Origin of the sequence: Pseudomonas sp. YuFO8, from assembly GCF_035065025.1 — a bacterium.
GTDB lineage: Bacteria > Pseudomonadota > Gammaproteobacteria > Pseudomonadales > Pseudomonadaceae > Aquipseudomonas > Aquipseudomonas putida_AE.
In genome coordinates, this window is record NZ_JAXDEQ010000048.1 from 1 (window position 1) to 42,368 (window position 42,368).

41 protein-coding genes and 1 pseudogene are annotated in these 42,368 nt (G+C 61.7%); 9 read left to right on the forward strand and 33 right to left on the reverse strand.

Annotated elements, in window-relative coordinates; all coding sequences use genetic code 11:
- Positions 1 to 158 precede the first annotated feature (158 nt).
- A complete protein-coding gene (locus SOP95_RS27505) occupies positions 159 to 422 on the reverse strand; it encodes a hypothetical protein (RefSeq protein WP_323608984.1) in 264 nt (87 codons plus the stop codon).
- Positions 423 to 566: 144 nt separating this feature from the next.
- Positions 567 to 2,120 carry a phospholipase D family protein gene (locus tag SOP95_RS27510; RefSeq protein WP_323608985.1) on the reverse strand — a complete coding sequence of 518 codons (1,554 nt, stop codon included), beginning with the start codon at positions 2,118 to 2,120 and terminating at the stop codon, positions 567 to 569.
- A gap of 189 nt (positions 2,121 to 2,309) precedes the next feature.
- On the opposite strand from SOP95_RS27510, the gene SOP95_RS27515 reads away from it, so the two are divergent.
- From SOP95_RS27515 to SOP95_RS27525, 3 genes are all read left to right on the forward strand, one after another.
- Positions 2,310 to 2,744: a hypothetical protein gene (locus tag SOP95_RS27515; RefSeq protein ID WP_274075711.1), complete on the forward strand. Its 435-nt coding sequence runs from the start codon at positions 2,310 to 2,312 to the stop codon at positions 2,742 to 2,744.
- Positions 2,745 to 2,865: 121 nt separating this feature from the next.
- Entirely contained in the window at positions 2,866 to 4,062 is a 1,197-nt protein-coding gene (locus SOP95_RS27520) for a GAF domain-containing sensor histidine kinase (RefSeq protein ID WP_323608986.1), read from the forward strand.
- Between the two features lie 72 nt (positions 4,063 to 4,134).
- Complete coding sequence (locus tag SOP95_RS27525) at positions 4,135 to 5,358, forward strand: zinc-dependent alcohol dehydrogenase (protein WP_274075713.1); 1,224 nt, start codon at positions 4,135 to 4,137, stop codon at positions 5,356 to 5,358.
- Positions 5,359 to 5,410: 52 nt separating this feature from the next.
- Here the strand turns inward: SOP95_RS27525 and SOP95_RS27530 are convergent, their stop codons facing one another.
- The 5 genes from SOP95_RS27530 to SOP95_RS27550 all read right to left on the reverse strand — a co-directional run bounded on the left by SOP95_RS27530 (position 5,411) and on the right by SOP95_RS27550 (position 8,854).
- Positions 5,411 to 6,577 (reverse strand): carboxylate-amine ligase, encoded by a 1,167-nt coding sequence (locus SOP95_RS27530; RefSeq protein ID WP_323608987.1) that lies wholly within the window; start codon positions 6,575 to 6,577, stop codon positions 5,411 to 5,413.
- Positions 6,578 to 6,587: 10 nt separating this feature from the next.
- Positions 6,588 to 6,836 carry a hypothetical protein gene (locus SOP95_RS27535; RefSeq protein ID WP_274075715.1) on the reverse strand — a complete coding sequence of 83 codons (249 nt, stop codon included), beginning with the start codon at positions 6,834 to 6,836 and terminating at the stop codon, positions 6,588 to 6,590.
- A gap of 130 nt (positions 6,837 to 6,966) precedes the next feature.
- Positions 6,967 to 7,788: a DUF3618 domain-containing protein gene (locus SOP95_RS27540; RefSeq protein ID WP_323608988.1), complete on the reverse strand. Its 822-nt coding sequence runs from the start codon at positions 7,786 to 7,788 to the stop codon at positions 6,967 to 6,969.
- Positions 7,785 to 8,216: a phage holin family protein gene (locus tag SOP95_RS27545; RefSeq protein ID WP_274075717.1), complete on the reverse strand. Its 432-nt coding sequence runs from the start codon at positions 8,214 to 8,216 to the stop codon at positions 7,785 to 7,787. Before SOP95_RS27545 ends, SOP95_RS27540 begins: the two co-directional genes overlap by 4 nt.
- Complete coding sequence (locus SOP95_RS27550) at positions 8,216 to 8,854, reverse strand: hypothetical protein (RefSeq protein ID WP_274075718.1); 639 nt, start codon at positions 8,852 to 8,854, stop codon at positions 8,216 to 8,218. Before SOP95_RS27550 ends, SOP95_RS27545 begins: the two co-directional genes overlap by 1 nt.
- A 233-nt stretch (positions 8,855 to 9,087) precedes the next feature.
- Between SOP95_RS27550 and glgX the strand changes: the two genes are divergently transcribed.
- Complete coding sequence (glgX, locus tag SOP95_RS27555) at positions 9,088 to 11,262, forward strand: glycogen debranching protein GlgX (protein ID WP_274075719.1); 2,175 nt, start codon at positions 9,088 to 9,090, stop codon at positions 11,260 to 11,262.
- 743 nt (positions 11,263 to 12,005) lie between these two features.
- Here glgX and SOP95_RS27560 read toward each other — a convergent pair.
- Complete coding sequence (locus SOP95_RS27560) at positions 12,006 to 12,962, reverse strand: threonine dehydratase (protein WP_323608989.1); 957 nt, start codon at positions 12,960 to 12,962, stop codon at positions 12,006 to 12,008.
- A gap of 96 nt (positions 12,963 to 13,058) precedes the next feature.
- Between SOP95_RS27560 and SOP95_RS27565 the strand changes: the two genes are divergently transcribed.
- Positions 13,059 to 13,877: a helix-turn-helix transcriptional regulator gene (locus SOP95_RS27565; RefSeq protein ID WP_323609015.1), complete on the forward strand. Its 819-nt coding sequence runs from the start codon at positions 13,059 to 13,061 to the stop codon at positions 13,875 to 13,877.
- A gap of 2 nt (positions 13,878 to 13,879) precedes the next feature.
- Here SOP95_RS27565 and SOP95_RS27570 read toward each other — a convergent pair whose 3' ends face one another.
- Positions 13,880 to 14,575, reverse strand: coding sequence for a tRNA (adenine(22)-N(1))-methyltransferase (locus SOP95_RS27570; RefSeq protein ID WP_323608990.1), 696 nt, complete (start codon positions 14,573 to 14,575; stop codon positions 13,880 to 13,882).
- A gap of 200 nt (positions 14,576 to 14,775) precedes the next feature.
- Between SOP95_RS27570 and SOP95_RS27575 the strand changes: the two genes are divergently transcribed.
- A complete protein-coding gene (locus SOP95_RS27575) occupies positions 14,776 to 15,075 on the forward strand; it encodes a hypothetical protein (protein WP_274075723.1) in 300 nt (99 codons plus the stop codon).
- 169 nt (positions 15,076 to 15,244) lie between these two features.
- On the opposite strand, the gene SOP95_RS27580 is transcribed toward SOP95_RS27575, so the two are convergent.
- The 9 genes and pseudogenes from SOP95_RS27580 to SOP95_RS32295 form a co-directional block, all read right to left on the reverse strand.
- Positions 15,245 to 16,741, reverse strand: a complete 1,497-nt coding sequence (locus SOP95_RS27580) for a diguanylate cyclase domain-containing protein (protein WP_414919259.1) — start codon at positions 16,739 to 16,741, stop codon at positions 15,245 to 15,247.
- A gap of 66 nt (positions 16,742 to 16,807) precedes the next feature.
- Positions 16,808 to 18,427 carry a mechanosensitive ion channel family protein gene (locus SOP95_RS27585; protein ID WP_323608992.1) on the reverse strand — a complete coding sequence of 540 codons (1,620 nt, stop codon included), beginning with the start codon at positions 18,425 to 18,427 and terminating at the stop codon, positions 16,808 to 16,810.
- 88 nt (positions 18,428 to 18,515) lie between these two features.
- Entirely contained in the window at positions 18,516 to 19,532 is a 1,017-nt protein-coding gene (locus SOP95_RS27590; protein WP_323608994.1) for a succinylglutamate desuccinylase/aspartoacylase domain-containing protein, read from the reverse strand.
- A 15-nt stretch (positions 19,533 to 19,547) separates the two neighbouring features.
- Positions 19,548 to 20,519 (reverse strand): DMT family transporter, encoded by a 972-nt coding sequence (locus SOP95_RS27595; RefSeq protein ID WP_274075727.1) that lies wholly within the window; start codon positions 20,517 to 20,519, stop codon positions 19,548 to 19,550.
- On the reverse strand, positions 20,519 to 21,217 hold the full coding sequence (locus SOP95_RS27600) for an ABC transporter permease (RefSeq protein WP_323608995.1): 699 nt from the start codon (positions 21,215 to 21,217) through the stop codon (positions 20,519 to 20,521). Before SOP95_RS27600 ends, SOP95_RS27595 begins: the two co-directional genes overlap by 1 nt.
- An 18-nt stretch (positions 21,218 to 21,235) precedes the next feature.
- A complete protein-coding gene (locus SOP95_RS27605) occupies positions 21,236 to 21,949 on the reverse strand; it encodes an ABC transporter permease (protein ID WP_274075729.1) in 714 nt (237 codons plus the stop codon).
- Positions 21,950 to 22,092: 143 nt separating this feature from the next.
- Positions 22,093 to 22,875, reverse strand: a complete 783-nt coding sequence (locus SOP95_RS27610) for a transporter substrate-binding domain-containing protein (protein ID WP_274075730.1) — start codon at positions 22,873 to 22,875, stop codon at positions 22,093 to 22,095.
- Positions 22,876 to 22,901: 26 nt separating this feature from the next.
- On the reverse strand, positions 22,902 to 23,663 hold the full coding sequence (locus tag SOP95_RS32290; RefSeq protein ID WP_414919258.1) for an ABC transporter ATP-binding protein: 762 nt from the start codon (positions 23,661 to 23,663) through the stop codon (positions 22,902 to 22,904).
- Between the two features lie 132 nt (positions 23,664 to 23,795).
- Positions 23,796 to 24,512, reverse strand: a pseudogene (locus SOP95_RS32295) (aminotransferase class I/II-fold pyridoxal phosphate-dependent enzyme); the annotation flags it as partial.
- Positions 24,513 to 24,682: 170 nt separating this feature from the next.
- Here SOP95_RS32295 and SOP95_RS27620 point away from each other — a divergent pair.
- The 3 genes from SOP95_RS27620 to SOP95_RS27630 are packed head-to-tail and all read left to right on the forward strand — an operon-like array spanning position 24,683 to position 28,378.
- The gene (locus SOP95_RS27620; protein ID WP_323608997.1) at positions 24,683 to 26,236 is read left to right on the forward strand and encodes a TolC family protein; all 1,554 of its coding nucleotides are present in this window, start codon (positions 24,683 to 24,685) and stop codon (positions 26,234 to 26,236) included.
- Complete coding sequence (locus SOP95_RS27625) at positions 26,233 to 27,354, forward strand: HlyD family secretion protein (protein ID WP_274075733.1); 1,122 nt, start codon at positions 26,233 to 26,235, stop codon at positions 27,352 to 27,354. Before SOP95_RS27620 ends, SOP95_RS27625 begins: the two co-directional genes overlap by 4 nt.
- Complete coding sequence (locus tag SOP95_RS27630; protein ID WP_323608998.1) at positions 27,344 to 28,378, forward strand: DUF2955 domain-containing protein; 1,035 nt, start codon at positions 27,344 to 27,346, stop codon at positions 28,376 to 28,378. Before SOP95_RS27625 ends, SOP95_RS27630 begins: the two co-directional genes overlap by 11 nt.
- Here the strand turns inward: SOP95_RS27630 and SOP95_RS27635 are convergent, their stop codons facing one another.
- The 15 genes from SOP95_RS27635 to SOP95_RS27705 all read right to left on the reverse strand — a co-directional run bounded on the left by SOP95_RS27635 (position 28,379) and on the right by SOP95_RS27705 (position 41,911).
- Entirely contained in the window at positions 28,379 to 28,831 is a 453-nt protein-coding gene (locus SOP95_RS27635; protein ID WP_323608999.1) for a hypothetical protein, read from the reverse strand.
- 42 nt (positions 28,832 to 28,873) lie between these two features.
- Positions 28,874 to 29,221 (reverse strand): Rieske (2Fe-2S) protein, encoded by a 348-nt coding sequence (locus tag SOP95_RS27640; protein ID WP_323609000.1) that lies wholly within the window; start codon positions 29,219 to 29,221, stop codon positions 28,874 to 28,876.
- A gap of 2 nt (positions 29,222 to 29,223) precedes the next feature.
- The gene (locus SOP95_RS27645; RefSeq protein WP_323609001.1) at positions 29,224 to 29,535 is read right to left on the reverse strand and encodes a YciI family protein; all 312 of its coding nucleotides are present in this window, start codon (positions 29,533 to 29,535) and stop codon (positions 29,224 to 29,226) included.
- A 3-nt stretch (positions 29,536 to 29,538) separates the two neighbouring features.
- A complete protein-coding gene (locus SOP95_RS27650; RefSeq protein ID WP_323609002.1) occupies positions 29,539 to 30,411 on the reverse strand; it encodes a dioxygenase family protein in 873 nt (290 codons plus the stop codon).
- A gap of 38 nt (positions 30,412 to 30,449) precedes the next feature.
- Complete coding sequence (locus SOP95_RS27655) at positions 30,450 to 31,517, reverse strand: maleylacetate reductase (protein WP_323609003.1); 1,068 nt, start codon at positions 31,515 to 31,517, stop codon at positions 30,450 to 30,452.
- Between the two features lie 8 nt (positions 31,518 to 31,525).
- Positions 31,526 to 32,989 (reverse strand): aldehyde dehydrogenase family protein, encoded by a 1,464-nt coding sequence (locus SOP95_RS27660; RefSeq protein ID WP_323609004.1) that lies wholly within the window; start codon positions 32,987 to 32,989, stop codon positions 31,526 to 31,528.
- A gap of 90 nt (positions 32,990 to 33,079) precedes the next feature.
- Positions 33,080 to 34,099, reverse strand: coding sequence for a hydroxyquinol 1,2-dioxygenase (locus tag SOP95_RS27665; RefSeq protein WP_323609005.1), 1,020 nt, complete (start codon positions 34,097 to 34,099; stop codon positions 33,080 to 33,082).
- A gap of 44 nt (positions 34,100 to 34,143) precedes the next feature.
- Positions 34,144 to 34,638: a hydroxyquinol 1,2-dioxygenase gene (locus SOP95_RS27670; RefSeq protein ID WP_323609006.1), complete on the reverse strand. Its 495-nt coding sequence runs from the start codon at positions 34,636 to 34,638 to the stop codon at positions 34,144 to 34,146.
- 154 nt (positions 34,639 to 34,792) lie between these two features.
- Positions 34,793 to 35,722, reverse strand: a complete 930-nt coding sequence (locus SOP95_RS27675; RefSeq protein WP_323609007.1) for a LysR family transcriptional regulator — start codon at positions 35,720 to 35,722, stop codon at positions 34,793 to 34,795.
- A 97-nt stretch (positions 35,723 to 35,819) separates the two neighbouring features.
- A complete protein-coding gene (locus SOP95_RS27680; protein ID WP_323609009.1) occupies positions 35,820 to 36,854 on the reverse strand; it encodes a branched-chain amino acid ABC transporter permease in 1,035 nt (344 codons plus the stop codon).
- Positions 36,854 to 37,717 (reverse strand): branched-chain amino acid ABC transporter permease, encoded by an 864-nt coding sequence (locus SOP95_RS27685; protein WP_323609010.1) that lies wholly within the window; start codon positions 37,715 to 37,717, stop codon positions 36,854 to 36,856. Before SOP95_RS27685 ends, SOP95_RS27680 begins: the two co-directional genes overlap by 1 nt.
- A gap of 2 nt (positions 37,718 to 37,719) precedes the next feature.
- Positions 37,720 to 38,412, reverse strand: coding sequence for an ABC transporter ATP-binding protein (locus tag SOP95_RS27690; RefSeq protein ID WP_323609011.1), 693 nt, complete (start codon positions 38,410 to 38,412; stop codon positions 37,720 to 37,722).
- Between the two features lie 3 nt (positions 38,413 to 38,415).
- A complete protein-coding gene (locus SOP95_RS27695) occupies positions 38,416 to 39,141 on the reverse strand; it encodes an ABC transporter ATP-binding protein (protein WP_323609012.1) in 726 nt (241 codons plus the stop codon).
- Positions 39,142 to 39,166: 25 nt separating this feature from the next.
- Positions 39,167 to 40,477, reverse strand: coding sequence for an ABC transporter substrate-binding protein (locus tag SOP95_RS27700; protein ID WP_323609013.1), 1,311 nt, complete (start codon positions 40,475 to 40,477; stop codon positions 39,167 to 39,169).
- Positions 40,478 to 40,564: 87 nt separating this feature from the next.
- On the reverse strand, positions 40,565 to 41,911 hold the full coding sequence (locus tag SOP95_RS27705) for an outer membrane beta-barrel protein (RefSeq protein WP_323609014.1): 1,347 nt from the start codon (positions 41,909 to 41,911) through the stop codon (positions 40,565 to 40,567).
- Positions 41,912 to 42,368 lie beyond the last annotated feature (457 nt).

A 42,368-nucleotide genomic window follows, 5' to 3' on the forward strand; every position in this document is an offset into this window, starting at 1 on the left:
ACGGCCACCATCGCATCGCCAGCAAGCCGGCTCCTACAGAGGTGTGTCACTCCACAAATTCAACATGGACCCGCAAATCCTGTAGGAGCTGGCTTGCCGGCGATGGCGGCATCACGGCCAACATCGCATCGCCAGCAAGCCATCAGTCCAACTTATTATTAATATTTAACGTCCCGGGCCGTGTCGCGGGTGTCCTGTTTGGTGTCGCGCTTGTCCTGGCGACAATCGGCACGGCTCTTTTCATCACCCTCTTTGCATTCTTCCTTGGTTTCCCTTGAGGCTTCGCGCCCTTCCTGCTTGGTGTCACGCGATTCCTGCCGTTGGTCAGCCTGGTCGGTCGCGTAGGCCGGCAACGACACGCCGTATACGCCAGCCGCGAGGGCCAGTGACGCCAGTACAGCCATGTAAAACCTGCGAATCATGAGCTTTCTCCTGTTCAAGAGTACTCAATCACTGGTTTTTCCCGGTCATTGACCGGGAACACACTTTCCAAAAAGATCCTCTGGAGTGGGAGCTTTAACGATAGTCGATACAGGCAACCCCACAAGCTCGGGGGCCTATACGGTCTAGAGCATTTTCTCCAGGCCGATCTTGTCGCTGAGCCAGGCCTTGAAGCTGCGCCATTTGCTACCGGGCTCCTCGCGCAAGACACGCAGGCGTCCGTCGTCCTCAGCAATCCAGACCACTTCGCCGTTTTCCAGGCGGGCCTGGTAACTCACCGCTGGCGCCATGCCCTCAAGCGCCAGCTTGCGCACGTAGCCGGCCAGTTCAGGGCTGTCGACCAGCACCCCGACTTCAGTGTTCCACAGCACTGAGCGCGGATCGAAATTGAAGGAGCCGATGAACACCTTCTGCTGGTCGAGGATCATGGCCTTGGTGTGCAGGCTGGAGTCCGAGCCACCACTGAGGCCAAAGGAAGAAGAACCACCGCTGGGGTCGTCCGGTTGGCGCCGCAGCTCGTAGAGCTTCACCCCATGTTCGAGCAGGCGCTTGCGATAAGGCGCATAGCCGCCATGCACCGCCGGCACATCGGTGGCTTCCAGTGAGTTGGTCAACAGGCGCACATCGACCCCGGCATCGGCACGCCCGAGGAGGTAACGCATGCCGGATTGTTGTGGGACGAAGTATGCCGAGATCAGGATCAGCTCTTTATTGACTCTATCGAGCTCAGGCCGCAGTTGCGTGGTCATCAACAGCGCACGGGCCGGTTCGTCGTCGGCCAGGACTTTGCTCGGGGCGTCCCACATCGCCGTGGCATTGGCCCAGATCAGCTCCTGACGCCAAATCGCCAGTTGCGGTTGAGTGCGGTAGGTCATGAGGTGGTCGTACAGGGCCTGGTTTTCGATACGCGTGCTCTGCAGTGATTGTTCCAGGCGTAGGCGGCTCTCCTGCAAGTCTTGAGCTGTCGGCTTGACGATCAGGAAGTCACTGATCGACCGGCTCAGGGCGCTGTTCCAGTATTGGTCGAAGCTGTGGCCCAGTTGATCGGCGACCGGGCCGAGGCACAACAGGTCCATGTCAGTGAAGTTGAGATCGGGCTTGGCGTCGAAATATTCATCCCCCAAGTTGCGGCCGCCGACGATCGCCGCGCTGTTGTCGGCCAGCCACAGCTTGTTGTGCATGCGCCGGTGCTGCTGCGACAGATTGAGCAGGCGGCCCATGGTGCGGGTCACCAGGGTGCTGCGACCCAGATGCAAAGGGTTGAAGACACGGATATGGATGTTCGGGTGCACGGCCAATGTAGCGATGACTTCTTCCTGGCCGTCGCTGGCGGTGTCATCGAGCAATACGCGAATCCGCACGCCGCGATCGGCCGCCAGCAGCAGTTCCCACACCAGCGCCCGGGTGCTCAGGCCGTTGTGCACGATGTAGTACTGCACATCGAGGCTTTTCTGCGCATTGCGGATCAACTCGGCACGCGCCCGGAACGCTTCACTGCTGTTTGGCAGCAGGCGAAAACCCGACCGTCCCTCATGCTGGGCGGCCGCGGCCTGGATCGAACGCCCGAATGCCGATTCGCTGGCGGGTATGGCCTTACTGAACTCGTGGGGCAAGCGCGTTGGGGTGGCGCAGCCGGCGAGCAGCAGGGTGAGCAACAGCGCGGGGACGAACAAAGACATGGACAAGGGGCTCGTCCTCAACCTCGAAGGGATGGGTTTTGACTTATTTCAGTAAAGCCCCGTTCAAGCGCGGTATTGCGATATTTTGCGATAGTTCCCGGCAGTGCCGGTTTTTTTTTCATGAAGGCTATTGGCTTCCATGGATGAGCTACCATAGCTAAACCGTTTTTTTTCTTTCGGGAGAAGATTATGCATCGATTGGTTAAACCGTCGGATTATGTTCTTCAGACTGCAATGGACAAAATGGTGTACATCCTGCCTTGGGAACGCCGACATTGCCCCGGAAATCCTACGGATGAGCCCGAGCAAGGCGCCCTGCTCTATAACCAATACATCCTGAACTTCCTTCATGGCCTGGAACCTCGAACGCCAGGTGAACGAATCATTGAAATTGCGCAATGGTGCCTGGCGTTAGCCGGAGAGCCTGCCAGGGCCCTGGCCGATGATTTGTCTGCGGCCTACCTCAGTCGGTACAGCTTTGTGCTGGCTGATATCTCAAGATACGATGATGAATCGAGAGAACTTCGCGGGCACCTGGCGCTCTGGCCTGACGAAATAAAAAAGATGCCAGCCAATCTGGTGATGGCTTTGCGAGCCCGGGCTGCAGGCCTTTTGTTGGGCTGACGCCCGGGATAACCAGAAATTGGGGCAGGCCAGCAAATAGACAGCTGCTGGCGCTCCCCAAGTGGTCAGGGCGTGAGATTAGGGATAGTCTCTGAGCGACATTATTTCGAACAGCCGAGCCATGACCCGCGCAGAGTTTTCGCCAGACGTTGAAGCCATCCGCACCATCGATGCCGTTCCAGTCATCCTGAGCATGGTCAAGCATCTCACCGGGATGCGCTTCGCCGCGGTAGCGAGAGTCACCGAAAGAAGCTGGGTGGCATGCGCCGTCGATGATTCAATCGATTTCGGCCTCAAGCCCGGTGGCGAGTTGGTCGTCGAGTCAACCATCTGCCACGAGATTCGCCAGCACCGGCAGCCCGTCATCTTCGGCCACGCCAGTGCGCACCCGGTTTTCTCGTTGCACCACACCCCCAGGACCTATGCGTTGGAGAGCTATATCTCCATTCCCATCATCAGGGCCAATGGCGAATTTTTCGGCACCCTGTGTGCCATCGACTCCGTGCCGGCGAATCTCGATGAGCCCGCGATCGCCAAGTCACTCACCCTCTTCGCCGAACTGATCGCGATGAGTCTCGACGCCCAAAGCCATCTGCAGGCGACGCAAACCGCACTGGTCAATGCCCATGAACACGCAAGGCTGCACGAGCAGTTCGTCGCCGTCCTCGGCCATGACCTTCGCACGCCCCTGAGCGCGATCCGGATGAGCGCTGATCTGCTGGAAACCAGGGCAACGGAAAAACGCTCACTGAACCTGATTGCAGCGATCCGCAATAGCTCGACTCGAATGGGTGCACTGATCGAGAACGTGCTGGATTTTGCCCGGGGAAGGATGGGTGGCGGGATTCCGGTCAAGCGCCAACTGGTCGATGACCTGGGTCGCACGCTCAAACTGACGCTGGACGAAGTACAGGCCTCTCACCCCGAAGCGAAATTGACCCACGACCTGGATGTTCCGACCGGCGTCTATTGCGACGCGCTGCGCATCAGCCAGTTGCTTTCAAATCTCCTGGGCAATGCAGTGACCCATGGCTCGACAGCGGAACCTATCCGCGTGCAGGCCCATGCCGAGGGGAATGAGATGGTCATATCGGTGAGCAATCAGGGTGCCCCGATTCCACCGACGTTGATGCCATTGCTGTTTGAACCCTTTACCCGGTCAGAAGCTGGCCAGCGCGGCGAAGGCCTGGGCCTGGGACTTTACATCGCTGCCCAGATCGCCACCGCGCACAAAGGTAGCTTGAGCGTTACCTCGACGCTGGAAGCAGGCACCTGTTTCGTCGCAAGATTCCCGGCTGACTTCAAATGGCTCAGTTGAATTTTTCTGAACTAACCTCCGTCTGCGCTCCTCTCCCGCTTACCATCAAACCCATGAGAGGGGCAGGACGTCATGAGAGCACTCACCTATCACGGCGCGCATAGCGTCAAAGTCGACACCGTCCCCGATCCGGTTATCGAGGACAGCGACGACATCATCCTTCGCGTCACCGCCACGGCAATCTGTGGTTCGGACCTGCATCTGTATCGCGGGAAGATCCCGACCGTCGAGCATGGCGATATCTTCGGTCATGAGTTCATGGGCATCGTTGAAGAAACGGGCTCGGCCGTCACTGCCGTGCAACCCGGCGACCGAGTGGTGATCCCCTTCGTTATCGCTTGCGGCAGCTGCTTTTTCTGCCAGATGGACCTGTTCGCCGCCTGTGAAAAGACCAACACGGGGCGTGGCGCGATCCTCAACAAGAAAGCCATTCCATCGGGTGCCGCGCTGTTTGGGTTCAGCCACATGTATGGCGGCATCCCTGGCGGCCAGGCGGAATACGTGCGTGTGCCCAAAGCCAACACCGGGCCGTTCAAAGTCCCGGGCACCCTGTCCGACGAGAAGGTGCTGTTCCTTTCGGACATCTTGCCTACCGCCTTCCAGGCCGTGACCAACACCGGCATCGGCAACGGCTCGAGCATCGCCATCTATGGCGCAGGTCCGGTCGGCCTGTTGAGTGCAGCCTGCGCCAGAATGCTCGGTGCCGAACAGATTTTCATGGTCGATCACCACCCTTACCGCCTGGCTTACGCGCAGAAGACCTATGGCGTGATACCGATCAACTTCGATGAAGATGCCGACCCCGCCGACACCATCGTGCGCCAGACCAAAGGCATGCGCGGCGTGGATGGCGTGGTCGATGCGGTGGGTTTCGAAGCCAAGGGCAGCACCACCGAGACCGTGCTCGCCACGCTAAAGCTCGAAGGCAGCAGCGGCAAGGCATTGCGTCAGTGCATTGCAGCGGTACGACGTGGCGGGGTGGTGAGCGTGCCGGGTGTGTACTCCGGGTTCATCCATGGCTTCCTGTTTGGCGATGCCTTCGATAAAGGGCTGACCTTCAGGATGGGCCAGACCCATGTGCAGCGTTATCTGCCGGAGCTTCTCGAACACATAGAGATGGGGCGCCTTAGCCCTGAGGTCATTATCAGCCATCGACTGTCGCTGGAGCAGGCCGCCGAGGGCTACAGGATGTTCGACAAGAAGGAAGACGATTGCAGGAAGGTCATCCTGACACCGGACGATAACCGGATTGCGTTGCCCGAGAGCGACGACACCGCCGCAGTTCTGGCGACCTGATAATGCTCCCCGAAAAAGAGGACGAGATTTTCGTCCTCTTTCCAACTGTTGCTCAGGTTTCACACACCGCGGGTTGCAGGTCATCGCTTTTGCATGGCTCTTGCGACGTTTCCAACAGCAGCTGATCCACGACTTCAGCCAGGGCGGCATGAACATCCCCAGTGCTGCGCAGGGCTCGTTGGTAAAGGTCTCGCTGCCGGTCTGCACTGGTGCCGTTGCGCAGAATTAGCCGGGCCTGGGCGAAGACGTTTTCCACACGCAGCTTGCGCGCCGTATCGCCAAGGATCTGCTGCGCCAGAAAAAGCCACTGCTCGGCCGAGAAGGTTCGATCGTACCCCTCAACAATGAATGACGCCTGTGTTCCATGGCGTTTCGCGCGCCAACGATTTTCCTTGAGGATCAAGCGGGACGTTTGCGAATAGGCCAACCCTGGTCGAGGTTGATCAATCGCATAGGCAACCAGCAATCGAAACAATGAGGCAATGCACAAGGCATCTTCCAGCCGTGGGCAGGCATCCGTCATGCGCAATTCCAGGGTCGGATAGCGGCAAGCGGGCCGTAATCCCCACCAGCATTCGCTGGCCTGGGTGATGGTGCCGGTACGTATCAGCAAGGCGACGTAGGCGTCATAGGCAGGCGTATCCTCGAAGAACTCCGGAATGCCCATCCTCGGCCACTCGTCACAGGCTGTTTGCCGGTAGCTCATGAAGCCGCTGTCGGCACCGTCCCAAAAGGGCGAGGAGCTGCTCAGTGCGAGCAAAAGCGGCGTCCATGGCAAGACTTCGTTCATGACCTGTATACGATCAAGGTGACTCGGAATTTCAACGTGTACATGCAGACCGCAAAGCAGACTACGCCTAGCGACCCGTTGATAGTCTGCAAACAGTTGAAGAAAGTGATGTTGCTCAGTGGGCTGTTGCACGCGCCAATCAGCCAGAGGATGACTCCCTGCACAGAGCAGTCCCAGGTCATAAGACTCGAGCGAACGCCGCAGGCTTTTGCGAGCAGCCACAAGGTAGTCCCCTGCTTCATCCATGCAGGTGAAGATCGGCGAAGCCACTTCGATCTGGCCCTGGAACATCTCATAGGCGAAACAAGCCCCCATCGCCGCCTCGCACGCTTCAATCGAAGCCTTGGGTGGCTTATCGGTCATGCGCCGGGTGTCCAGATCGGTGATGAAGTATTCCTCTTCAATGCCGAACCTCAGCTGTCTGTCCATGGATGGGCCCTCAGTGATAGTCCTCTCCCGCTACGGCGCGCAGAAACGCCTCGTCCGCCTTTATTCGCAAATCGCGCCACTCTTGCCAACTGACAATGCGCTGGCGATCCATCTCATCCGATTGGCGCAGCAGTTCTTCGTGATAGGCATCTGGAGATTCCATGCGCAGCGCGATGTCATCGAGTGCTCGATGCCAGGCGTCCAGTGCACACAATCTTCGTTCCTGGGACGGCGTCAGCTGGTTCTTGAAGGCGTTCATGGCAGTGCAATCCCGGAGTCATTTTCTGAATGGATCAACAGGGTTCGAGCCAGGTTCACGAGGGCCGACCAGAGGTGCCTGCTGCAAAAAGGGAGGCCGGCATTCGACCTCCCGCTTCGCACGCGACGCCTTACGACGTCCCCAGTCCACGGGACAGATCGGCCGGTTGACTGGCTACTGAGTGGCCATTCCCTTGCGGCTTCTCCACTTCCGCGTTTTCCGTGGTTTTAGTCACTGTATCGCGGACCGCTTCGTAGCCCTCCCGCGCCTGCTGCTTGACCTTGTCGGCCAGCCCGGCGCTGGTCTTGCCCATGTAGCGCTGCTCGGTGGCCGTCGAGGGTAACGCCGCCCCCAGCATGGCTCCCAAGGCGATGCCCGCGGCGGCAACCATCAGCGGCTGTTCCTTGAGCAACTGGCTGACTTGATTGCTCATCACCTGCGTACTGCGCACCAGGCGGTCGCTGGCGTCATGCATGGCATGGCTGATGTTTTCGCCGGCAGCGCCCAGGTTGTCGCCCAGGTGCGCCGCTTTGTCTTTCACACTCTGGTAGCCCTCCTTCAAGGTGTCCGCCGTCTCGTGCAAGTGCTCGCGCGCACTGTCGATGCCCTCGCCCAGGCCTTCGGTCCACTCCCCGACCTTGTTCCGTGTGGGGGCTACGGGATAAGCCGGACGAGGAGTCGGCGGACGGTTCTGGCTCATCATCAGCCATAACAGACCCACCGACGTCACTACCGCCGGAACGGGATTGTTGCGAACGCTGGTGCCCAGGTTGCTGAGGAACGTCGTGCCGTTGCTCTGCATGAACGACAACGCCTGGTCGAAAAACTGTCCCGGGGTGAATTTGCTTTCCAGCGCGTCGACGATGTTGCCGATGCTGGCACGCTGGGCATCGATTTCCCGCTCGATGGTCTCGGGGCTTTTTTGCGACTCGATGTCGAATTCAGTGGTCATGAGACTTTCCTCCGCAGCGCTTCCTGGTCTTTGTTCAAGGCGTCCAGCGTGCGATCAGGCTTGAAGTGGGACGGCTCGAACTGTTTTTTTCCGGACTGCAGCATGGCGAACCCCACGATCATCACCACGACACCAACGATGAGCGCAGCCAACCACGGCGCCATGAACATGCTCAAGGCGTAGACAGCGGACATCAGCAGGATGATGAACCCCGCCAGCAGCACGATCGCACCACCGGCGACACCGGCAATGCCGGCCTTCAGCGTCGTGAGGCTCTCCTGCAGCTCGGCCTTGGCCAACGCCAGTTCCTTGGTGAACAGCGCCGGCACTTCGCGAGTCAGCTGACGCAGCAGGCCGACGACCGAAGCGTCAGGCTCCGGGGTGGGCACCGGTCTGACGCCCGGCAAATCTTGATCTTCTCTGTTCATCACAGCGCTCCTTTATAGGGTGTGGAAGCGGGTGTCGAATTCGTTGCGAAGTCTGATGGATGATCCTGTGCATTCGGCGAGGCCGGCGTGATGCCGGTTGCCAGGCCAGGATTTTCATCAGTACGTGATGGAACGGAGGTTTCGTAGGGGCGTTGCGCGCCGAATCCACCTGACGGCGGCATTGAATGCCCTGCTGCCGGGTCGCCAGCATCGCTGAGCGTCGCCGCCGGCGCGGCCCCGGCCTTGAGAAAACGCGACAGGCCAAAGCCCAGCGCAATGCTGCCGGCAATGAACAATGCCGGGTTGTTGCGCGCCAGTTCGGCGCCGTCATGCAGCAGCTGTTCCGCACTTTTCCCGCGCAGATTGCCCGCCAGCCCGCTCATGGACTCCGCCATGTCCGCGAGGTAGTCGGACATGCCCAGCCTGTCCTTGTCCTGCAGTTCTGAAACGAAGGATTTTGCCCCTTCGGCCAGTGCCTCTATCTGGTCTGCTGCCGTGTCACGGTATTGGCCAAACTGTTCATCCGCCTGCTGCCTTGCTCCGCCAAGCGCCTCCGTTACGTTTTCCTTGAGGTGTTGAAAGTCTGGGGAGTCGGGTTTGTCTGCCTGGCTCCCGGTCGTGCTGTCTGCAGTATTCATGTCGTCCCTCGCCTTCTGATTGAAGAAAAAGCGTTAGCAGGGTTCGCCACGAATCAGCCGCAGCCCCCCTACTGCTGATGACGGAGCGACGTCATGGGGAGTTCCAACAGAATGATGAGTGAGACGTACATCTCGATCGGGCAGCAAATTTCCTGAACTGTTGCGCGCCGCAGGCTTCTATCGGTAGACCGCGTTGGTCATCCATCCCAGAACCTACTCCGGAGCGCTTGATCATGACGGATCAACCACAGAGCGACAGTGCATCAAGCCAAGAACGTCCCGCCAGCCGTGTCAGCGAGGGGCTGCCCTATCCGTTGGGCGCAACGTGGGACGGCTCGGGCGTCAACTTCGCGATTTTTTCCGCGAATGCCACGAAGGTCGAACTGTGTCTGTTCGACGCCGACGGCCAGGCAGAAATCGAGCGCATCGCCCTGCCGGAATTCACCAACGAGATCTGGCACGGCTACCTGCCCGACGCCCGGCCTGGAACGCTGTATGGCTATCGGGTGCATGGCCCCTACGATCCGGCCAACGGGCATCGTTTCAACCCCAACAAATTGCTGATCGACCCCTACGCCAAGCAGATCTCGGGTGAACTGCAATGGGACGATGCGCTGTTTGGCTACACCGTCGGCCATGCAGACGGCGACCTGTCATTCGATGAACGCGACAGCGCACCTTTCATGCCCCGCTGCAGGGTCATCGACCCGGCCTTCACCTGGGGCAATAGCGCAAAACCCAACGTGCCTTGGGAAAATACGGTTTTCTACGAAACCCACGTGCGCGGCTTCAGCAAACGTCATCCTTCGGTGCCAGAGCCTGATCGTGGCACCTTCGCCGCTTTCCACCAGAACGACGTGGTGGAATATATCCGCTCACTCGGCGTGACCTCCGTGGAACTGATGCCCGTGCATTACTTCCTCGATGACAACCACCTGCTGGAAAAAGGCCTGCGCAATTACTGGGGCTACAACACCCTTGGCTTCTTTGCACCCCATGCGCGCTACATGGCGGGTCAGTCGATCGGCGAGTTCAAGATCATGGTCTCGCGCTTTCACAAGGCCGGGCTGGAGGTCATCCTCGATGTGGTCTACAACCACACGGCCGAAGGCAACGAGATGGGGCCGACCCTGTCGCTCAAAGGCATCGACAACGCCAGCTACTATCGACTGATGCCCGACGATGCGCGCTACTACATCAACGACACCGGTACGGGTAACACACTCAACATGAGCCACCCTTGCGTATTGCAGATGGTGACTGACTCCTTGAGATACTGGAGCTCAGAGATGGGCGTGGACGGTTTCAGGTTCGATCTGGCGACCATCCTCGGTCGCGAGCCTGAAGGCTTCAGTGAGGGCGGTGGCTTTCTCGACGCCTGTCGCCAGGATCCGGTCCTGGCCAAGGTCAAGCTGGTCGCCGAACCTTGGGACTGTGGCCCTGGCGGTTATCAGGTGGGCAACTTCCCACCGGGGTGGATGGAGTGGAACGACAAGTTCCGGGACGTCTCCCGTGCCTTCTGGAAAGGCGACGATGACATGCTGGGCGACTTCGCCAAGATCTTTCTCGGCTCGGGCGAGCAGTTCAATCGGCGTGGTCGCAAGCCGGCTTCATCGGTCAATTTCATCACCGCCCATGACGGCTTTACCCTCAATGACCTGGTCTCCTACAACGAAAAGCACAACGAGGCCAACGGAGAAGACAACCGCGATGGGCACTCCGATAACAGGTCGTGGAACTGCGGGGTCGAGGGGCCGACCGAGGACCCTGAGATCATCGAACTGCGCTATCGGCAGATGCGCAACCTGCTCGCCACGTTGTTCCTTGCACAGGGTACGCCCATGCTCCTGGCGGGTGACGAGTTTGCACGGACCCAGGGCGGCAGCAACAATGCCTACTGCCAGGACAGCGAGATCGGCTGGATAGACTGGAATGTGAGTGAACAAAGCAGCGAGCTGCAAGAGTTTGTCCGCTACCTCATCGAGCTGCGCAACCGCCACCCATTGCTGCGGCGAAATCGTTTCTTCACCGGCGAATACGACGAAAGCCTGGGCGTCAAGGACGTCAGCTGGCTGCAGCCGGGTGGCGAGGAAATGGGTGTGGAACAGTGGCATGACGGCAGTAACCGCTGCATGGGAATCCTGCTCGATGGACGTACCCAGACCAGCGGCATTCGCCGCGAAGGCGTGGATAAATCGCTGCTGATCATCGTCAACGCCCATCACGACGTGGTGAATTTCACCCTGCCGGAAGTGCCACAGGGCCAACAGTGGATTTTGCAGCTGGACACCAACCAGGCGCAGCTCGACCCTGGGGAATCGTTTTCGTTTGGCGATGAGTATCAGGTAACGGGCCGCTCGATGCTGATGTTCGAGCTGAAGAAACCTTCGACGAAAAAACGCAAGTAGGACGCCTCAGACAGGGGATGTGCCAGGCACGGCATTTGTGTACAACGCCGATCAACTGTAGGAGCTGGCTTGCCAGCGAAGGCGCCGGGGCAGTCGACATCGATGTTGAATGTCAGACCGCTTTCGCTGGCAAGCCAGCTCCTACAGGGGATCTTCGTCAGACCCGAGATCTCCGCCAAGCACGGAATTTGTGAACGACGCCGACCAATTGTGGGAGCCGGCCTGCCGGCGATGGCAGTAGGACGCCCCAGACAGGGGATGTGCCAGGCACGGCATTTGTGTACAACACCGATCAACTGTAGGAGTTGGCTTGCCAGCGAAGGCGCCGGGTCAGTCGACATCGATATTGGATGTCAGACCGCTTTCGCTGGCAAGCCAGCTCCTACAGTGCATCCGGTACAGCCGCGAGCAATTGCTTGGCTGTGAGGTCGCCATCGCCGGCAGGCCAGCTCCCACAGGGAATTTTTGCCAGGCACGGAATTTGAGTACGACCCGATCAACTGTAGGAGCTGGCTTGCCAGCGAAGGCGCCGGGTCAGTCGACATCGATGTTGGATGTCAGACCGCTTTCGCTGGCAAGCCAGCTCCTACAGGGGATCTTCGTCAGACCCGAGATCTTCGCCAAGCACGGAATTGGTGAACGACGCCGACCAATTGTGGGAGCCGGCCTGCCGGCGATGGCAGTAGGACGCCCCAGACAGGGGATGTGCCAGGCATGGCATTTGTGTACGACGCCAATTGCCGTCACCCAATCACTCGCGCATACACTGATCTGTCGATGTTCCCCCCGGACAGAATCACACCCACCCTTTTGCCCCCCATCGTTTCACGCTCCTGTATAAGCGCTGCCAGGGCCGCCGCGCCTGCTCCTTCGGCGAGATTGTGGGTATCGGTGTAATACACGCGCATGGCCTCGGCAATCTGCGCGTCTGTGACCGACACGATCCGCGCCGCACCTCGCGCGTAGACGGCAAAGGCTTCAGCAATGGGCTTGCGCACGGCCAGGCCGTCGGCAAAGGTATCGGCTGACGCGGTTTCGCATATTGCACCCGCTTCAAAGGAAAGTTTCGCGGCCGCCGCTTCGCTGGAGACCACACCCACCACCTCGGTTTTCAGGCCCAGCGCATCGCGGGCGGCGATGACCGCGCAGATGCCCGAGCCACAGCCAATCGGCACGTAGACGGTATCCAGGTCCGGCGCGGCCTTGAACAGCTCAAGCGCATAGGTGGCCACGCCTTTGACCAGCTCGGTGTGGAACGGCGGCACCAGGTAGAGGCCATGGGCGCTCGCCAGGCGGGCGGCCTCTTCCCGGGCCTCATCGAAATCGCGGCCATACTCGACCACTTCACCGCCAAAGCCGCGCATGGCATTGTTCTTCTCCAGCGAGTTTCCCTGCGGCACGACAATCAGCGAGCGCAAACCCAGTGCGGTCGCCGCCAGTGCCAGGCTCTGGCCATGGTTGCCGCGGGTAGCGGTGACAATGCCCTGCGCCTCGGGATGGGTGCGCTTTAGCCAGTGCATGAAAGTAATGCCGCCTCGCACCTTGAAGGCACCGGTAGGCGTGTGGTTTTCGTGCTTGACCCACACCGTGCAACCCAACCGCTCGGCCAGCAAGGGCCAGGCGTACTGCGCGGTGGCAGGCATTACCTGGTAGACCAGGCCGGCAGCTTGTTCGATATCATCGCGAGTCAGTCTGTACATGAGGCGTCTCCCTGAGGTGTTGCCCAGTGTAGACACGGGCGCCACTGGCCGGCTTTCAGAAAACCGACCTGACTTTTGCGGCCTCTTTTCTCTACTATGGTGTTCATGAACCGTCACAACCGCCAGCAACCGCCCTTCCCGTCTGAACCGGTGCGCCGCATCGAGGCCGGGCCCTGGGCGATCGAATTGCTACCCGGCAGCGCCTACGCGACCCGCTATGTAGCGACCCAGTCGGCAATTGGCTTTGCTTTCGACAGCCAGCGCGGCCGACACGCCATCGGCAGCGATCGGGTGCAGCCCTTCGTGGCCATGCCCAACGGCCTGGCGTTTGTCCCCGAAGGGTGTGATGTGTTGTCCGAATCGCCCACGGGCGGTGAGTACCTGCGGGTGCTGCGCACCGACGGTTTGGCGCTTCCGGGGGATCGTGCCTTTAATAACCGCATCGATCCACAGGCTACCGCCCTCGCCTTGCGGATGCGCCGCGCGCTGTTACAGCCCAGAGTGGCAGACGATTGGGAAGCCTGGGCCCTCGCATTGGCTGAACGGGCCCAGGGTAACGAAGCGCTATCGGCACCGCTGCAGGGCTCGATAACCGCCAGCCGCATGCGCTTGCTCGATGAATTCATCGACGCCGGCCTCGGCGGTCCGCTGGGTGTACAGGCGATGGCGCAGTTGCTCGGATTGTCCGAAGGCTATTTCATGCGGGCCTTCAAGACCGCGACGGGTAGAAGCCCCCACAGTTACCTGATCGACCGCCGCCTCGCCAAGGCGCGGACCCTGATGCGCGACTCGACCGCGCGGCTGGCGGAGATCGCCCACGCCTGCGGTTTCAACTCCCAGGCGCACATGACGACCGCTTTCAAGCAGCGCCTTGGCGTGAGTCCGGCGCAGTTGCGTGAAAGCACGCGGTACTAGGCTCAAGCCAGCCGCTCGGTGATCCACCGGGCCTGCCGTGCAATCTCCTGCACCTTGTCCTCAGGCACCGCCTGCCGCGCCCGGCCGAAATGGCTCAGGGTCTTTTGCTTCACGCGCAGCATTCGCTGCCACTTGACCAGGAACGCCGGGCTGCGGGCCTGTATCTGCAGCGGGCCGAAGTACAGCTCCTCGGCGCTATACACCACCGGTCCGGTACGCTCGGCGACGATGATTTCGTAGTCGAAGCGATTTTCCCGCAGCACTTCCTCGCAGAGGATGCGATAGCCATTGTCCATCAGCCATTGCCGCAGGGGCTGTTCGCCGCCATTGGGTTGCAGGATCAGGCGTTCCTGGCCGCTCAGGTGTGCTTTGCCGCTGTCGAGGATGTCGCGGATCGTCTCGCCACCCATGCCGCACAGGGTGATCGCCGTGATCCCGTCTCCCGGCTCGATCGCGGCCAAGCCATTGGCCAGGCGTACGGTGATCCGTTGCGCCTGGCCACTCTCGCGCACGGTGCGTTCGGCCGCGTGGAACGGCGTCAACGCCACCTCGCCGGCCACCGCCGCCGCGATGGCGCCACGGCGCAGCAACGCCACCGGCAGGTAGCCGTGATCCGAGCCGATATCGGCCAGGCGCGCCCCGACGGGCACATGCGCCGCCACGCGCTCCAGGCGCATGGACAATGTCTGTTCGTTCAACTGCAGCCCCTTTTTCACCGCGAACGTCCGGCACCTTTGGCCGAAACGGAGGCGATTCTGGCGGGTAATGCCGTGCATTTCAAATCCATGCGACAAGGGCGCCATGACTGTTGATCGGCCGCACGCCCGCCGGGGCCCCGGCCGTCTAGACTGATCAGGCACACCACAGGTTTACAGCCGCCTGATCCAGGGGAAACGGGATGACCGCAATCACCGCGAGCCAATGCATGTCATGGGTCCTGCCCTCCCTTATCGCCATCAACCTGGTGCTGACGGCGGGATGTTCAGGCAAGTCCTCCACGGCCCGCTACTCGGCCTCGAACATGGGCTCAAGCTGCTATGCCAAGGCACTGCCCACTGCCGGCGAGGGTGGTCTCGCCTGGGGCAACACCTTGAGCATCGCGCGGCAGAAATCCTTGAATAACTGCATCCGTTATGCCGGCCGGTCGGGTGGCACACCCCGTACCTGCCAGGTGGTGTTGTCGGAGTGCAGGCATTGATCTGGCGGCGTTCGCTCCTGTAGGAGCGAGCTTGCTCGCGAAAAACGTCTGGACAACGCAGTCATTCAGACAGTTCGCGTCATCGTTGACGACCATTGCTGGCAAGCCAGCTCCTACAGCTTGACCGGGGTGCCCCCGTGGGAGGCCGCCTTCGCTGGCAAGCCAGCTCTTACAGGGCCCTGGTCACGGCAATGCCCTTTCGTCCCAGTTGCTTGACCCCATACATCGCCTGGTCAGCCGCCTTGAGCAAGGTGTCGAGCGTCTGCCCATGCAACGGACACAGGGCAATGCCGATACTGCACGAGAGTGAAATCTCCCCCGCACTGGTAACGATTGACTGACCAATCGCCTCGAACATCTTCGAAGCCTTGACCTCGGCCATATCCGGATCGGCCAGGTCGGTGACCAGCACCACGAACTCATCGCCGCCATAGCGGGCAACCGTGTCCCCCGTACGCGTGGCCCCCAGCATGCGACTGGCCAGCGCGCGCAAGACCTGATCGCCGACCTCATGGCCATACCGATCATTGATGTCCTTGAAATGATCCAGATCGATCAACAGCACCGCAAACGGCACCCGGTCGCCCTTCCAGCGGGACAGCGCCTGCTCGAAGCGTTCGGCAAACAGGTAGCGGTTGGGCAGATCGGTGAGCACATCATGGGTGGCCAGGTAAGCCGAGCGCTGGTGCTCGGCGTCTGCCCGCTCGAGCGCCTTGAAATGCCGGATCAGCAGCAGCGGGATCAGCACGAACGCCGCACCCAGTATCGCCAGGAGTGCCAAGGCTTGCCCGGTCAGGACGTCGGCCAGGCGCAACTGACGCTCGAACAGCAACGTCATCGGCTGCGAGGCACTGTGAATCTCCACCCGTTCTTCAAGCAGGGGCAGGAAAAAACCATCGATCAATCCGGCATCCGAGGTCCCCGTGGCGAAGACATGGCTTTCCGTGCCGGCGGCGGTCTGCAGCACCGCGCGAATGTGCACCCGCGAGTCGACGTTGGCATGAATCACAGCATCCAGCAGCGAGCCGGTCCTGATCAACAGCAAGGCGACCATGGTGCTGCCGAAGAAATTCGGTCGGGAGCTTTCGCGCACTCGTTCAGGCCGGTTGACCGATTGCATCAGAATGAACGCATCGCCGCCCTCGTACATGGAGAACACCGGCGAGACCACCGGCTTGGGATTGTTGTAGGTGCGGGCCAGCGCATGGGACAGATAACCGACGGTTTCCAGCCTGACGCCGTAGATCGCATTGGCCTCCGACAGCACCGGGTACATGAACAGCACCGGCCAGGTCTCGCGCAGAAAGGCCTGGTGCCGGGCGGGTTGCCGAGTCAGGGTGGGAAAATCCTTGAGGGTGAAGTCCGGTCGCCAGGTGCGGCGCAGCAGCGCTTCGAAAGCTGCCTGCTCGGCCACCGGCACCGCGCGTGCCGCTTCGAGCATGTACAGATGCGGGTACGCCGACATCACCGCGGCGGCATAACGCGCCGCCGCTTCGGTGTCGCTTTGGTCGACCGCCTGGAGAAAAGCGGAAAACCCGGCCAGTACCGCTTCGTTGGTGTCGAGCTGATTGCGCACGATGCCGGAAATGTTCTGCACGTATTCGGAAAAACGCGTTTCCCGCCGTTGCGTCTCGGACTTGAGCAACAACAGCGCAGACATGCCCATCAGGCCTACGGCCAGGAGAATGAAACCGGCGAAAGCACGGTGGCGTCTGGTCACTCGCGGCCCACCTCAGCGCTGCCCTTCTTTCTGCGCCGGGGCGGCATACCACTGGTCCCTGGGCACCCGCTTCTCAAAGTCCGGGTCGCCCAGATAGTGCGGCGACATGATCTGCACCTCGTACTCATTGAACACATCCTGGATATTGGCGTGCAACATGCTCAACAACACCGCGCGCGGGCGTGGCTGGCTGGGGATGGCCTGGGCCACGAGGCGGTATTCGGGATAGAAATCCGACAGGGCCGTCTGGAACACCTGCGCCGGTGGATCAGTGAGGACGCCGGGGGTGCGCCGGGCCGCTTCCAGCAGCATCGCTTCGACCTGGCGCCACGGCGTGTCGTAGCCGATGGTCACCACAGTGTCGACCACGTAACCCGGGCCTTGCACGGTGCGCGAATAGTTCTTGGTGACGGTGGCGGTGATCATTGAATTGGGCAGCGTCAGCACCTCCCCCAGGCCGGTACGAATGCGCGTGGTGAACATGCCCAGTTCAGTCACCGTGCCTTCGTATTCGCCAATGCGCACGAACTCGCCGGGGCGCAAGGTGCGGGTGTAGGTCAGGATCAAACCGGCCGCCGCCTGCCCGACCACACTGGTAGCGCCCAGGGAAATCATCAGGCCGATCAGCACCGACAGCCCCTTGAACGCATCGGTGCCAGCGCCCGGCAGGTAGGGATAGGCCATCGCCAGGGCGAACAGCCAGATGGCCAGCGACGTCAGCCGTTGGGTCGGTTGCAAGGTTTCCTGGTTCAACCAGCTGAAGGTGCCGGGCGTGGCCATGCGCCGCAGGATCCGTCGGGCAAAGGCCGTGGTGCCCCGGGCAATGAAGAAGATTGCCAGGGCCACGCCCAGTCCCGGTATGGCGCCGACGATACCCTCGAACAAGTAACCTGCGACTTCCAGCAGGTAGTTGTTGAGGCTTTCACCCCAGGGCCGGGTGTAAGGAAACCGCGACAGGACAAAACCCAGCCATTCGTAGGTCAGCAGCAGCACGACCAGCCAGCGCAGTAACCCCAGCAAGCGGCTGACTAGCGGATACAGGTAGTTCGCATCGATCACCTGCACCCGCCCTACTTTCAGGGCCTGGGTGTGTCGGTGCATCAGGTCCGGCAGTTTCTTCAGCAAGCGGCGGCGCAGGTAGGCCATGCCCCAGAGCAAGGCGACATAAATACCGGTGGCAATCGCTGCGCCCGCCAGTGACCGGAAAATCAGATGCAGGCTGCGGGCTTCCCCGGTTTCCGCCACCACCTGGCGCAGTTTGTCGGCGGCACTTTCTGCCGCCTGCCTGACCGATTCGAACTCGCTGGCATCGACATCCTTTGGGGACACGATAAAGGCGCGCTTGGCACCCAGCAGCACCAGGTAGCTGTCCTGGATGGCATCGAGGGTGACCCGCAGGTCGTCCTCGTCATCCAGTGCTTCGTTGATCGCTGTCCTGGCCCGCTTGACCCGGGTCTGCGGCGTTTCACCCAGCAGCGCGCCGCGAAACACCATGATGCTTCGATTGGCGATCTTCAGTTCCGCTGGCGTAGGTGCAGGATCCAGCGGTTTCGCCGCATCCTCGGCCCACAGCAGTATCGACCAACACATCGCGAACATGACGATCAATGGGGTGAGGAGCCTGCTCCGCATGCATCGGTTTCCTTACGTCACAGGTTCTGGACAAAGGGTACGTATCGCAGCGTAGTCCAGCGATGAGCGGTTGTCAGATAGGCGCCACTCAGTTGGGGTCGAGTAACCCACCGCTCCAGTTGCGCGACGGGCGGCTGCCGGTGAACTTCGCCACCCCCATGCCCTGGGCGATCAGGCGATCGCGATAGCGTGTGACCAGGCGCCCGGTCTGCTCGGCATACAGCACCACCTCGGAGGACGGATCGCCGGGGCGGCGCAGGATGCGTGCGAAGCGCTGACCTTGCTCGACCCGATCGCCCAGCTCCTTCTCGAAGATCAGCACCCCAGGCTGCGGCGCAAGAACGGTCTCCATGTGGCCCATCTCCACCGCCTCGACCGGCCAGTCGGCGGGCGCCACCGTATCCTCGATGACCCCCTGGCCACAGAGCCAGGCGTAAAGCCCCTGGGCATCCTGTGCGGCGAAACGGTCGCTGACGTCGCCCTGCCCGCGCAGCTCCAGGGTCGCGGCCATGCGTTGCGCGGTCGTGCCCTCGCGCAGCCACGGGGCAATGATGGTTTCCTCGAAGGAGCCGTCGTCGCCGTCATCCCAGATGATCGCCACGTCCATGCGCAGCGCCGCCGCCAGTTCACGGCCACGGGGCCAGAAACTGCGGTGCACATAAAGGTAGGGCAGCGCCTCGTCGTCGGTGTGCAGGTCCAGCACCACATCCGCCGGCGCCGCCAGTTGCACCAGTTTCTGTTGCCACACCTGGACAGCGGTCGAAGGTCGCTGCATCGCGGCCGACTGATCGAAACCCCGGTTGAAGTTATGCCCGGTTGCATCGTGATAGCGCCCAAGAATCCGCCCCTGGCGAAACTGGCCGATGCCCAGCGGGTTGGCCTGTGGCACCACCGTCACACTGCCCTTGAGCCGGCCTTGCGACTCAGCCGCTTCAAGGCGTTGCATCAACAGATGCAGCACCAGCATGCCGGCGATTTCATCGGCATGCACCCCGGCCTGCAAGTGCACCTTCGGTCCACCTTCGGAACCCTCGAAGCGCCAGACTCCGACCTGCACCGGATCGCCATTGTTGTTGCGAACGCTGAACGAAATATCCTGTGCCATCCGTTTGTCCTCCTGTCATTGATCCGCGACACCCGTCCGGCCGCCATCGGGCTTGATCTCGTCCGCTTCGGGATAAAGGGGTTGCGACACGGAACATTCGGCGCCGACGACGTCCTGCGACGGGTGCCGACCGAAAATCATCGCCAGGGTGCCGCTGACTGCGATCAACCCGGCGCCGATCATCAACGACACATCCATCAGCGTGCCCCAGATCAGGCTCGACAGCAGGAAGGCCCAGATCAGCCCGGTGTACTCGAACGGCGCCAGCACGGTCGCGGTGGCGCGCTGGAAACTGGCGAACAGCAGGAACTGGCCGATGCCGCCCATCAGGCCGGCGCCGAGCATGCCCAGCCAGGCTGGAACCGGTGCCGGGGTGTGGGTCCAGGGCAACGCCAGCGCCATGCAAATCACAAACACCACATTGGTGATCAGCATCTGCTCCAGCACCGAGGTCTGCTCATCGACCTGGCGCAACTGGATATAGGTGAACGCCCAGCACATCGCCGCCAGCAGCGTCAGGACAATGGGCAGCGGATCGGCCATGTTGCTCGGGCGACAGGCGATCACCACCCCGATAAACCCGATGATCAGGGTGAACCACTGCCAGCCGTTGACCCGTTCCTTGAGAATCGCCGTCGCCAGCACCGTGACCATGATTGGCGCCGAGAAATACAGGGTGGTCATCTCCGCCAGGGTCAGGTCGCGGGCCGCCGTGTAGTACAGCAGCCAGGCCGCGATCGACAGTAGGCCGCGCACCACCAGCAGCCGCCGGCTGGACGAGCGCCAGGCACGCCGCACCAGTTGCAGGCGCCCGATCAGCAAACAGGCGAGCACCACCACCAGGGCGCGCCAGAACAGGATGGTGAACACCGAATAATCGGCCACCAGCCACTTGATGCCGGCGTCCTGCAAGGACAGGAACGCGTAGCCCAGGGTGCACAGGCCAATGCCTTGCAAGGAGCGGTCAACCATTGGCGTGCTTTTCATCAGGCGGACCTGCGAACCGGGGTGCCACGGCGCTCGAAGAAGGCGAACAGCGCCTCGATCAGGAACGTCAGGCACACGTAGACACCGGCCACCAGCAGCAACGGCTCATACACTTGCAGGGTTTGCGCGCGCACCACGTTGGCCGCGCCCAACAGATCGATCACGGCAATGGTCGAGGCCAGGGCCGTGGATTTGAGCAGCATCACGGTTTCCCCGGCCAGCGTCGGCAACAGCAGGCGCAGTGCCCGGGGCAAGCGCACCCGCAACAGGGTCTGGCGCGGGGTCATGCCAAACGCCGAAGCCGCTTCCATTTCGCCTTTGGGCACCGCCAGCAGGCCACCGCGGATCACTTCGCCGACATAGGCCCCCACCGACACCACCAGGGCGAACACGATGTACCAATAGCCGTCACGCAGGTACGGCCAGAGGAAACTGCCGCGAATCAGCGGGAACTGCGCAAACAGGCTGCCCAGGCCGTAGTAGAAAATGTAGATCTGGATCAGCAAGGGGGTGCCGCGGGTCACGCTGGTGTAGAACAGGCTGAGCTTGGCGATGACCTTGTTCTTCGAGATCCGCGCCAGCGCCACCAGCACCGCCAGGACAAAACCGAACACACTGGAAATCACCAGGATCAAAAGGGTCGTCTGCAGCCCTCGGACCAGCAGCGACGCGTATTCAACTATCCACGCTGGAATCATTTCATTCTCTCTGCCGATTTAGTCAGCAAGAGGCATCCAGCGACGAATGCGTCGCTCGAGCCGTCCCGACAGGTAGTTGGACGCCAGCGTCACCGCGTAGTACAGCGCCGCGGCCGTGAGGTAGAACAACAGGTAATGACGCGTCGAACCCGCCCCTTGCCGGGCGGTGTACAACAGCTCGTTGGTGCCGACCACGCTGATCAGGGCGCTGTCCTTGATCAGGTTGATCCACAGGTTGGCCATCCCCGCCATCGCGTAGGGCGCCATGATCGGCAGCGTGACGCGCCGAAACAGGCCGAAACCGTGCAGGCCGAAGGCTTTCGCCGCTTCGATCTGGCCGAAGGGAATGGCCTGGATCGCCGCCCGGAAAATCTCCGACGCGTAGGCGCCCTGTACCAGGCCCAGCACCACGATCGCCGCCAGCGGCCCGCTGACATTCACCGCGTCGTAACCCAGGGTTGCCATCAGCGAGTTGAGCAGCATGGAGCCGACGTAGTACAGCAACAGGATCAGCAACAGCTCCGGCACCGCGCGGAACAAGGTCGTGTAGCCGCGAGCCAGCGCTGCAACGGGTCTTGGTCCGCCCAACTTGAGACAGGCCACCACCAGGCCGATGGCCAGCCCGACCACGAAGGCCCCGGCGGAGATCTGCAGGGTCATCCACAGGCCCTTGAGCAGCGCCGTGCCCCATCCCTGCTCGCTGAAACTGATCAAATCGAACATTGCTGGCATTTGAGTCTCCAGTGGCGCACGCGATCCCTTGTGGGAGCGAGCCTGCTCGCGATAGCGGTGGTTCAGTCAACATCGATGTCGACTGTAATGCCCTCATCGCCAGCAGGCTGGCTCCCACAGGGTCTGTGTACAGATCCGGCAAATCAGAACGCCGGCTTCACGCTCGTGCCGAAGTAGCTCTGGGACAGATCGTCATAGTCCTTGCTCGCCAGCAGCTCCTGGATGGCCTTGTCGAGTTTGGCCTTGAGCTCGGTGTCATCCTTGCGCAGGCCGGCACCCACGCCCTTGCCGAAGATCGGGTCGTACGGCACGGCGCCGAGGTAGGCCAGGTCCTTGGCGTCGGGGGTCTTGACGAAGGCGGCCATGGCGGTGCCGTCGGCCATCATCAGGTCGAGGCGCCCGGCGATCAGGTCGGCGTTGGCCGAGTCCTGGGTGTCGTAGTACTTCACGTCGGCGATTTTTTCGTAGTAGGTCTTCAGGTAGCTGGCGCTGACCGTGGAGTTCTGCACGCCGATGGTCTTGCCCTTGAGGTCGTCCGGGTACTTCTTCACCGAAGCGTCCTTGGGACCGACCACGGCGATGACCGAGTCGTAGTACGCCTTGCTGAAGGCGATCTGTTTTTCCCGCTCCTGGGTCACCGACATCGAGGAAAAGATCACGTCGATCTTCTTCGCCAGCAGCGACGGAATGATCCCGTCCCACGCCACTTCCTTGATCTCGCACTCGGCTTTCATTTCGCTGCACAGCTTGTGGATCAGGTCCACTTCAAAGCCCTTCCACTCGCCGTTGGCCTGTTTCTCGGTGTACGGCGGATAGGGTTCGGCGGCGACCGCGAAGCGGATCGGCTGGGCTTGTGCCGAACTCATGGCGGCCAGCAGCAAACAGCCGGCGCCGGTCAACCAGTGTGCAAAACGTCGATTTCCCATGGTGTTTTCCCGTCTTTTTATTGGTGTTAGCGAGTTTGATGAGCGTTGACGAATTGCCGGCAACGCTCGCTGCGTGGGTGTACGAACACTTCGTCCGGCGAACCGGTTTCCTCGATCAACCCTTGATGCAGAAAGGCGACTTTGGACGAGACATCGCGGGCAAAGGCCATTTCATGGGTTACCAGGATCATGGTCCGACCTTCTTCGGCGAGAGAGCGGATCACCCGCAGCACTTCCCCGACCAGTTCCGGGTCGAGTGCCGAGGTGGGTTCATCGAACAGCATGACCTTGGGCCGCATGGCCAGGGCCCGGGCGATGGCCACCCGTTGTTGCTGTCCCCCGGAGAGAAACGCCGGATATTCGTTGCGCTTGGCCGCAAGGCCCACCCGATCGAGCAAGGCTTCGGCACGTTCGGTGGCCTCCGCCTTGCTCTCACGAAGGACCTGGGTCGGCGCTTCGATGAGGTTTTCCAGCACCGTGCGATGGGGCCAGAGGTTGAAGTTCTGGAATACCATGCCCAGGCTCGAGCGGATGCGCACCAGCTGTTTGGCGTCAGCCACCAGCGGTGCGCCGGGGCGGGTGTGGTTCAGGTGAATGCTTTCGCCGTCCACCAGGATGCGCCCCTGGTCCGGCACTTCGAGCATGTTGATGCAGCGCAGCAACGTGCTTTTGCCCGAGCCGCTGGCGCCGATCAGCGAGATCACCTCGCCTTCGCGGGCCGTCAGGGACACGCCCTTGAGCACCTCGATGTTGCCAAAACGTTTGTGCAGGCGGTCGACTTCGATCATGGTTCGCGCAGTGACCGGCTCCCTGACCGGTTCGCTCGACACGCGGCTGATCACAGGCTTGGGTGCTGGCGCTTGCAACGCCTGGACAAAATCGCGGATACGCTGGGAGGCCTTGGCCAATACCAGGGACTCGGCATGCGCGACCAGGGCGGGATCAGCGACGATCCAGGCCATGGCCCAATCGGCCATCGGGTGGGATTTCGCCAGGCTGCCGATCACCACGCAACGCTCGGCCATGCCCGGCGCTGCCGCGAGACTCAGATGCGGGTGCTGCAGCGTCAGGTCGTCATGGACCTCGTCGATCACCACCCACAGGTCATGGGCGATGGCGAGTCCGGCGATGGCTTGCAAGGCTTCAGGGTTGCGCTTCGGGCCGGACAGGAAAATCGCCCGGGTCCGCGGGGTAATCGCCTTGGCCAGCGCTGTGGCTTCCGCCGAGATCGCCACCTGCACCAGCTTGACGCCGCAGGCCTTGAGCGACGCCTCACAGGTCAGGACCATCGGATCGAGGACAATCACCTCGTCACCTGCGGCCAGCAGGCACATCGACGTGACAAACAAGGCGTTCTGCGCCCCGTCCAGCGTGATCACGCTCGCGGTCTTCGGCTCTCGATTGAGCTGCTTGCCGTAGTGGTCGGCAAGCGCTTCGCGCAAGGCAAGTCGGTCGGTAGATTCGCTGTTGTGTGTGTCACCTTCAGCAGGCACATCAAGAGCGGCATCGGTGATGAAATCCGCGGTGCCAACACCGGGCGTCCGCTCAACAAAGGGTGAAAACCGCATGCCAGTGCCTCGTTCAATATGAAGAAACGCAAGCCCGCAACCAGCCGGGAGAGAAGGTGGAACGAACATAGTCCAAGCTGAACACTCGTTCAACAGAAAACTGTTGAAGGTTCGCGTTCAGCGTAAACAGGTCGTTTTTGCGACAGTCGCGACGTTTTTGCGTACCGACTCTCCAGGCCCATGCAGAAGGCATACAGACGGCTATGCTGCTGTGATGTCCTTTGGTTGGAAAACACCCAATGCAATCAGGTACATCCACACGGATGCGGCATGGTCGACTGCTGCTGCTTGGGGTAGCGGTCCTTGGCGGGTGCGTTCGGCTGGGTCCGGACTTCCAGCCGCCCGGCGAACCCTGGGTCGACCACTGGAACACCCCGGCCCTTGAACACGCCAGTCAACGCGCGCAATACCCGGACATCCGCCAGTGGTGGCAGATCTTCGCCGACCCGGTGCTCGACCGCCTGATTGCCGAGTCGGACGCGCACAACTCCAGCCTGAAGATCGCCGGCCTGCGGGTGATGGAAGCCCGCGCACAATTGGGCATCGCCGAGAGCGGGCGCTACCCGCAGCTGCAACAGATCGCCGCTGACAGCGTGTACATCGACCGCCATCAGTCCGGCGGGGATAACCCGGTGGACAGCCATTTATGGCAACACAGCGCCGGGTTCGATGTCGGTTGGGAGCTGGACTTCTGGGGTCGCTTCGCCCGTGCCATCGAGGCCGCCGATGCCAGCTATTTCGCGTCTGAAGCCAACTACGACGACGTGCTGGTCCTGCTGCGGGCGCAAGTCGCCGACAGCTATTTTTTCCTGCGCACCACCGAGGCGCGCCTGCGCGTCGCCAATGCAAACGCCAAGCAGCAACATCGCAACTACGAGATCACCGAGAAGCTGTTCAACAGCGGCCAGACCGCCGAACTCGACCTGCAACAAGCCAAGACCCAATACCTGGGCACGTTGAGCACCATCCCCCTTCTGGAAGATCAGCTCCATCGCACCCGCAATGCGTTGGCCGTGTTGATCGGCCAGGCACCCGGTGCGCTGCCACTGGTGGTCGACAACACCCGGTTGATCCCGCTGGTGGATCGCGCCGTGCTGCAGGATGTGCCGGCCAACCTGCTGCTGCGCCGGCCCGATGTGCGCGCAGCCGAGCTGAATGTCGCGGCGCAGTCGGCGCTGGTCGGGGTGGCCGAAACCGATTACTACCCGGCCCTGACGTTGCTGGGCAGCATCGTCTGGTCCACCGACTCCTTGAGCGCAACCTCCCGCAGCCTCGACCTGATTGGCGGGCCGAGCCTGCGCTGGAACGTGTTCGACTATGGCCGCATCGCCAACAACATACGCGTGCAGGATGCGCGCTTGCAGCAATTGATCGAAGCCTATCGCGACAAGGTGCGCCAGGCTGCACGCGAAGCGGATGACGCCGCCAACGGCCTGACCCGCTCCCTGCAGCGCGAACGCATCCTGCGCGAGGCCGAAAGCGCCGCACAACGTTCGCTGGCCCTGGCCAACACGCTGTACCGCGAAGGTTATTCGGACTTCCAGCGGGTGCTGGACGCCCAGCGCGCGCTGCTCGAACTCCAGGACAATTACCTGGTCAGCCGTGGCGATGCGGTGAGCAATGTGATTGCCCTGTACAAGGCGTTGGGCGGCGGTTGGTACAGCGCCCAGCCCAGGGTCGATGCCGCCACGCGCCAGCAAATGGAACAACGGACTGACTGGGGCGACCTGCTCAACGATCCACCGGCTGAGCAGCCTGCCTCCCCCTTGCCCAATCAGGTGAAAAAACCATGACTGAAGCCGCGCCCTCCCCTCAGCCAGCGCAGCCTGCCGCCGATCCCGCGAAAAAAGGCATCAAGTGGGTGTTACTGCTGATCGTTTTCAGCCTGGCCTGGTACCTGTTGGCTGACCGTTTCACACCGTACACCCAGCAGGCACGGGTGGGCGCGTTCGTGATTCCGGTGGCGGCGGAAGTCGCCGGCCGGGTGATCCGCGTCAATGTGCGCAATAACCAGGACGTGAAGGCTGGCGAGGTGATTTTCGAGGTGGACCCGCAGCCCTACCAGATCGCCGTTGACCGTGCGCGTGCCGACTTGGAATCCACCCGCCGGCAGATCGGTGCCAGCACCGCCGGTATCGCCTCGGCCCAAGCCAGTCTGCGCGCGGCACAAGCCAACGAACTCAAGGCGAAGCAGGATAACCAGCGGCTTGAAGGCTTGTACCGTGAAGACCCCGGGACCGTTTCCGTGCGCCTGCTGGAGGTTTCCCGCGCCGCCCGCGAAGCGGCCACCAGCCAGGTCGCCGCTGCCCGCGCTGAAGTCCAGCGTGCGAAGGAGCAGGAAGGTGGCAAAGAGGAGGACAACGCCCTGCTGCGCAGCGCCGCCACTGCCCTGTCGAAAGCCGAACTGGATCTTTCCAACACGCAGATCCGCGCCCGTTCGGCCGGGTTGATCACCGACCTGCGCACCGACGTCGGCCAGTTCGCCGCGGCCGGCAACCCGGTCATGACCCTGATTGCAATCCACGATGTGTGGATCAGCGCCGACATGACCGAGAACAACCTCGCCCTGGTCAGGCCCGAGACCCCGGTGTCCATTGCCCTCGATGCGCTGCCCGGCGAAGTGTTCCAGGGCCGCGTGCGCAGCGTCGGCTACGGGGTCAGCGTGGGCACCCCGGCCGCTCCCGGCAGCCTGCCGACGGTGCAGAACAGCCGTGATTGGCTGCGCCCCGCCCAGCGTTTTCCGGTGATCATCGAGTTCTCGGCCGAATCCTTGTCGATGCTCAAGGACAACCGCGCGATCCGCTCCGGTGGCCAGGCCGAAGTCATGGCCTTCCCTTCCGAAGGCAACGTGCTCAATCCACTGGGCCGGTTGTTCCTGTGGCTGATGAGCTGGCTGTCGTATGCCTACTAAGCGTTCGCCGAGGGTGCAGCGCGCGCTGCGCCTGGCCTGTGGCACTGCGCTGTGCCTGGCAGTGAGTTTTGGCCTGGGGATGCCGATCCCGTTCCTGGCACCGGTGCTGGGGGCATTGTTGCTGGTCAGCATCAATCGCCCGTTGCCGTTCAAGGCCACCCTGGTGCTTGCACTGACTGCGATGCTGACCACCGGCATCGGCCTGCTGCTGATCCCCCTGCTGCGTTATTACGCCTTCAGCGGCGTGCTGTTGATCGGCCTCGGCCTGCTGATGGTCTTTCGCTACGGCCAACGGGGCGGCAACAACCTGGTGGTGACCTTCCTGGTGATCGGCCTGACCATGATCCCCGCAGCCGGAGTCGCCGACTTCGGCCTGGCGGCGACGGTGATCAAGGCGCTGACCAGCGGCTTGCTCCTGGCGGTCCTGATCGGTAGGGTGAGTCACTGGCTGTTCCCCGAACCGGCCAATACCCCGACGCCCCCACCCGCCCCGGCTCTATCCACTGAAAACGTCGACCGGGTGGCGTTACGCGCAACCCTGATCGTAATGCCGACGTTTCTGCTGGCCCTGATCGACCCCGCCAGCTACATGCCGATCGTGCTCAAGGCCGTGAGCCTGGGCCAGCAGAGCTCCACCACCAACGCCCGCGATGCCGCCCGCGAGCTGATTGGCTCGACCTTGCTGGGCGGCCTGTTGGCCATTGCGTTCTGGAGCGCACTGACGGTCTTTGTGCACCTGTGGATGTTCTTCCTGTGGATGCTGCTGTTCGCCCTGATCCTGGCGCGCAAGCTCTATGGCTTGAGCCCGGGGCGGTTTAGCCCGGGCTTCTGGCTCAACACCTTGGTCACCCTGATTATCCTGCTCGGGCAATCGGTGCAGGACAGCCTGGCGGGCAAGGACGTCTACACCGCTTTTGCGGTGCGCATGGGGCTGTTCATCGCCGTGACGCTGTATGCCTGCCTGATGGTGTATTTGCTGGATCAGCGGCAAAACACCAGCCTCGCCTCTACAGATCCAGTTTGATCATGGATTAACCTGATACCCCTTGCCCTGCAAGCAACTGGTATACGCCGTCGAAGTGGTCGCGGCGTTGGTTTTCTCCTGCTCCCGGCGCTCCTGGCGCTGGCGAGAACCGCCGACCACAACACCTGCCGCCGCCGTTTGCTTGGCGCGGTCCTGGCGGTAGTCCTGCTGTTTATCGTCATCGACTCGATCATAAAACTCGTCGTGCTGACGCCCGCGCACCTGGGCCCCGGCCGCACCGGCAGCCGCGCCCACGGCGGCGCCCTTGACCCGTCCGCCCGAGGGTGTCGAGGTGGTCGATGCACTACTGGCGGCGATGCTGTTGCATTCATTGATATCCAGTTGGGTCTGTTGCGAAGTCTGGCCCTTCAGCGGTACTACCGTCTGGGTCCATCCCTGGGCACTGAATAACGACAGTGCGACGCACAGGCCGATGGGTGACAACCTTTTCATGATGATCTCCTGATGGGCGTGATTCACCCGAAAGAGTGTAGTTCAGCCCTCCTCGTCCACCTCCATGACCAGGCTGTTTTCCACCCAGCGCACCGGTACCGGTTCCAGCCTCGCACCTTTACACGGTCCATCGATACAGTGCCCGTCTTCAAATCGAAACATCGCGCTGTGATGCGCGCACATCAGCACCTGGCCGCGATAGGTGCAGAATTCCTGCGGGTTATAGTCCAGCGGAACCGAAAAATGCGGGCAGCGGTTGATGTACACCCACACCTGCTCGCCCTGGCGCACCGCAACGAGGCCGGCGGGATGCAGGTGCTGGTGCTGAGGCAGGCCCAAGGCGCCACAGTCGGCGATGTCTTCCCGTTGGCACAAGGTGATGAGGGTCATGGTCAGCCCCGCAGTTCCGGGTTGCCGAGGCTCCAGTGCCAGGGGCGTATCTGGATGCTGGCAAACAGCCCGGCCTGGACGTAGGGGTCGTCCTCGATGAAGGCTTCCACCTCCGCCAGGCTGCCGGCTTCGATCACCAGCAGCGTGCCGTTCATTGCCGCGCCGACATCATCGAGGGTCGGACCGCCCAGGCGTACCACCACCCGGTGGGTATCGGTCGCCCGCAGATGCGCTTGGTGGCTGGGCCGCAGGCGCTGGCGCAAGGCCAGGGAATCCGGGTGGTCGGTGGCGAATACCGCAAAAAACTGGCCCATGCTTCACCCGGCTTCCATGACGAATTCATAACACGCGCGCTTGAACGGCAATGGCATACCCAGGCGTGCGGACACTTCATCGTGGCTGTTGCGATCCTCATAAATCACCTGCAACGACTGCTTCACACCAAACACCGCATCGGATTCGAGGTACGGATCGTCGTGATTGAAGAGGTGGGTCACCAGTTTGCGATACCCCGGCACCTCGACCATGAAATGCAGGTGCGCCGGTCGCCAGGCATGCCGATTAGCGGCATCGAGCATGCGTCCAACCGGGCCATCGGTGGGGATCGGGTAGGCCACCGGGACAATGGTGCGAATCGCAAAGCAGCCGTCAGCGTCGGTACGATAACGACCGCGCAGGTTGCCGAACGGCTGTTCGCTGTCCTGGCCCGAATACATGCCGTTTTCGGCGGTCTGCCACACGTCCAGCACCGCACCGGCCAAGGCATTGCCCTGGGTGTCGACCACCCGACCGCGCACCAGCGCCGTCTCGCCCGGGGTGAAGGCCATGTTTTCGCCGAATGCGCGCTCGGGCATGCCTTCGATGTAGAACGGCCCGAACACCGTGGTTTCGGTGGCGGTTGCGCTGTGTCGATGATTGATCGCGTCGACCAGCATCGATACACCCAGGGTATCCGACAACAGAATGAATTCCTGACGCACCAGGCCATCGCATTTTTGGCCGGTTGCAGTCAGGAAGCGAATGCCCTCGAACCACTCCTGTTCGGTCAGTTCGACCTCGCTGACGAACGCGTGCAGGTGCCGGACCAGGCATTGCATGATCTGTTTGTAGCGGGCATCCGGGGCGTCGGCGAAGCTGTTCACGGCCTGCTCGGAAATCAGTTTTTCTACCACTTTGTCTTGATCGGTCATTGTTCTTGTTCCGACATGGGCTGGCTGCGCTGCTGGGGTCAGGCTGGCGCCTGGCCATTCAATGCGCGGGTCAGCAGTGCTTCGATCGGGCCTTGTTCAAACGGCCGTGGATTGTAATAAGGGCTGGCACAGGCAATTTTTGCAGCCTCGGCCGGACCGTTTGGCGGTAGGCCGATGTCCGCCAGTGCCAATGGAATGCCCAGCTTCTGGTTGAGTGCATACAACAATGCACCCACCTCACTGGCCGAGCTACCACCCAGGGCGCGCGCGGCACGTTGCAACGGCTCGGCGGCCGCTTCGCGGTTGTAATGCGCGGCATGGGGCAGCACGATGGCGTGGGCCTGGGCGTGGGGCAGATTGAAGGTGCCGCCCAGGGTGTGGCAGAGCTTGTGGTGCAAGGCCATGCCCACCGAGCCCAGGCAAATGCCCGCCAGCCAGGCGCCATACAAGGCTTGGCTGCGAGCGTGAGGATCGTTGGGATCATTGACCACGCCGGGCAAGGCCTGGGCCAGCGAGCGGATGGACTCCTCGGCCATGAAACCGACGATCGGATTGGCGTCCTCGGCGTACAGCGCTTCCACCGCGTGGGCCATGGCGTTCATGCCCGAACAGGCGGAGATCTGCGCCGGCAGGGTCAGGGTCAATTGCGGGTCGTAGATCACGGTTTTCGGCAGGACCCGAGGATCGCGTCCGGTTTTCTTCAGGCGATTTTCGGTCAGCCCGTAGATCGGCGTCATCTCGGAGCCGGCGTAAGTGGTCGGTACTGCCACGATCGGCAACCCCGAATCCATGGCAATCGCCTTGCCCAGGCCAATGGTCGAGCCACCGCCAATGGCCACGCAGCAATCGGCATCCAGGCGCACCGCTTCGACGCGTGCCGCTTGCGCCACTTCCAGCGGCACGTGCATCACCGCGTGCGGATAAACACCCGCGGCGCGATCACCGAGCAACGCCGCGACGCGCTCGCCCAGGCCGTGCTGTTCCGGCGTGGTGAGGATCAGCGCCCGACGGGCTCCCAGCCGTTCGATTTCTTCAGCCAGCGCCGAGAGCTTGCCCCAGCCGAACACCACACGGGTCGGCAGGCTTTGGTAGACAAAAGGATTCATGGCCGGCCTCAGCGTTTGAAATGTGGCGGGATTTTTGCGTCGACGTTGACCCATACCGAGCGTGCTTCGGTGTAGTCGTGGATCGCTTCGAAACCCATTTCCCGGCCATAACCGGATTGGCCGACGCCGCCGAACGGGCTGCCCGGGCTGACGCGTTTGTAGCAGTTGATCCAGCACATGCCGGCATGGATGGCGTCGGCCATCTTGTGCGCACGGCTCAGGTTCTGTGTCCACAGGCCACTGCCCAGTCCGTACTCGGTGCTGTTGGCGATGGCCAGCGCTTCTTCGTCGGTGCTGAAACGCACCACGGTAACGAACGGGCCGAAGACTTCTTCCTGGCACACGCGATCACCGGGCTTGGCCTCGACCACGGTCGGCTCGACATAAAAGCCCTTGGCCAGCGCCGGGTCGTCCGGTGCCTTGCCGCCAGCGAGAACCTTGCCGCCCTGTTCGATGGCGATGTCGATGTACGCCATGACACGGTCGCGGTGCAGGGCCGAAGTCAGAGGGCCCATTTCGGTGTCCGGGTCCATCGGGTCGCCCAGGCGAATCGACTTCGCCAGGGCGATGAAACGCTCGAGGAACTGGTCCGCGATGTCTTTGTGCAGAATCAGCCGCGAACCGGCGATGCAGGCCTGGCCCTGGTTGTGGAAGATCGCCCAGGCAGCGCCGTTGACCGCCGCTTCCAGATTGGCGTCTGCAAACACAATGTTCGCCCCCTTGCCGCCCAGCTCCAACTGGATGCGCTTGAGGTTGCCTTTGGAGGCTTCGACAATGCGCCGAGCGGTCGCGGTCGAGCCGGTAAAGGCAATCTTGCCGACGTCGAGGTGTTCCGCCAACGCCTGGCCCGCGGTATGGCCGTAGCCCGGCACGACGTTGACGACGCCTTTGGGGAAGCCGACCTCGGTCATCAACTCGACAATGCGCAAGGTCGACAGCGGTGTGATTTCCGAGGGCTTGATGACGACGGTGTTCCCCGCCGCCAGCGCCGGGCCCATCTTCCAGCTGGTGAACATCAGCGGAAAATTCCACGGCACGATCTGCCCGACCACGCCAATCGGCTTGCGCTGCACGTAATTGAGGAACCCGGCTTCGACCGGAATCACCGTGCCTTCGATCTTGTCGGCCATGCCACCGAAGTAGCGGAAGCACGCAGCGGTGCGCGGTACATCCAGGCCACGGGAATCGCGGATCGGGTGCCCAGTGTTGAGGGATTCCAGCTGCGCCAGTTCTTCGCTGCATTCCTCGATCCTGTCCGCCAGTTTCAGCAACAGGCGTCCACGCTCGGCAGCGCCCAGCGCCGACCACGCCGGGAACGCGCGTTTGGCGGCGGCCACCGCGAGGTCGACGTCGGCGGTTTCGGCGGCGGCGATGCGGGTGATCAACGAGCCGTCATGGGGCGACACGACGTCGATGGTGCCGCCGGCGAGCGCATCAACGAAGCGGCCATCGATATAGAGCTGATTTTGCATAAGGGTTTCCTCGCACCGCGCCTAAGGCGCAGTGGCTGACTGGATGGCTGAGCGCGTGGCCCGGGGCGATGCCGGGCCACGCACGAGGTCTTAGAATTCGATCGGGTACGGCTTGAGCTCGCCGCTTTCGTAGCGTTGCGGCAGGTTCGGCGTGGCGTTTTCCCAGACCAGCAGCATCGAGCGCTTGGTCGAATAGCCCTGGTGGCGAATGTCGGCGGGCATGGCGCAGATGTCGCCGGCCCGCATGGTGATGCGCGCACGGGGGTTGCCGTCGTCCTTGTCGCCGACATCCCAGATGATCTCGTCCGACAGCTGCAGGAACCACTCGATCCGGTCATTGCCATGGAACACCGGCAGGATGAATTCTTCGGTGGTCGGGCAGAACAGGCTGGCCTTGCACACCGAGGTCACCGAGGGGTTCCAGGTCACGTCGGAGCGCGACAGGTACTTGTGCAGGTTGAAGGCATGCAGCTGGCCTTCGAAACCTTCGGCGGCGTGGATTTCCGGCTCGTCCTGGGGCACGTCGATGAACTGGCGGTTGACCGGCAGATCGTTGCGCAGCGGCGAGTCATCCGGCAGGCCGGGCATGCGTTTGGTGGCGATGCGAAAGCGTTCGATGGCTTCGATGTTGTTGCCGTTCTTGCGACCGAAGGCGCTGCCGGTTTCTTCCGGGGCGGCGAACGGGTCGAAGGTGGCGTTGGTCCAGTCGCGCAGGATCGCCTTGAACGTCGCCATGATCAGCGGCGTCTCGAAGTTTTCTGTGTAGTTGACCCCTGCCGCCTTGAGCGTTCCATTGAAGGTGCCGGCGTACAGGTCGACCTTGCCGTAGTAGTTGCGGGTGCCGATGACGTGGTCGAAGTTGACCCAGCCGTAGAAAAAGCCCCAGGCCACGTCGCGCATCAAGGCTCGCAGGAAGGCATCGACCGGAATCAGATGGGAACGGGTCTGACCTTTGGCGGGCCAGGTGATACGGGCGAAATACTCGTCGCGCGACAGCTCGAAGGCGCCGAGTTTGAAAGCGCGGTAGCCGGTGACGACGTCGGCGGCGCTGGCCTGGACGTCTTCATCGGCAAACAGTGGGGTAAGGGCTGCGGTTTCAAGCATGGCCATGACAGAGTTCCTCTTGTTTTTGTTGGCGGGGTCGGCTGGGCAGATCACTTCAGGCAGATGTCGGCCCACTTCTCGACCGACAACGGGCCCTTGATCGTCTGCTGCAGGATCACGCCCGGGCGACTGGCTTCGAAGCGATAGGCCGTGCCCACCGGCAGCAGGCACTGATGGCCGCGCTTGAGCAGGACGTAACCCATGGGTTTGCCCGCCGGCACATCACCGGCCAGTTGCGTGCCCTCGCCTGCCATCAATGGCGCATCGAGCTTGAGAAAATCCACCCGCACTTCACCGTCCATGACGATGGCGAATTCGTCGTGCGCGGCGGTGTACCAGGGCGACTGGCCTTCCGCGCGCAGGGTTTCGATGACATAGCCGAGGTTGAGGCCAACCACGACCTTTTCATAAGGCCGGGATTGTTCCGCCACTTCGAACACGTTGGAAAAGGCGTAGTGACTGGCCTGGCCGCTGATGATTTCAACCGAGCCCTTGGTGTACTTGTCCAGCGAGCCGAAGACCGTTTCGATTGCCGCGCTACTCATGGTTTTCACCGTTTTGTTGTTGTAGTAACAGTGAGGCAACAGTACGTCTGAGCCCTTGCGGGAACAATTAGAGAGTCAGCGACAACAGTGTTCGCGAAACGCAAACACTGGGGTCATTGTGGGAGCAAGCTCGCTCCTACAGGTTTGGTGTGACTCAACGGATCCAGCCGCGTTCGAGCAAGGGCTTGTCCCAGCATGGCTCATCGCCGAAGTTCTCCACCAGAAAGTCGATCAACGTACGGACTTTCAAGGCCCGGCGTTGGGTGGCGGGATACACCGCGGAGAAATTGAAGGAGGACAACGCGTATTCGGGCAGCACCGGAATCAGCCGCCCGCTGAGCAGGTCGTCACTGGCCACCAGCGTCGGCAAGCAGACAATACACACGCCAGTCTGGGCGTAATCACGCAACAGATGCACCGAGTTTGAGCGCACCTGACCCGGCAGGCTCAGTTCCACCTGCTCGTCTTCGCGGTTGAACAGCCAGCGGTTGCGCGACGGATAACCCTCATACAGGGCGATCTTGTGTTGCAGCAGTTCCTGGGGATGGGTCGGCACGCCGAACTCGCTGGCGTAATCGGGGGACATGCAGAACAAGCGGCGAACGCTGAACAATTTGCGCTCGATCAGGGTTTCCGCCATCGGCGGGAACATCTGGAACGCCACATCAAAGCCTTCTTCGATCGGGTCCACCACCCGGTCGTTGACGATGACGTCTACTTCAATGTCCGGGTAAAGCCGCGTGAACTCGGCCAGCATGCGGCCAAAATGGCCGATGGCAAAACCGGGCAGCATCTGCACCCGCAGCTTGCCGGTGGGTTTGGCGCGCAGTTCGCGCATGTGCTCGGTCAGCGAGTTGAAACTCGCGACCATGTCCGCGCACTCCTTGTAGTACGTCTCCCCCACTTCGGAGAGCCGTACATGGCGGGTGCTGCGATGGAACAGCGGCGCATTGATGAACTGCTCCAGCTGCTGGATGCGATGGGTGATGACCGAACGGGTCACGCCCAGCTGCTGGGCCGCCCTGGCGAAGTTGCCGGTTTCGGCAACCCGCACGAAGGCTTCGACACTGAGTAAACGATCCATGGGGCATGGTTCCTGGAGAATGCCTACAGAAATTGTTCTTATAGGAACAGCGAGGTTAGCCTGTCGGTACCTCGCACTCCACACTCCGGACTGCACGCTATGGCCGGGATTGCGCGGTCAACCGTCGCTGCATCGGGAAAACCTGCCAGCCCAGGCGTTCGCTGATCAATCCCCACACTCCTTGCGGAGCCTTGAGCATCATCACCACCGCAACCACCCCGAGAATAATCATGTACACCGCGCCGTACTGCGCCAGGCATCCGCGCAACGCAAAATAGATCAGCGTGCCGATCAAAGGCCCTTCCAGAGTGCCGATGCCGCCGATGATCACAATGAAAATCACCACCGCGGTCCAGTCCTGCAGGTTGAACGCGGCGTCCGGGGAAATCCGCAGTTTTTGCAGGAAGATCAGCGCGCCGACCACCCCCGTACAACCAGCGGCCAGCACGTACACCATCAGCTTGGTGCGGAACGTATCGACCCCAAGGCTGCCGGATGCCGGCTCGGAATCGCGGATCGACGCCAGTGCCAACCCCTGTCGCGAACGCAGCAGGAAGAACACCACCGCCATGGCGGCAATCGCAATTGCCAGTGCGGTGAAGTAGATCAGCGTCTCGCGACCGTCCCGGTCATTGCCGATCTGCCGCACGATCGCCGCCGGCAGACTCTGCCCCGAGCCGCCGCCAAGACTGCTCATCTGCGCCAGCCCCAGGCGAAACACTTCAGCTACCACCCAAGTGCCAATGGCGAAATAGGCACCACGCAGGCGAAACACGATCAGCGCCGTGGGAATTGCCAGCAGCGCCACCAGTACCCCGGAGAGCAAAACCGCGAACAATGGCGGAACACCGAACTGGCTGGCGAGCATGAACAACAGATAGCCCCCCAAGCCGACGAACGCCTGCTGCCCGACCGAGACCATGCCGGCGTAACCCGCCAACAGGTTCCACATCTGCGCCAGCGCCAGGTAATACGCGAACTCCACCACCAGACGCAGGCTGGCGCGATCCGCCCAAAGTGGCGCACTGAACAGCACCAGCACACACAGCCCCAGCAAGGACAAACCAATCGTGCTGCTGGTGGTGGTGCGTTGCACGCGCCAGGCCAGCGCCGGATTATTCAAGGCATTCATCAGTCGACACTCCGTGGAAACAGGCCACGCGGACGCACGACCAGGATCAGCAGAAACACCAGGTGACCGGCAAGGATCTGCCAGCCCGGATCGATTTTGGCGCCCACGGCCTGGGCCACACCGAGAATCACCCCGCCGGCCAGGGTGCCCCACAAGCTGCCCAACCCGCCGATGATCACCGCTTCGAAACCGTATAACAGCCGCGCCGGCCCCACCGTCGGGTCGAAACTGGTACGGATCGCCAGGAACACCCCGGCAATAGACACCACCGCCATCGCCAGCGCCATGGCCAGACCGAAGATATGCGCGTTGTTGACGCCCATCAGCCGTGCGGTGTGCTGGTCATCGGAGGTGGCCCGGAACGCCCGGCCCAGTGCGGTTTTGTAGAACAGCAATTGCAGGCCGCCAATGATCAGCAAGGCACTGCCAAACACGATCAGCGGCATGACGCCCACGCTCAGGCTGCCGAAACCGACACTGGCGACTTCCAGTTCGCCCTGGGACAGTTTCTGGCTGTCGGCGCTGAAAAATTCCAGCAGCAGGTTCTGCACGATGATCGACAAGCCAAAGGTCACCAGCAGGGGCGGCAGGATGTCCGTGCCCAGGGTGCGGTTGAGCAACAGCCGTTGCAGCAGATAACCGAAACAGAACATCAGCGGCACCACGATCAGCAGGCTCGCCAGCGGACTGAAGCCCAGATGGTTGACCACCACCAGCGCCAGGTACGACGCGAGAACGATGAAGTCACCGTGGGCGATATTGACCAGGCGCATGATGCCGAACATCAACGACAGCCCCACCGCGAACATCGCGTACAGTCCGCCGAGCAACATGCCTTGCAGCAAAGTATTGAGCCATTCCATATCTAGATCCCGAAATACGCGGCTTTGATTTGCGCTTTGTCCGCATCCCCTGGGCGCCCGGTCAGGGACACGCGCCCTTCCTGGAAGCAATAGAAGCGATCGCAGACACTCAATGCCTGATTGATGTCCTGCTCGACGAGAATCACCGTGGTGCCGTCGGCCTTGATCGACGGCAGCGCGGCGTAGATGTCCTTGATCGTGGTCGGCGCCAGGCCCAGGCTGATCTCGTCGCACAACAGCAAGTGCGGGTTGGCCATCAAGCCCCGGCCGATCGCGACCATTTGCTGCTGACCGCCGGACAACGCTGTGCCTGGACGCTTGCGCAATTTTTCCAGCACCGGGAACAGCTGATATATGCGCTTCAGCGTCCACGGTCCCGGGCGTTTGCTGTAGGCGCCGATCAACAGGTTTTCTTCGACGCTCAGCGACGGGAACAGCTTGCGTCCTTCCGGCACCAGGGCAATGCCGCGCTCCAGCACCTGATTGGCCGCCATGTCACCAATGGCCTGCCCCTTGAAGGTGATGGCGCCGGGCTGGTTTTTGATCAGCCCCGCCAGCGAGCGCAGGAACGTCGATTTGCCGGCGCCGTTGGAACCGATGATCGCCACGGTTTCCCCCTGCTCCAGGGTCAGGCTGATGTCGAACAGCGCTTGAAAGTCGCCGTAGCCGGCGCAGAGTTTTTCAATGGTCAGCATGCGTCAACTCCCGATACCCATGTAGATCTCCTGGACCCGAGGGTCGGCCATCACGCTGCGCGGCTCGCCTTCGGCCAGTTTGGCGCCGAAGTTGATCACGGTCAGGCGACTGACCACCGCGAGCAAGGCATGCACGATGTGCTCGATCCAGATAATGGCGACCCCGGATTTGTGGATGCCCTGGATGGTTTCCACCAGTGCCAGGCATTCCGGTTCGGTCAGGCCGCCAGCGATTTCATCCAGCAACAACAGGCGTGGCTGCGTCGACAAGGCGCGGGCCATTTCCAGGCGTTTGCGGTCCAGCAGTGTCAGCGAACCGGCCAGCACGTTGGCCTTGCGCATCAAGCCCGTCAGTTCCAGCGTTTGCGCGCACCATTGGCTGGCCGCCTTGTCACGCAACTGCGCGCCAAAGGTCGCACCCACCAGCAGGTTCTCGAACACGGTCATTTTCACGAACGGGTGCGGGATCTGGTGGGAACGGCCAATGCCCTGTTGGCAACGCTTGAACACCGGTACCCGGGTGACGTTGCGGCCTTCGAAATGGATCGTGCCCTTATCGGCTGCCACGCCACCGGCGATCAGGTTGAACAGCGTGCTTTTACCCGCGCCGTTGGGGCCGATGATGCCCAGGGCTTCTCCCGGTTGCAGGGTCAGGTCCATGGCGTCCGTGACCTTCACCGAGCCGTAGCTTTTGTGCACATCGGTCATTTGCAGAAGTGGTTGTTGCATGGTGCACCCGTTGCTTTTACCGCGATCAATACGTAATGGCCTGCATCTCGCCGCCCAGCGGGATCGCCGGCGCAGTGGCATTGCTGGTCACGATCAGGTCGTATTTGTTGTCGTTGCCCAGGCGCCATTGGCCGCTGACCAGCGGCGTCTTGGCGACGTTCTTCACCGGCCCGCCGTTCCAGTTGATCGGCCCGACCACGGTATTGAGATTGGTCTTGAGCAAGGCATCGCGAACGGCATGGGCGTTACCGACTTCCTCGGTGCGCTTGAGGATGTCCACCGCCAGTTCGAACAATGCATGCACGAAGCCCAGCGGTTGCGTCCATTGTTTGCCGGTGGCCTGGGTGAACCCTTGGGCCAGTTGTCCGGCACTGGCACCGGTCAACGAAGAGCTGAACGGGTGCGTCGGGCTCCACCAGATTTCCGTCGACAGGTTGTTGCCGGCCTTGCCCAGCGCATCGACCGCGGTGGGAAACAGCAACGCCTTGCCCACCGAGACCGCTTTGGGCTTGAAGCCCTGCTGGCGTGCCTGGGTCCAGAAGGTGCTGAGGTCCGGTGGAATCACCACCCCGGTGATTATCTCGACATCAGCTTTTTTGAACGCGGCGATCTGCGCCGAGAAGTCGTCGGTCAGGCTCTGGAAGCGACCGGGATCGACCAGTTGGAAACCCTTTTGCGCCAGCACCGGTGGGAAGCCGAGCTTCTGGTCGCCCCAGGCATTGCCGTCGCCATCATTGGGAAACAGGCCGCCGACCACTTTGTTCGACGGCATCGCGCCCCACATCGAACTGTAGGCGCCGATCACATCTTCAAGGCCCCAGAAAAAGTGGTAGGTCCACTCGAAGCCCTGATCCGGCTTGCCACCCCGGGTGAAAAACCACGGCTGCCATGGCGCCACCGTGAAAATACACGGAATCTCGTTGATTTCGCATTGATCGGACACGGGATTGGTGGTTTCCGGGGTTGACGACACCAGCATCAAGTCGACCTGATCGGACAGGATCAGCTCGCTCGCCACCTCCGCCGCGCGGTTGGGGTTGGACTGGCTGTCCTTGACGATAACTTCCAACCGGTACGCCTTGCCGCCCACATTGACCGTGTTCTTCAACACTTGCTTGAGCGATTCGATGATGTAGTTGTCGGCGGCGGCAAACGGTGCCAGCGGACCGGTCTGCGGGCTGACGTAGCCGAGCTTGATCACCCGCTCACTGCCGATGGCGAAGTTGAACGGCATACTGGCCAAGGCCACACCACCGGCGGCAATACCGGTGCTGCGCAGGAAAGCACGGCGGGAAAAGTCGCGGCCAAACAGGTTTTTATCGTTGTTGTCTGTCATGTAGAACTCCAAAAGCCCGGACGAACAGGGTCGCAGCGTGGGGGCAGAGCCATCACGCAGGGGTCAGGGTCAAGCGAAAGAGTCGGTTTAGAAAAAGAAGCTGACGTCGAAGGACGCCACCACTTGCGAGTCCTTTTCCCCATCGGCGTAGGCATCGCGACCGGGGCCGGAATGGATGTCGTAGCGCAGTTCCGGACGCAGGCGCACATTCGGTGTCGGCGTCCACGCCAGGTTGGTGGTAACGCCGTAGAAACTGCCCCAGGTCGGATCGGGAATCCCGGTGTCCGGGTCGATGTTGGCCATCATCACGTGCACCGGGGCGTCGGTGTAGAACCATTCGGCGCGACTGTTCCACATTAGGGTTTCGCTGATTTTGTGATACCAGTTAATGTCGGTGCCGTACCAGGTTGCATCGTCTTTGTTGGCGAACCCGGCGAAGGCGCCCTGCTCCTGTGTGCCGTAATTCAGCTCCAGCGCCACGCGGTTGTTCGGGTCGAGCACCTGCGACAAGGTCAAGTAAGACGCCAGGCGCTTGTAGTCGTCATCCTTGGTCCCGGCCGGCAGCGGCGAACCACAACTGCATTCGGCGAAGCTGTCGCCGGCGCCGTTGCCGTAGATGTTTTCCCAGTCTATCCAGGTGCCGAAGTCCGCCGAACGCCAGCGTACGTTGGCGATCACGTCCGGGTCGTGGTTGGGGTCCTGCAGGTTGTTCCAGCCTTGCACCACACCGAGCTCGAAACCCAGCATGCTTTGCCCCGGCTCCGAGGGCAGTTTGAACGAGTACAGCGCGCCGGCATGTTTGGCTGGACCGTGCATGAACGAATAGGTGTGCGAGTAGAAGTCGGTCGGCGCAGGCGACGGCAAGGCGAAGCCGATTTCGTTTTCCAGCGGAGTGTGGAAGATCCCGATCATCAGGTCCGAACCGCCCAGCACCGGGAAGTAGAAGTCGACGTACGCTTGAGCGAATGTGAAGGCTTCGTCCTCGGCCTTGTTATCGCGGTTGACGCTGAGATCTTCGTCCCAGCCGTAGGTCTTGAAGAAGCGTGCGTCCTTGCCATACAGCGCCGTGACGTTGAAACCCCAGTCCGCCTCTTGCGGCATCGGCCCGGGAAACGGTCCGACGCGACCGACCACGTTGCTCTTGGGTTTCTTCTCCACGGCAAGGGCGAACTGATTGAGGTTCACGCCTTCATCGGTATTGAAGAAGCTCTGCTTGCTGACGTCATCCGTGCCGTTGTTGTTGTAGATCGCTCCGACCTGGCCCCAGCCATAGATCTTGATGCCATGCTCGCGCTCAAGGCTGTCACCGAACACACCGCGTACCAACGAACCCATCGGATCGTCCGCCGCCAAGGCTGTCGCGGGAAACAAAACGCCGCCACCCGGAACGGGCGCGAACAGGGTCGCTGCGCAGACCCATGCACGAATACTCATACCTGCCTTCCTTATTTTTATAGGAGCCAACCCCCCGAAGGGGCGTAAGGCCGAAAGCAAGGTATGACGTCTTGATGAGCCCTGGCTGGAGCTCCACCCGGTCGTTGGCGGATCGTGGTGTTCGGCGTAATGGAGGCTACAAGCCCGCCACTGCACCAACAATTCCATTCTCGGCGACTTCAGTGTTTGCGTATTCAGAACAATGCTGCGGGGATTTGAACCCAACGCAACCGAACTGTAGGAGCCAGCCTGCTGGCGATGGCGTCGGGTCAGTCAACTCAGGTGGTGAAGCTGATGGCCTCATCGCCAGCAGGCTGGCTCCCACAGGGGATCTGTGGTGGCTGCAGGATTTGCGTACGACGGAGATCAAACTGTGGGAGCCAGCCTGCTGGCGATGGCGTCGGGTCAGTCAACTCAGGTGGTGAAGCTGATGGCCTCATCGCCAGCAGGCTGGCTC

Bases quoted from the DNA above. Each gene is read 5' to 3' on its own strand.
- SOP95_RS27660 (WP_323609004.1), bottom strand. From the start codon at position 32,989: ATGCAAAATCAGCTCTATATCGATGGCCGCTTCGTTGATGCGCTCGCC.
- SOP95_RS27655 (WP_323609003.1), bottom strand. From the start codon at position 31,517: ATGAATCCTTTTGTCTACCAAAGCCTGCCGACCCGTGTGGTGTTCGGC.
- SOP95_RS27505 (WP_323608984.1), bottom strand. From the start codon at position 422: ATGATTCGCAGGTTTTACATGGCTGTACTGGCGTCACTGGCCCTCGCG.
- SOP95_RS27550 (WP_274075718.1), bottom strand. From the start codon at position 8,854: ATGAATACTGCAGACAGCACGACCGGGAGCCAGGCAGACAAACCCGAC.
- SOP95_RS27665 (WP_323609005.1), bottom strand. From the start codon at position 34,099: ATGGCCATGCTTGAAACCGCAGCCCTTACCCCACTGTTTGCCGATGAA.
- SOP95_RS27685 (WP_323609010.1), bottom strand. From the start codon at position 37,717: ATGGAATGGCTCAATACTTTGCTGCAAGGCATGTTGCTCGGCGGACTG.
- SOP95_RS27515 (WP_274075711.1), top strand. From the start codon at position 2,310: ATGCATCGATTGGTTAAACCGTCGGATTATGTTCTTCAGACTGCAATG.
- SOP95_RS27545 (WP_274075717.1), bottom strand. From the start codon at position 8,216: ATGAACAGAGAAGATCAAGATTTGCCGGGCGTCAGACCGGTGCCCACC.
- SOP95_RS27525 (WP_274075713.1), top strand. From the start codon at position 4,135: ATGAGAGCACTCACCTATCACGGCGCGCATAGCGTCAAAGTCGACACC.
- SOP95_RS27680 (WP_323609009.1), bottom strand. From the start codon at position 36,854: ATGAATGCCTTGAATAATCCGGCGCTGGCCTGGCGCGTGCAACGCACC.
- SOP95_RS32290 (WP_414919258.1), bottom strand. From the start codon at position 23,663: ATGATCGAAGTCGACCGCCTGCACAAACGTTTTGGCAACATCGAGGTG.
- SOP95_RS27510 (WP_323608985.1), bottom strand. From the start codon at position 2,120: ATGTCTTTGTTCGTCCCCGCGCTGTTGCTCACCCTGCTGCTCGCCGGC.
- SOP95_RS27620 (WP_323608997.1), top strand. From the start codon at position 24,683: ATGCAATCAGGTACATCCACACGGATGCGGCATGGTCGACTGCTGCTG.
- SOP95_RS27585 (WP_323608992.1), bottom strand. From the start codon at position 18,427: ATGCGGAGCAGGCTCCTCACCCCATTGATCGTCATGTTCGCGATGTGT.
- SOP95_RS27575 (WP_274075723.1), top strand. From the start codon at position 14,776: ATGACCGCAATCACCGCGAGCCAATGCATGTCATGGGTCCTGCCCTCC.
- SOP95_RS27630 (WP_323608998.1), top strand. From the start codon at position 27,344: ATGCCTACTAAGCGTTCGCCGAGGGTGCAGCGCGCGCTGCGCCTGGCC.
- glgX (WP_274075719.1), top strand. From the start codon at position 9,088: ATGACGGATCAACCACAGAGCGACAGTGCATCAAGCCAAGAACGTCCC.
- SOP95_RS27600 (WP_323608995.1), bottom strand. From the start codon at position 21,217: ATGATTCCAGCGTGGATAGTTGAATACGCGTCGCTGCTGGTCCGAGGG.
- SOP95_RS27580 (WP_414919259.1), bottom strand. From the start codon at position 16,741: ATGGGCATGTCTGCGCTGTTGTTGCTCAAGTCCGAGACGCAACGGCGG.
- SOP95_RS27650 (WP_323609002.1), bottom strand. From the start codon at position 30,411: ATGACCGATCAAGACAAAGTGGTAGAAAAACTGATTTCCGAGCAGGCC.
- SOP95_RS27645 (WP_323609001.1), bottom strand. From the start codon at position 29,535: ATGGGCCAGTTTTTTGCGGTATTCGCCACCGACCACCCGGATTCCCTG.
- SOP95_RS27530 (WP_323608987.1), bottom strand. From the start codon at position 6,577: ATGGACAGACAGCTGAGGTTCGGCATTGAAGAGGAATACTTCATCACC.
- SOP95_RS27565 (WP_323609015.1), top strand. From the start codon at position 13,059: ATGGTGTTCATGAACCGTCACAACCGCCAGCAACCGCCCTTCCCGTCT.
- SOP95_RS27640 (WP_323609000.1), bottom strand. From the start codon at position 29,221: ATGACCCTCATCACCTTGTGCCAACGGGAAGACATCGCCGACTGTGGC.
- SOP95_RS27635 (WP_323608999.1), bottom strand. From the start codon at position 28,831: ATGAAAAGGTTGTCACCCATCGGCCTGTGCGTCGCACTGTCGTTATTC.
- SOP95_RS27520 (WP_323608986.1), top strand. From the start codon at position 2,866: ATGACCCGCGCAGAGTTTTCGCCAGACGTTGAAGCCATCCGCACCATC.
- SOP95_RS27625 (WP_274075733.1), top strand. From the start codon at position 26,233: ATGACTGAAGCCGCGCCCTCCCCTCAGCCAGCGCAGCCTGCCGCCGAT.
- SOP95_RS27540 (WP_323608988.1), bottom strand. From the start codon at position 7,788: ATGACCACTGAATTCGACATCGAGTCGCAAAAAAGCCCCGAGACCATC.
- SOP95_RS27690 (WP_323609011.1), bottom strand. From the start codon at position 38,412: ATGCTGACCATTGAAAAACTCTGCGCCGGCTACGGCGACTTTCAAGCG.
- SOP95_RS27700 (WP_323609013.1), bottom strand. From the start codon at position 40,477: ATGACAGACAACAACGATAAAAACCTGTTTGGCCGCGACTTTTCCCGC.
- SOP95_RS27675 (WP_323609007.1), bottom strand. From the start codon at position 35,722: ATGGATCGTTTACTCAGTGTCGAAGCCTTCGTGCGGGTTGCCGAAACC.
- SOP95_RS27705 (WP_323609014.1), bottom strand. From the start codon at position 41,911: ATGAGTATTCGTGCATGGGTCTGCGCAGCGACCCTGTTCGCGCCCGTT.
- SOP95_RS27560 (WP_323608989.1), bottom strand. From the start codon at position 12,962: ATGTACAGACTGACTCGCGATGATATCGAACAAGCTGCCGGCCTGGTC.
- SOP95_RS27605 (WP_274075729.1), bottom strand. From the start codon at position 21,949: ATGCCAGCAATGTTCGATTTGATCAGTTTCAGCGAGCAGGGATGGGGC.
- SOP95_RS27595 (WP_274075727.1), bottom strand. From the start codon at position 20,519: ATGAAAAGCACGCCAATGGTTGACCGCTCCTTGCAAGGCATTGGCCTG.
- SOP95_RS27610 (WP_274075730.1), bottom strand. From the start codon at position 22,875: ATGGGAAATCGACGTTTTGCACACTGGTTGACCGGCGCCGGCTGTTTG.
- SOP95_RS27590 (WP_323608994.1), bottom strand. From the start codon at position 19,532: ATGGCACAGGATATTTCGTTCAGCGTTCGCAACAACAATGGCGATCCG.
- SOP95_RS27695 (WP_323609012.1), bottom strand. From the start codon at position 39,141: ATGCAACAACCACTTCTGCAAATGACCGATGTGCACAAAAGCTACGGC.
- SOP95_RS27535 (WP_274075715.1), bottom strand. From the start codon at position 6,836: ATGAACGCCTTCAAGAACCAGCTGACGCCGTCCCAGGAACGAAGATTG.
- SOP95_RS27670 (WP_323609006.1), bottom strand. From the start codon at position 34,638: ATGAGTAGCGCGGCAATCGAAACGGTCTTCGGCTCGCTGGACAAGTAC.